This window comes from Ligilactobacillus sp. Marseille-Q7487 (genome assembly GCF_949152225.1).
GTDB lineage: Bacteria > Bacillota > Bacilli > Lactobacillales > Lactobacillaceae > Ligilactobacillus.
In genome coordinates, this window is record NZ_CASCJC010000001.1 from 547844 (window position 1) to 605514 (window position 57671).

Consider the following 57671-nt stretch of genomic DNA (forward strand, 5'->3'; position numbering starts at 1 on the left):
AAAGTCCAATTTATTTAGCACTCAACAAGCAATTAGTTGCAATATTTGAAATTAGCGATGCACTCAAAGAAGATAGTAAGCAAGCGATATTAAATCTACAAAAGTTAGGCTTAGAAGTTGTTATGTTGACAGGAGATAATCGAAAAGTCGCAGCACAAATTGCTCAACAAGTAAATATCACAGAAGTTTATAGCGAAGTAACACCTAAAAAAAAGGCGCAAATCATTCAAAAACTGCAACGAAGAGATTCTGTTTTGATGGTTGGCGATGGGATCAATGATGCTTTGGCGTTGAGTCAAGCTGACGTTGGGATTGCGATTGGTTCAGGAACTGATATTGCATTGGAATCAGCGCAAATTATCTTACAACGTAATTCATTAACTGATGTTGTAAAAGCAGTAAAATTAAGCCAAGCAACTGTCAAAAATATTAAAGAAAATCTTTTCTGGGCATTTATCTATAACTTATTAGGTATTCCGATTGCAATGGGAGGATTATATTTGTTTGGAGGTCCGTTGTTAAATCCAATGATTGGAGCAGGTGCAATGAGTTTAAGTTCACTTTGTGTGGTGCTAAATGCTTTACGATTACGTTTCAAAAAGATATAAAAAAACATTTGCTAGGCAACAGCCTAACAAATGTTTTTTTAGTATTAAAACTTAAAGTCGTAATCATCATCAGACATCGCTTCAACATTGCCTAAAAGATAACCATTTCCGACTTGTGAAAAGAAGTCATGATTAGAAGTCGAAGTTGAAATACCATTCATTACAACAGGATCGACATCATCAGCTGTATCTGGGAAAAGTGGATCTAATCCTAGATTCATCAAAGCTTTATTAGCATTATAGCGTAAAAAGACTAACACTTTTTGGCTCCAGCCGACTTGATCATATAACAGATGGGTATATTTTTCTTCGTTTTCGTATAGTTCAAACAAGAAGTCATAAACCCACATTTTGAGTTCTTCTTGTTGTTCGCTTGTCAATTCGTTAAAACCTAACTGAAATTTATAACCAATATAGGTTCCATGTACAGATTCGTCACGCAAAATTAATTTGATAATTTCGGCCACATTGGCCATTTTATTGCGTCCTAACCAATATAGTGGTGTGTAAAAACCTGAGTAAAATAAGAAAGTTTCCAAGAAAACAGAGGCAACTTTCTTTTGTAAAGCAGTCCCATTTTGATAGATATCATTGATTTTTTGTGCCTTAAATTGAAGAGTTTGCTCGTTATCTGTCCAAGCAAAAATTTCATCAATTTCTTTAGGGGTATTTAACGTTGAAAAAATCGATGAATAACTTTTAGCATGTACCGATTCCATGAATTCGATATTGTTTAAGACAGCTTCTTCTTGTTGTGTACGCACATCTTTTTTCAAAGAGCTCATACCATCTTGAGATTGAAGCGTATCAAGCAACGTCAATCCCCCAAAAACCTTAGCAATGACGTCTTTATCTGCACTGCTTAAAGTTCGCCAATCGGCTAGGTCATTTGAGAGGGGAATACGTGTATCTAACCAAAATTGTTCGGTTAATTTTTCCCAGGTAGCCTTATCAAGTTGATCTTCTAAAATATTCCAGTTGATTGCTTTATAATTTTCACTCATTACAACGTTTCCTTTCATGTTAGATACTGCAGCTTTCGCATTCATTAGCACCAACTTCACTTTGATCGTCGGTAAATGTGCGCACATAATAGATTGACTTAATGCCTTTTTGGTGGGCATAGTTACGTAGAATCGTCAAATCACGTGTAGTCATCTTGTCTGTTCGGCCATTTTTCCATTCATAAAGCCCAGCTGGAATTGTAGAACGCATAAATAAAGTCAAACTCATTCCTTGATCGATATGTTCTTGAGCTGCAGCGTAAACATCGATGACTTTACGCATATCGATGTCATAAGCACAACGGTAATAAGCTAGTGTTTCATTTGAAAGATAAGGAGCCGGATAGTAAATTTTACCGATTTTACGTTCTTGGCGTTCTTCAATCTTGTTGATGATTGGATGAAGCGAAGCAGTAGTGTCGTTGATATATGAAATCGAACCATTTGGAGCGACAGCCAGACGATTTTGATGATATAACCCGTCTTGTTTGATATCTTCTTTTAATTGTTGCCAAGCTTGTTTATCTGGGATGAAGATACCTTGGAATAATTCTTTAACCTTAGGTGAAGTTGGCACAAATTTATCAGTAAGATATTTGTCAAAGTAAGTCCCATCCGCATATTTACTCTTTTCAAAACCTACAAAAACTTGTTTGCGCTCTTTGGCAATCGTATTAGAGGCTTTTAGTGTCCAATAGTTTAATAACATGAAATAAATGCTAGTAAATTCTACGGCTTCTGGACTGTCATAATGGATTTGATTTTTGGCTAAAAAGGCATGTAATCCCATTGCACCAAGACCGATTGTATGGGCTTGCTCATTACCATGGCGAATCGAAGGAACGACATCAATTTTTGAATTGTCAGTTACAAATGTTAATGCACGTGTCATCGTTGCAACTGATTTACCGAAATCAGGTGAAGCCATTAAATTGGCAATGTTGGTTGAACCTAAGTTACAACTAATATCTGTTCCTAAGACTTCGTATTCTTGGCGATCGTTTAATAAAGAAGGGGTTTGCACCTGTAAAATCTCGGAACAAAGGTTACTCATGATGATCTTACCATCGATTGGATTAACCTTGTTGACCGTATCGATATTGATGATATAAGGATAACCGGATTCTTGTTGTAATTTAGAGATTTCTTGTTCTAATTCACGCGCGTTGATTCGTTTCTTAGGGATATCAGGGTTAGCACACATGTTATCGTATTCTTTGGTGATATCTACATAAGAGAATGGCACACCATAAACACGTTGTACACCCCAAGGATCGAAAAGATACATATCAGCATTATTTTTAGCTAATTCATAGAATTTATCTGGGACAACTAAACCCAATGATAATGTTTTAACTCGAATTTTTTCATCGGCATTTTCTTTTTTAGCAGATAAAAAGTCAATGATATCGGTGTGGAAAATATTTAAATAAACGACTCCAGCACCTTGACGTTGGCCTAACTGATTGGAATAAGAAAAACTATCTTCCAATAATTTCATGACAGGGACAACCCCAGAAGCAGCCCCTTGAATTCCTTTGATAGGGGCACCAGCACCACGTAAATTACTCAAGGAAATACCGACACCACCACCGATACGTGAAAGTTGCAAGGCTGAATTGATTCCACGGCCAATAGAATTCATATCATCGGTTAACTGTAATAAGAAGCAAGAAACTAATTCACCACGACGCTTGCGCCCAGCATTTAAAAAGCTAGGTGTAGCGGGTTGATAGCGTTGGTTGATTAATTCATCAGCTAAATCTAAAGCTAATTGCTGATTACCATCAGCAAAATATAAGGCATTAGCGATGATACGATCTTCAAAAGTTTCAAGATAAGCTTGATTATCGTTAGTCTTTAATGCATATTGAGCATAAAATTTATAGGCAGCCATGAAAGTCTTAAAAGTAAATTTAGCAGCGTAGACTTTGGCAGTTAATTCTTCAATAAAAGAAAAGTCATATTTAGCTAAAAATTCGCTTTCGAGATAATCGTTTTGAATTAAAAAATCATAGCGTTGTTTTAAAGTTGGAAATGTCATCAAATTAGGTATGACATTTTCATTTAAAAAGGCTGATAGAGCTTCTTGATCCTTGTTAAGTTGGATCTTACCGTCGAGCGGAATGTTGACTTGATTGTTGAGGTCATAATAGGTTACCTGATTAATATCAATATCTTTAAGACTCAAGTTGTGCCACCACTTTCTTTACATTTTCTACATCTGTTGAAGTACCATTAAATTCAAATGCATACAACAACGGGACTTGATACTTGTGTGCGATATTTTTTGCAGTGAAAATAAAAAGCTCGGCAAAATTACGATTGCCAGAGCCGATAACACCTTTAAAATAGTGAGAATTTGTGCGATAACTTAAAAAGTCGTCGACCGCTTCTGTGATTTCCTCATCATAAGTTGGAACAATCAAGATAAACGGTTCGCCGACTTCAATTAAAGGTGCTGCCGCATTTATTTCGTAAGTACTAGGAAAGTTTAGTTTTTTTACAAAGCGTCTAGTCTGTCCGGTGACGCTAAAATAAACAATTTTCATTGTGCAATCAACTGCTTTAATAAATCAGGACGAAAACCACTGATTAAAGCTTGTGAATCACGTTCTAAGACTGGCACACTGGCAAAGCCTTTATCTTTTAAATAATTGATATATTCTGGTGAAGTTGAAAGATTTCTTTCTTCAAAATTAATATTATGTTCAACTAAGAAACGCTTGGTCATTTTGCATTGGATACAGTTATCTTTGGTATATAATTCTAGACTCATAAGCAGTTGATTCCTCCTTTGTATTTAACGAAGATTATTATACTACACAAACAATTTTGATACAATATATTGACATTTGAAGAATTTTCATCCCAACATCTTGTATCCGTTGTAAATTGTGGCTTTAGTGAATTTTTATGGGATAAAAAGAAAAATTGCCATTTTTTTTGAGAAAAAAGATGGAGAAATTTTTTATCTAAAAGAGTAGAAAAACACGTCAAGAGAGTCGAATAAATTTAGTTGCGTTTCACTAAATTTGTCCGTATCATAGTAGTGTAACAGAAAGTGAGTTAAAAAAATATGACAAATTATTACTATACTAGAAATCCAGAGGTAAAACATAACGAAAAGACTTGGAATTTCACGTTATATGAACATAATTTTATTTTTAGTACGGATAATGGAGTCTTTTCAAAAGCAACTGTTGATTATGGTTCACGTGTATTACTAGCAGCATTGCAAGATAGTCAAATTAATGGTGATATCTTAGATGTAGGATGTGGTTATGGTCCTTTAGGATTGGCTTTGGCGTATAAGTTTAAAGATGTTCATGTTGATATGGTTGATGTTAATTTATTAGCATTGCAATTGGCTAAGAAAAATGCCATACAAAACGGTTTAAACAATGTTACTATCTTTGAATCAGATGGTTATCAAGCAGTGACTAAAAATGATTATGCTGCTATTATCACTAATCCGCCAATTCGTGCAGGTAAAGAGGTTGTGCATAATATTTTGAGTCAAGCAAAACAACATTTAGCCCCTGAAGGAACTTTGACAGTGGTAATTCAAAAAAAGCAAGGTGCACCTTCAGCTCAAAAAAAGATGTTGGAAGTTTTTGGGAATTGCGAAGTGATTGCTAAAGACAAAGGCTACTTTATTTTACAAAGTACTAAACAATTAGAGGAATAATGCAATGGAGCTAAAACAGCAAGAATATTTCATGCAAGAAGCTTTAAAAGAAGCTAAAAAGGCTTTTGATTTAGGTGAAGTTCCCATTGGATGTGTACTTGTTGTAGATGGAAAAATTATTGGTCGAGGACATAATTTACGTGAAACATCTAATGACGCAACATCTCATGCTGAGATTCAAGCAATACGTCAGGCCAATCAAGCATTGCAAAGTTGGCGCCTTAATGGCGCTAAACTGTTTGTAACACTTGAACCTTGCCCAATGTGTAGTGGAGCAATTTTGAACGCTAGAATTGCCGAGGTTTATTATGGAGCCTATGATTTAAAGGCAGGAACTGCAGGTACTTTACTTAATTTATTGGCAGATCGGCGTTTTAATCATCAATGTTTAGTAACTAAAGGTGTTTGTTACCAAGAATGTCAAGCCTTACTCCAAAATTTTTTTGGAGCAATTAGGCAAAAAAATAATGAAAAAGACTAGCAATATTTTTGATTTTAAGGTATCATAATAGATGCCGTAAGGCCTTGAGGCAATGTTGACCTTATGAAGCGTGTCAGGTCCGGAAGGAAGCAGCACTAAGTTTGGCTTAACATGTGCCTTAAGTTATGAGGAAATTGAGTCCCGGTCTTTTCGATAAGATCGGGTTTTTTTGTAGCTAATAGAAAGGAACATAAAATGAGTTATCAAGCATTATATCGTGTCTGGCGTCCGCAGTGTTTTGCTGATTTAGTGGGACAAAAGTTAGTGGCACAAACTTTAAAAAACGCAATAAGTACCCAACAGATTTCTCATGCCTATCTATTTTGCGGTCCACGAGGCACGGGAAAGACATCAGCGGCTAAGATTTTTGCTAAGGCCATCAACTGTAAGCATCAAGTTGATGGGGAGCCATGTAATCAATGTGAAATCTGCCAAGCAATTACGCAAGGTAGTCTTAATGATGTAATTGAATTTGATGCGGCGTCTAACAACGGTGTTGATGAAATTCGTGAGATTCGTGATAAAGTTAAATATGCACCTACTCAAGCGGATTACAAAGTTTACATTATAGACGAAGTTCATATGTTATCGTCAGGTGCATTTAATGCATTATTGAAAACTTTAGAAGAACCACCGGCTAACGTTGTTTTTATTTTGGCAACTACTGAACCGCATAAGGTTTTGCCAACGATTATTTCACGAACGCAACGTTTTGATTTCAAGCGAATCTTACCTCAAGATATTTTAGAGCGAATGCAATATATCTTAGAGCAAAAGCAAGTAAAATATCAATTAACTGCACTCAAGTTGATTGCTAAAGCAGCTCAAGGTGGGATGCGAGATGCTTTAAGTATCTTAGATCAAGTTATTTCTTTTGGTGAAGATGATGAAGTAACTTTTGAAAATGCCTTATTGGTAACAGGAAGTGTAACACAACAAAGCTTGCAAGAATATTTGCAACAAATTTTTGCTAATGAGACGTCAGCGGCTTTAATGACAGTTCATCAAATTTTGGAACAAGGAAAAGATCCACAAAGATTTATTGAAGAGCTTATTGAATATTGTCGTGACTTGTTGTTGTATTGTCAGGCTCCTCAAGTTGTTGAAGAAGATCAATTAGAGCTGATAAACGAAGATTTCAAGCAAATGGCACAAAATATTGCCCCAGAAATTTTTTATCGTATTATCGAGACTTTAAATACTAGTCAAGAATCTATGCGTTTTAGTGCACATGCAGCAATATATCTGGAAGTTTTAACGGTTAAATTAACTCAGGTGGCGTCTGCTACGCAAGTGATTGAGAAAAAAGAAGTAATACAAGATTTGAGTGAAGTTAATGAATTAAAACAACAAGTCGCTAAGCTCAAACAACAAGTTGCACAGTTGTTGGCGAATAATAGGCAAGCAACTCCAAGAAAATTAGCCAATGCTATAGAACTTGAACCTAAGATTGAACAAGATAAAATTGATCAAATTTTAGTGAATGCTAAACGTGACTCTTTAATCGAGTTGCAACAAAAATGGAATGATATCTTGATGCAACTACCAACACAGTTGCGGGCAAAGATTTCAGCTTCTTATCCAGTGGCGTGTGGCTTATTAGGAGCATTAATCACTATAAAAATTGATGCATTATGTCAAGCTGCACAGGAAGATTCACAATTATGTGATAAAATAAAAGAGCTATTGGGATGGCATGATGAAGTTATTTGCTTTATACCAGAAAGTCAATGGCCTAAGATTAGACAAGATTATGTTACGCGCTTTAAGGCAGGAAAGATTAGCAAACAAGTACAGCCAATCAAGCAATTAAAGCCGGTGGCTACCAAAGAAGAAGTGGTTGAACCAAAAGAGCCTAAATTAACGGCAAAGCCAGAGCCACTTGTAGATGAGGCAATTAAACTTTTTGGAGAAGAATTAATTGAAGTAACCCAAGATTAAAATATGGAAGGATGATTTATTATGATGCGTGGAATGGGAAACATGCAAGGTATGATGAAACAAATGCAAAAATTACAAAAACAAATGAAAGAAGATCAAGCTAAGCTTAATGAAACTGTTTTTACAGGCGTTTCTTCTAATGAATTAGTAAGTGTTCAATTTAATGGTGCTCATGAAATGACAGATATTACAATCAAAGAAGAAGTTATTGATCCTGACGATATTGAAATGTTACAAGACTTAGTGATTATGGCTGTCAACGATGCCATGAAGCAAATAGATGAACATACGCAAAAAACAATGGGCAAATACACCCGTGGAATTGGTTTTTAAACTTAAAGATTGGTGGGAAAAGCGATGCAATATCCAGAACCAATTGCTAAGTTAATCGATAGTTATCAAAAGCTACCAGGGATTGGTGAAAAAACAGCGGCTCGCTTAGCATTTTATACGATTGAAATGGATGAACAAGTTGTTAAAAATTTTGCTCAAGCTTTATTAGCGGTCAAGCATGATTTGTGTTATTGCCATATATGTGGCAATATTACAGAAAATGATCCATGTATTATTTGTGCTGATAAGTCGCGTAATCAAACACAAATTTTAGTAGTAGAACAACCCAAAGATGTTTTAGTGGTTGAAAAAATCAATGAATATCATGGATTATATCATGTTTTAAACGGGGTGTTGTCGCCTGTTGAAGGAAAGGGACCTGAAGATTTAAATATTACTAGTCTTTTAAAAAGACTGCAAAGTAATCCAGAAATTTCAGAAGTTATTATTGCGACTAATGCAACTCCTGAAGGTGAAGCTACAGCAATGTATCTTTCACGTTTGATTAAACCGGCTAATATTAAAGTGACACGTTTAGCTCATGGTTTAGCAATTGGAAGTGATATCGAATATGCCGACGAAATGACCTTATTTAAAGCAATTGAAGGTAGACAAGAACTTTAGGGAAGTGAGAAAGTGTTTGGGAGAAATAAGCAAAAATTGCGCTTAAAATATGATGAATTATTGCTAGAAGATATTATGCAAGCGACAGATATTTGGAATCATGCTAAACAAACGCAAGCAGCCGTATATGAACTAGATGATGAATTGTTGGCACAAACAAAATTAGCTCAAGCCAAGTATCAATTTTTGTATAAAGAGGCACGTATTCGTCGAGTTAAGGGAAAAATTCAAAAATCGGTGATTGATTATTAGGTATAACAGCGTTAAATTAAGGTGACTTGATTTGACGCTGTTTCTTACATTATTAAAAGAGATTGTTGCTAGAACATGGACAAGTTCTAGGATTGTAAAGTACAATAAGAATAATAGATTATAATAGTAATGGAGTTTTTTAAGTGAAAGGAATTTTTGTGACATTTGAGGGTCCGGATGGTTCTGGGAAAACAAGTGTGTTAAACAGCGTTGTTGAAATGTTAAATCAAACAAGTAAAAAAAATGATTACATTTTAACTAGAGAACCTGGTGGCAACCGCATCTCAGAAGATATTCGAGGAATCGTTTTAGATCCAAGAAATACTGAAATGGATGAAAAAACTGAGGCCTTGTTGTATGCGGCGGCCAGACGACAGCATTTAGTGGACACAATTTTGCCAGCATTAAATGAAGGAAAATTAGTGTTATGTGATCGTTTTGTCGACAGCTCTTTAGCATATCAAGGAGCAGGACGCCATATAGGTGTTTATCAAGTTGCTAAGATTAATGAATTTGCTACTGATGGTTTACAACCAGATTTAACATTTTACTTTGATATTGAGCCAGAGGTTGGTTTGGCACGAATTAAAAATCATCGTCAAGATGAAGTTAATCGTTTAGATCAAGAAAGTTTACAATTTTATGAAGATGTACGCGCACAGTATTTGTGTTTGGCAAGAGAAAATCCTAAACGCATTATAAAAATTGATGCAAGGAAATCATTAGCAGATGTTACTGCCCAAGTCTTAGCTCTATTAGAAAATAAATTAGCCGAATTTTTTAAGTAAATTCAAAGAAATGGGGGAAAAAAGATGAAATTAATTATTGCAATTGTTCAAGATAAAGATAGTAATCGCTTGAGTAATGTATTTATTGAAAATAATGTACCTGCTACTAAGTTATCTTCAACTGGGGGATTTCTACGTTCAGGAAACTCAACTTTTTTAATTGGGGTTGATGATCAACGCGTTGATGAGGTTTTGGAATTGATTAAAGAAACTTCTGAAACTAGAAAGCAATTTATGGCACCACCTGTTAATTTAGATTCTCCACTAGAAGCAACAAGTGCATATCCATTAGAAGTTCAAATTGGTGGTGCAACGGTATTTGTATTACCAATCGAAGCCTTTCATCATTTCTAGGTCGTGATATCATGTCAGAAACAATTATGCAATTACAGCCTAATCTGAGCCAACATTTTTTAAAGCTTGCTCAAAAAAAGCAGTTAGCACATGCGTATTTGTTAGTAGGAGACACAGGCTTAGGCAAAAAAGCCTTGGCGCGGTATAGCGCACAAACAGTTTTTTGCCTAAATCAAACGGAAGTTGGACCATGTCAAAAATGTTCGGAATGTTTACGAATTGCTCAAGGAATTCATCCAGATGTAGTAGAAGTCGATCCGCAAGCTACAAGTATTAAAGTTGAACAAATTAGACATTTAAAATCCGAATTCAGTAAAAGTGGGTTAGAAAGTGCACGTAAATTTTTTATCATTTCTGAGGCAGAAAAAATGTCAACTAGTGCAGCTAATAGCTTGTTGAAGTTTTTAGAAGAACCTAGTGGACAAGTTACAGCTTTTTTATTGACGAGTAATGCTAATTTAATTTTACCAACAATTATTTCGCGTTGTCAGTTGTTTGAATTAGAAACCCTTAGTCAAACTAAACGGAAACAACAACTATTAGCAAGAAATATTTCTGCTAAGCAAGTGGATTTATTAGTACAATTAACAACTAGCTTAACTCAAGCGCAAGTGTTGGCTGAAGATTCTGATTTTTGGGAATTGAGTGCACTTATTTTTGAATGGTATGCAAGGATTTTACAAAATGAACCTAGTAGTTTTGTAATGATTCAAACGCAAATATTACCTTTAATTGAACAAGGTGATCCCAAAAAACAACGTACATTGGCTTTGCAATTAATATTGTTGTTGGCGCGCGATAGTTTGTTGATTCATTATCAAGCACTCACACAAAATTTAGCTTTTAGTGCTAAGAGTCAAGAATTACAAACGAAAGGTGCAAATTTAACTGTTGAACAATTGACAAAAGGAATAGAATTAATCTTAGAAACAACTAAAAAAATGACATTTAATGTTTCATTTCAAGGCTTGTTAGAAGCATTAACCTTGAAATTGCTCACTTGCTATCACATAAAATAGTGATTGAAATGAAGGTGATTTTGTGAATAAACGAGAATTATATGACAGTTTTGATGATATGAAAGCCCAAACTTTGACGATTGCTGGTATGCTTGAAAATGTAAAAAGTGAAATGACACGGGTAATCGAAAAAAATGCAGAATTAGAGATTGAAAATCAGCATCTGCGTGAACGTTTGCAAGAGCTTGAATCCAAGCAAAATAAAGGCGCAAACAATGAAGGTGGCCTTTCAAAATCACGGCGAAACTTAGAAAAATTATATGATGAAGGATTTCACGTCTGCAATGTTGACAATATGTATGGTTCACGTCGAATCGATGATGAACCTTGTGTCTTTTGTCAAGATGTGATTTATGGAGAAAGACATTGACATTACAACAAGTTAGCAGTTTTAAAGAAACTAAGGTTACGGGAAGTTTATATTTGGTCCCTACCCCCATAGGAAATCTAACTGATATGACACCGCGAGCAATCGAAACTTTGCAACAAGTTGATTTGATTGCAGCTGAAGATACACGTAATACACAAAAACTCTTGAATCATTTTGAGATTAAAACGCCACAGATTAGCTTTCATGAGCACAATACGCAAGAAAGAATTGGGCAGTTAGTGACTAAGTTAAAGGCTGGTCAAAATATTGCACAAGTTAGTGATGCTGGTATGCCATCAATTAGTGATCCTGGACATGAATTGGTTAAAGCATGTATTTTAGAAGATATTGCCGTGGTGGCTTTGCCAGGGCCAAATGCAGCTTTAACAGCATTGATTGCATCAGGATTAGCACCACAGCCATTTTTATTTTACGGTTTTTTGCCACGTAAAACCAAAGATTTAAAAGAGCAATTAGAGCAGTTGCAATATCAAACGGCGACCATGATTTTTTATGAAGCTCCGCATCGTTTGAAAAAAACATTGCGTATTTTAAGTGATAGTTTAGGGGAAAACAGGCAAATTGCACTTTGTCGTGAGTTGACTAAACGTTATGAACAGTATTTACGTGGTAGCTTAAAAGAAGCGCTTGAATGGAGCGAGGATGCAGAAATTCGTGGTGAATTTGTTTTAATCGTACAAGGAAATTCACAAGGTTTCGCACAATTACAAGCTCATAAAAAGGAGTCAAGTGATTTATCGCTTAAACAACAAGTAGATGCTTTGATTCAAGCTGGGCAAAAACCTAATCAAGCAATCAAACAAGTTGCCAAGGAAAACGGTTTGAAAAAGCAAGTTGTCTATAACGAATATCATCAAATAGAAGGTGTCTAAAATGAGTGGCAAAAAGTTTAGTGAACAGCATCGTGTAGTGTATTATGAAACAAATGTGACTAAACAAATCAACATCGGTCATATGGTTGATTTATTGATTTTAACTTCAGAAAATCAAAGTGATCAATTAGGGCTAACGACCGAAGTGGTTAATAGTCATGGTTGTGGTTGGGTTATTACGCAACATTTAATAGACATTACACACTTACCGCAAAATGATGAAGTTGTGACATTGAGTACTCAAGCTCAAAGTTATAATCCGTATTTTTGTTATCGCGACTTTTGGATTCATGATCAAACAGGTCAAGAATTGGTGCATATGCATAGTGTGTTTGTTTTGATGGACTTAAAAACACGAAAGATTATTCGGATGATTCCGGAATTGATTACGCCATATGAAGCGTTAGAAAGTAAAAAAATTGAACGGTTAGCAGCCCTTCAGCCACTGACATTAGTTAATGGTCAAAAACAATATAATGTTCGTTTTATGGACATTGATAGTAATCATCATGTTAATAATGTACATTATTTTGACTGGATGTTGGATTGTTTAGACGCAGCCTTTTTATCACAGCATGAGTTAGTTAAGATGAATATTCAATATAAACAAGAAGTGCGTTATGGACAAAAGGTTACCAGTCAAGTGTATTTTAAAGATGATTTAACGACATGTCATCAAATTGTGACTGCAGATAATATCAACTGTTTAGCACAATGTGAGTGGAGGAAAAAAGATGCCTGATTTGACGATTAGTTTAGCGACTTCAACTGAGTTAGTGGACGTTTATGCTTTGTTTAAGCAAATTGTGGATGCCGAGTTTAGCTGGCAAGAGAAGGTAGCAAGCTATCCGACTTTTTTGAAAAGTGTGGCGGGTGAAGAAATTTATGTGGCTAAAGTAGCGGGAAAAGTTTGTGGCTTTTTGACTTTTTGGCGGGCCGATAACTTTGTGCATAATCTTTTTGTGGCCAAGGACTGGCGCAAATGCGGGTTAGCTACGGCCTTGCTAGCTACGGTTTTAGCGACCAGTAAGAACGCTGTGTATTTGAAATGTGTCAGCCACAACCACCAGGCTTTAGCTTTTTATCGGCAAGCCGGTTGGCGAATAGCTAAAAAATGTTTAACGGAAACGCCTCCCTATTACTTATTAGTAAAAAAACGTTGTTAGTAACGTGTGTTTTACATGCTTACTAACAACGTTTTTTATTAGGAAACTGCATCAGTGACAAAGGTTGCTAACTCTTGACCACTTAAGCCAGCACTTAGACCAACAAGAAGTTTGATTCGTGCTTTTTGTCCGTTTAAACCATGGCAAAAAGTAACGCCCATTTGGCTAAGTTGCACACCGCCACCTTGGTAATCATAGACATCTTGAGCAATACCATTAAAGCAACGTGAAACTAAAACTACTGGAATATTTAAATCAAGTAATTTTTGTAAGGCATCTAAGACACGTGGAGGTAAATTGCCGGCGCCTAAAGCTTCGATGACAACTCCTTGAGTGTTTGAATTAGCTAAATTAGCTAGTAATTCAGGATCCATACCGGCGTAGGCTTTGATTAAATAGACATGATCAACCACATGTTCAATTGGCAAAGCAGTGTGTAAAAGTAACTGTTCAAAGAAAGTGACGCCATTTTTAGAGACCAAACCGATTGGCCCAAATGTTGGAGTTCTAAAAGTTGCTACATTGGTAGTATGTGTTTTGGTGACATAGCGTGCTGTATGGACTTCATCGTTCATTACAACTAAGACGCCTTTACCAGCAGCTTGTTTACTTGCTGCAGTTTGAATTGCACACCGAAAATTATGCAAGCCATCTGAGCCAATTTCATTAGCTGAACGCATTGCACCGGTTAAAACAATCGGAAATGTAGTAGGAATAGTCAAATCTAAAAAATAAGCTGTTTCTTCTAAAGTATCGGTTCCATGAGTGATGACTACACCATCGATACCTTCATCAATCGCCAACATGATACGTTTTTGAAGTTGAAGCATTTGTTGTGGCTCCATATGCGGTGAGGGAAGATTAAAAATATTTTCAGTAATTAGCTTTAAATCGGTGGTAAAAGGATTGACGAATTGATTTAATGGATTTTCGCTACCAGGAGCGACAGCACCGTGTTCATCTTCTGACATTGCAATAGTACCACCGGTGTGTAAGATAAGAATTTTTTTCATTTGTAGGCTCCTTTAGCTAAATTTCAAAAATGATTCATTCAAAATTATACGCATTTTTACAAAGAAAGTATACTGTTATAGCGATTTTTAAAAAGATTTTTGCAAGTTAAGCAGAGTGTGATAAGATATGATGTGATAAATAACATAAAGATGAAAGATAGGGGTTTATATGAAAACACTTGCGATAGATACATCCAATCAAGCACTAAGCGTAGCGGTGTTAGATGATGAAAATTTATTGGCACAAACAACTTTAACGGTTGGCAAAAATCATAGTGTAACATTAATGCCAACAATCCAAATGTTAATGGAACAAAGTAAATTAAAACCTGCGCAACTTGATAGAATCGTAGTCGCTAAAGGTCCTGGATCTTATACGGGCTTACGGATTGGTGTTACGGCAGCCAAGACACTAGCTTTTGCGTTGGACAAACAATTAGTCGGTGTTTCGAGCTTAGAATTATTAGCGGCTAATTTTGATGCTAACAGTGCGCAAGAAAGATTACTGGTGCCCTTATTTGATGCTAGAAGAGAAAATGTTTTTGCCGGTGTGTATCAATATCAAGATGGACATCTGGAAGTAAAAATGACTGATCGTCATGTGTCATTAGCAGCTTTATGTCAAGAAGTTAAGGACAAAAATCCTTGTTTTATTGGACAAGATGTCTTGAATTTACAAGAACAAATTACAGCGCTATGTGCGGGAGGCAAGATTAGTTTTGCAAATGGGTGGTTTAATTATCCTCAAGCCTATGTTTTAGGTAGACTTGGACAACAAAAACAACCAGTTGATATTCAGACCTTTGTTCCAAGCTATTTACGCTTGACACAAGCAGAAGTTCAATGGTTAGAAAAAAATCCTGATAAAGGAATCGTAGATAATGGAACATATGTTGAAAAAATTTAAGGAAAGCTTAGAAAAAATTTTGGTTGATCAACCAGAAGCAAAGAAAATCGAGTTTACGAATCATGAAATACAAGTTTCAGGGCAAACTTATTTTTTGTGTAAGGCTTTGATACCTTCGATTCCTGAAATCTTAGCGGTAGAACGTGCGGTTTATGAAGGACAAATGCCTTGGGATTATGATGCTTTTTCAAAAGAAATTGCGGATGATTTTAAATCATTATACTTAATTGTTAGAGATCAAGATCAAATGATTGCTTTTGTAGGGTGTAATTTAAGATATGCGCCTAAAGAAGCACACGTAACTAATATTGCTGTTTTACCGGCTTATCAAGAGCATGGAATAGGTAAAGCATTGTTACAAACGTTATTTGCTGCAGCCAAGAAATATGATTGCAATCAAATCAGCTTAGAGGTTCGCCAAAGTAATGTTAAAGCGCAACATTTGTATGAACAACTTGGATTTAAATGTGTAGCAAGTAAATTAAATTATTATGCAGATAATGAAACAGCCTTGCAATATATTCGAGATTTTCAAGATATCAAAGTTAAAAAGGAATGGATATAATGTGTGAAAAAAAGAAAAATTTAATTTTAGCTTTTGAATCAAGCTGCGATGAAACAAGTGTTGCGATAATTGAAGATGGACATAAAATTTTAGCTAATGTCACGGCAACTCAAATTAATAGTCATCGCCGTTTTGGTGGTGTTGTTCCGGAAGTAGCAAGTCGACATCACATCGAACAAATTACCGATTGTATCGCAACTGCTTTGGCACAAGCAGATGTAACTTATGAACAATTAGATGCTGTGGCAGTAACATATGGTCCTGGCTTAGTTGGTTCGCTATTAGTAGGCTTAACGGCAGCTAAGGCGGTGGCTTTTGCTTATGATTTACCGTTGATTCCTGTTAATCATATGGCTGGTCATATTTATGCAACACGTTTTGTGAGTGAAATTAAGTTTCCAGCATTAGCGTTGCTTGTTTCTGGTGGGCACACTGAGTTAGTTTATTTGCCTGCTCCAAATGAATTTAAGATTATTGGTGAAACTAGAGATGATGCAGCAGGTGAAGCATATGATAAGGTCGGTCGGGTGATGGGCTTAGCCTACCCAGCTGGAAAAGAAATTGATCAGTTAGCCAAACAAGGTCAAGATACCTTTAATTTTCCACGAGCTATGGAAAAAGAAGATAACTATGATTTTAGCTTCAGCGGTCTAAAGAGTGCCTTTATTAATACGTTGCATCATGCTAATCAAATTGGTGAAGAACTTTCAAAGGTCGATTTAGCAGCAAGTTTTCAACAAAGTGTAATTGATGTGTTAACACTAAAGACAATCAAAGCATTAAACAATTTTGAGTGTCAACAATTGATTTTAGCTGGTGGTGTGGCGGCCAATTCTGGTTTACGAGCACGAATTGAAGAAGAGCTAAAAGCTTTTCCAACGGTAGAATTAATCAAAGCACCACTCAAATTGTGTGGTGATAACGCAGCAATGATAGGTGCAGCAGGCTATGTGGCTTATCAAGCCGGCGAAGTTGGAGATTTGAGCTTGAATGCTAATCCAAGTTTAGAATTTGATTGGATTGACTAAAAAAATCGTGAAATAACGTTTGTACGTTGTTTCACGATTTTTGGTTTATTGATTTAAAAATTCTTCTAAAGCAAGCAAATGCTCTTCCCATGTATTCTCTACTTGACTAAGTTGATCATTTGTTTTAGTCAATTCGGTTTGCAGTGTTGTTAGCTTAGGAACATCGTTAAAAAGCAAAGGATCAGCCATTTGTTCTTCGATTTTTTGTTTTTTAGCTTCAAGTTGTTCGACTTGTTTTTCTAATTCGGCTACTAAACGTTCTAATTTACGCTGTTGTTTTTGTTTTTCTTTACTTTGTTGATAATCTTTTTTTGCCTGTGAAACCAATGATTGTTCGGCAAGTGGTGCATTTTGCATTAACTTTTGTTCTTTTAATAACTCTTGTTCTGCTTTTTTAGCAATGTAGTAATCATAATCACCTAAATAAAGTGTTGAACCAGTTGGTTGAATCTCAAGGATTGAAGTTGCAATTTTATTGATAAAATAACGGTCATGGGAAACAAATAAAATGGTTCCTGGATATTCGAGTAAAGCAAGTTCTAAAACTTCTTTGCTATCGATATCTAAATGGTTTGTCGGTTCATCTAATAATAAAAAGTTATCGTGTTGCATAGCAAGCTTAGTTAATAATAGACGTGCTTTTTCCCCACCAGATAAGCTGTGAACTATTTTTTTAACATCATCGCCACTAAATAAAAAGCTACCTAAAAGCGAGCGAATATCTTTTTCGGGAGTTGTCGGATGCTCATCCCAGATTTCATTTAAAACTGTTTTTTGGAGATGAAGATTTTTTTGTTCTTGGTCATAATAACCAATTTGGACATTTGTTCCAATAAAAGCTTCACCTTTGATAAACGGAATTTGGCCTAGAATACTTTTTAAAAGTGTTGATTTGCCAACCCCATTTGGCCCAACAATTGCCATGACATTTTGTTTACGCAAATCAAGATTGATAGGAGCTGCTAAAATTTTGTCATCATAACCAATTGCCCCATCTGTGACTTGTAAAACAACATCACCGCTAGTTTTGTTGGGAACAAAACTAAAATGAGGACCTTTTTGCTCACCCTCAGGTCGCTCCAAACGCTCCATTTTTTCGAGTTGTTTACGGCGACTTTGTGCACGTTTAGTAGTTGAGGCACGTACAATATTACGATTAACAAAATCCTCAAGCTTGTTGATTTGGACTTGTTGTTTTTCATAATTTTTCCATTGTTGTTTGAGACGTGCAGCTTTTTCATCAATATAATAAGAGTAGTTGCCCTTATAGTAATGGCAAGTTTGTTGACTCAATTCATAAACTTCGTTGACAACTTTATCTAAAAAGTAACGGTCATGAGAAACAATTAATAAAGCACCTTGATAACTTTGAAGATAATTTTCAAGCCAAGTTAAAGTTTCAATATCAAGATGGTTAGTTGGTTCGTCTAAGATTAATAAATCACGTTTTTCTAAAAGTAACTTTGCTAAAGCTAAACGTGTTTTTTGCCCTCCGGATAGAGAAGATATTGAGCGTTGATAATCTGTTTCATAGAAGTGAAAACCGTGTAAGACTGAGCGGATTTCATTTTCATAACCATAACCATTTTGTTCTTTAAAATCATGTTGTAATTGATCATAACGTGTTAAAAGTTGTTGATATTTGGTTGAATGATGGTCAATATCTTGGGCCATTTGTTGTTCGAGTAGGTGCATTTGCTCTTCAATTTTTTTAAGATGTGCAAAGACACTCAACATTTCTTCAAAAATTGTTTTATTTGAGGTTAACTCACTATTTTGGGCAAGATAGCCAATTGTTAAATCTTTGCGTTGACTAATTTTACCTGCATCGGGTTTGGTTTGTCCAATGAGCATTTTGATGAGCGTTGATTTGCCAGCTCCATTGCGCCCAACTAAAGCAATTTTTGAATTATCTTGAATATCTAAATTAACATTTTTAAATAAAATCTCTGCACCAAAATGTCGTGCAACTTGTTGGACTTGCAATAAAATCATGTAAATCACCTTTTCTATTTAATTTAGCCATGAATAAGTGTACCATTAGAAATTACACTTGCGCTAATGTGATACAGCAATATCTCTTAAATTTGCATGGTCGCGCTTTTTTAGATATTCTTTTGTAATTATAGATTAATTATATCATGACGGGCGTCAAGATAGTTTTTACTCTATCTTTTTTATTATACTGAAAATAATGAAAAAAAGTAGACTTGTATTTTTGATGAAAAATGTTATTGTTTTAGAGCTTAGATTAAATTGACATAGTAATAAGTTTTCGCTGATATATGCTACATCATACTTAAATATCCAATTGTAAAATGATAAAGCGTGTTAAGTAATTGAGTTTATTGTTTGTACTAAATAAAGCTAGTAGCGTAACTGATAAATTTTTGTAAATATAAAAAGTTTTTTGTATTTTTTCTTGATTAAAAAAGCGCGAAATTTTTTCTGAAAGTTTGTGAAATAGTTACATAACGTTTTTAAAAAAAGGGATAAGACGGCATTTTTTTTGTGCAGAATAGTTCAAATTTAAATACGCGTATGTTAAAATTGATGTATATAGTTTTAATAGGAAAGGAGTCTAGGTTTGAATGGTAGCAGCTACAATTCCACAAGCAACCGCAAAAAGACTACCAATTTATTATCGTTATTTAAATATTTTGGCTGATTCTGGTAAAAAGCGTGTTTCTTCAACGGAATTAGCAGAAGCAGTTAAGGTTGATTCTGCCACTATCAGACGAGACTTTTCATATTTTGGAGCATTAGGGAAACGTGGTTATGGTTATGACGTTGAAAGTTTACTAGAATTTTTCAAGAAAACTTTGAATCAAGATAAGCTAACTAATGTAGCCTTAATTGGTGTCGGTAATTTGGGACATGCGTTGTTAAACTTTAACTTCCATAAAAGCAATAATGTGCGTATTAGTGCGGCCTTTGATATTAATGAAGAAATCACTGGTACAATTCAAAGTGGTGTTCCAATTTATCCAATGTCTGATATGAAAGAACAATTAACTGTACAACAAATTGAAGTTGTAATCTTAACCGTTCCTTCATCGGTTGCGCAAAAGGTAACTGATGAGTTAACCGAAGTGGGGGTTAAAGGTATTTTAAACTTTACCCCGTTACGTATCACTGTGCCTGAGACAGTTCGGGTGCAAAATGTTGATTTAACTAATGAATTACAAACATTAGTTTACTTCTTGGATCATTTTGGACCAGGTAAATAAAAAATTCCCAAGTTTTCATGCTTGGGAATTTTTTTATTGAAAATTAAGCCACAAGACGATAGCGTTCATGATTAGATGTGCTAAAATCGGCGCTAAAATAGTATGACTATAGCGATAACAAAGTGCCAAAAGCATTCCAATCAACCAATAGGTTAGATAATGCCCATCACCATGAGCGACACTAAATAACATGCTTGAAGCGACTAAACATAGCCCAATATTAAAGTAATCACTTAGGTTACCATATAAAACTTTACGAAAGATTAATTCTTCGCAAATTGGAGCACAAATAACGATGACGATTAAATAATAAGGATATTTTTGTGTAATAGCTATCAAAAGATTGGTATTTTGTGAAAAGGCAGGTTGATGCAAAAAAATATTTTCAAAGTAAAGTCCAAATGTCTGGACGATAAAAAGTCCAATGCTTGTGCCTAAAATTAATAAGCTTAATCTTAGTTTATTAATTTTAACACCTTGCTCAATCTTGTTAGAAGCTTGATAGTGATGGTTTAAGCTTAGTAAGACTATGATCAAGCAAAGATTTAAAATAGTTAATATTGGATATAAGAAATCATTATTGGCAATAAATTGTCCACATAAAAGTTCTAACAGATTAAAGCCTAAATAAGTTGTCAGTAAAGCTAAAATATTTTTTTGCAGTGTCATCTTTAATCCTCCTAAAAAACTGTTTGTATTATAGCATTCTTTAGTAAAAGATTAAAGAAAGACTACAATTAGCAGATTATTTTTCAGATGAAAAAGCTTGATTTAACAGGCTTTATCGCTAAAAATTAGCACTCGACGCTTGAGAGTGATAAAAAAAGCTTGCATTTTTGGATGAAAGTGATTATAGTAGTAATTGTAAGTTGTTAGCACTCTAGTTAAGCAAGTGCTAAAAAAGATGGAGGGATCTACAGTGCTTAAACCATTAGGAGATAGAATTATTTTAGAAGTTCAAAAAGAAGAAGAACAAACAGTTGGTGGAATTGTTTTGGCAAGTAATGCTAAAGAAAAACCACAAACTGGTAAAGTTGTTGCTGTGGGTGCGGGTCGTGTCTTAGAAAATGGTCAAAAAGTTACACCAGCTGTGACAGTCGGCGACGTTGTTTTCTTTGACAAATTTGCAGGGACAGAAGTTAAATATGAAGATCAAAAATATTTAGTCGTACGTGAAGGCGACATCATTGCAATTGTCGACTAAGATAATTAGATTTTAGATAAGGTGGAAAATAAAATGGCAAAAGAAATTAAATTTTCAGAAGATGCACGTTCAAAAATGTTAGCCGGTGTAGATAAATTAGCAAACACCGTTAAATCAACAATTGGTCCTAAAGGTCGTAACGTTGTTTTAGAACAATCTTTTGGTTCTCCAACAATTACAAACGATGGGGTTACAATTGCTAAGGCCATCGAATTAGAAGATCATTTTGAAAACATGGGTGCAAAGCTTGTGGCAGAAGTTGCTTCTAAGACAAATGATATTGCTGGTGATGGTACCACAACAGCTACTGTTTTAACTCAAGCAATTGTTAATGAAGGTATGAAAAATGTGACGGCTGGTGCAAACCCAGTTGGAATCAGAATCGGGATTGAAAAAGCTACCGCAGCAGCTGTTGATGCTTTGCATGCAATGTCTCATTCCGTAGAATCTAAGAGTGATATTGCACAAATCGCCGCAATTTCTTCTGCTAGTGAAGAAACAGGGGCTTTGATTGCTGATGCGATGGAACGTGTTGGTAACGATGGTGTGATTACAATTGAAGAATCTAAAGGAATTGATACTTCTTTAGATGTTGTTGAAGGGATGCAATTTGACCGTGGTTATCTTTCACAATACATGGTAACTGACGAAGATAAGATGGAAGCCGAATTAGAAAATCCATACATCTTGTTGACAGACAAGAAGATTTCTAACATTCAAGAAGTTTTACCATTATTACAAAGCATCGTACAACAAGGTCGTCCATTATTGATCATTGCCGATGATGTTGATGGCGAAGCCTTACCAACCTTAGTGTTAAACAAGATTCGTGGGACATTTAACGTGGTTGCTGTGAAGGCACCTGGTTTTGGTGATCGTCGTAAAGAAATGTTACAAGATATTGCGATCTTAACTGGTGCAACGGTAATTACGGATGATTTAGGTTTACAATTAAAAGACACAACGATTGAACAATTAGGTTCCGCTGGTAAAGTGACTGTAACTAAAGAAAATACGACAATCGTCGAAGGTGCGGGTATTAAAGAACAAATCGGCGAACGTGTAGCGCAAATTAAAAAACAAATTGAAGATACAACTTCTGATTTCGATCGTGAAAAATTACAAGAACGTTTGGCTAAATTAGCCGGCGGGGTAGCGGTTATTAAAGTTGGGGCTGCTACTGAAACAGAATTAAAAGAACGTAAATACCGCATTGAAGATGCTTTGAACGCAACACGTGCTGCGGTTGAAGAAGGTTTTGTGCCAGGTGGTGGTACTGCCTTAGTAAATGTTATTGATAGTGTTGCAGCTTTACAGGAAAGTGGCGATGTGCAAACTGGGATTAACATTGTTAAACGTGCTTTAGAAGAACCAGTTCGTCAAATTGCTATCAATGCTGGTAAAGAAGGTTCTGTAATCGTTGAAAAACTTAAGGAACAAAACCCAGGTGTTGGTTACAACGCAGCAACCGACGAATGGGTAGACATGATTGCATGCGGAATTGTTGATCCTACTAAGGTAACACGTTCTGCTTTACAAAACGCCGCTTCTGTTTCTGCTTTATTATTAACAACCGAAGCAGTTGTAGCCGATAAGCCAGAACCAAAACAAGAAATGCCAATGCCAAATCCTGGAATGGGCATGATGTAAGCTAATTAGTTTTTCAATTAGTATTATTGATTTATAAAACAAGCTAATAGATGGATGTTTCTTTGAATTGACAAAGGAGCATCTATTTTTTTATTAGTAAAAAGCTTTGTTTAAAGAAATAAAGATTAACACATATTTAAATTTTGAAGTATAGGCGAGTTTTTATGGAAAATTTATAACAAAATTGTCCAAATATGGTAAGATAATAATGATACCATAGTGAAGGTTACAGGCCTTTTAGCAAACGCGTTTTGCTAATAAAAGAAAGAGGACAATTTATGTATACAGTTATTGCGTCACTTTTTGTGACTACAATACTTGCGGTTATCTTGGTACCTTTTGTAAGAAAGTTAGCATTTAAGGTGAATGCTGTTGATAACCCAAATGCACGTAGAATAAATAAAACTCCCATGCCAACTATGGGAGGCTTAGCAATTTTTATCGCTTTTAATGTTGTTAATTTTACTTTACTAAAAAATCAATTTCCAATAGGACAGTTAGGTGCGCTTTTCATTGCAGAATGTATTATTTTAGCCACAGGCATCTTAGATGATATTTATGAATTAAAACCTTGGCAAAAGGTAGTAGGAATTACCTTAGCTGCTTTAATCGTGTATTTTGCCGCTAGTGTTCGTATGACAACCTTAACTTTACCGTTTTTTGGTGTTGTTTATCTAGGGTGGTTAAGTTTACCATTGACGATTATTTGGATTTTAGCAATTACTAATGCGATTAATTTGATTGATGGATTAGATGGATTAGCGACAGGTGTTGCTATTATTGCCTTGACGACAAGTGCATTGACTGGATTTTTCTTTTTAAACGTAACAAATACATTTGTTTCGATTATGATGTTTAATTTGGTCGCTGCATTGGTTGGATTTTTACCTTATAATTTCAATCCAGCTAGTATTTATTTAGGCGATACCGGGGCTTTATTTATCGGCTTTATGATTTCGGTGTTTTCGCTATATGGACTAAAAAATGCAACGTTTATTACGATTATTATTCCCGTTGTAATCTTGGGGGTACCAATAACGGATACTTTATATGCGATTTTACGGCGTCTGTTAAACAAACAACCAATTTCTCAACCAGATAAACATCATTTACATCATCGCTTGTTGCAAATGGGGCTATCACATCGGCAAACAGTATTAGTGATTTATGGAATTGCCTTGATTTTTTCATTTATTGCGTTACTTTACCCACTATCTAGCTTTTGGGGATCTGTTTTATTGACGATTGCGACCTTGTTTGGACTAGAAATTTTTGTTGAAGTAATCGGCCTAGTCGGCAAAGATCGGCGGCCTTTATTAAATTTGATTAGACGTTTGACTGTCGGATCTTTGAGTGATGAATATAAAAATAAAAGACATAAAGACTGAGTATTGATATGCACCCTCTTTGCTGGATATCCAGTAAAGAGGGTGCATGTTATATTCAGCCTTTTTTATACAAAAAAGCCCTGTAAGATAGGGCTAAATTAAAGTTTGACTTCAATTTCATGAAATTTTTCTTTTCCAATGGTGATATCGATTTGAGCATTGAAAAGTTCGGTGATTTGAGCACAAAATGTTTCAATTTCATCGTTATCAAGCGCAAAACAAACTGTTACATTTTCGGTATAAATAGTGTCAGTAATAGGAATTTGTTTGTTTTCTAAGAAGTTTTGCAGTTTACCAAGATTAGGATAGTTTAGGCTTAAATTTAACTCGCGTTGCAAGACTTTTTTGACAATTCCCGTGTGTCTAATTGCCTCTGAAGCTGCCTTACTGTAGGCACGAATCAAACCACCAGTTCCTAGTTTGATACCACCAAAATAACGGGTTACAACAACTGTTGTATCATGAAGTTGCATCTTTTCTAAAACATCTAAAATAGGGACGCCAGCTGTACCAGAAGGTTCGCCATTATCACTTTGACGTTTAATTTGATTGTTTGGTCCAATCACATATGCAAAACAATTGTGTGTGGCTTGGCGGTGAAGGGTTTTGATTTTTTCAATGAATGTTTCAGCTTCTTCTTTAGTTGTAGTGCGCGCAACATTACAAATAAACTGCGATTTTTTAATGACAATTTCATGTGTTCCTGTATCTTTAATTGTTAAATATAGATCAGACATTTTGTTTTTCCTTTCTTTAGTTTCATGATAAATTCTACCATAAATTGAAAAAAGATGTGCTTTTTTACGTATTTAAAGTAGGAGGTAGATAGCATGGAACTTTCTGAATTATATGGACGGCGCATTCCAGCAAGCCAAGTTCCTAAAGAATTGTTGGTTAATCAACAGATACGAAAATATCCCATGATTAAAGTAGAGAAAAAAACGATTCGCTGTTTACGTTGTGGTCAAGTAACGCCTAAGCAAGTAGCTTATTTGCCTGATAATCAGTATTATTGTCCAAGTTGTATTTTATTAGATCGCATGAGTACACTTGATTATTTAGTCGGTGTAGATGAACCTAACGCTTTTGTTAAGGAAAACTCAGAAGTGTTAACTTGGCAAGGTAAGTTATCCAAGTATCAACAACAATGTTCAAATGAACTTAAAAAATACGTTACTAGTGGTCATAAACATTTACTTTGGGCAGTTACTGGTGCAGGAAAAACCGAGATGTTGTTTGAATTGCTAGCACAAAATTTGCAAGAACAAAAAAGAATATGTCTAGCTTCACCTAGAGTTGATGTATGTAACGAACTTTATCCCAGATTACAACAAGCTTTTGGAAGGACAGACATTCAGTTATTACATGGTTCAGCTAATCAAAGCTATCGCTACACCCAATTAGTTATTTCTACGACGCATCAGCTTTTACGTTTTTATCATGCCTTTGATCTTTTAATCATTGATGAGGTTGATGCATTTCCTTTCGTGCATAATCGACAATTAGAATATGCAACCAAGCAAGCATTAAAAGTAGATGGAGCCTTGCTATATTTAACAGCTACACCAGATAAAGATTTACAAGCTAAAATCAAGCGTCATGAGTTTAGCGTTAGTTATTTACCGATGCGTTTTCATACGCATCCATTACCGCAAGCCAAAGTATTATTGCGCCCTAATTGGCAAGAAAAGTTACAAGGTAAGCATAAATTAGCACATTTAGATAAAATTTTAGCCAACTGGATTAAACGCCAAGAACCATTTTTGCTTTTTGTGCCACGCATTTCTTTACTACAACCTGTATTTGAAGCAATGCAAAATTTATTTCCAACACTAAAGGGGCAAACGGTCTATGCTAATGATGAACAACGAATTGAAAAAGTCCTGGCGATGCGGCAAGGTGAGTTTCAATATTTGGTTACAACTACAATTTTAGAGCGTGGGGTAACTTTTGCACGCTTAAATATTTTAATTTTGGGAGCTGATGATGAAGTCTTTAGTCTATCTGCTTTGGTTCAAATTGCTGGACGGGCAGGGCGAAGTTTACAACGACCTAAAGGTGATGTGTATTTTGTTTGTCACGAATATACTAAAACTATTAAAGGAGCAATTAAGCAAATTAAGTACTTAAATCAAAAAGCACAAAGGATGTTGCATGATGGCTAATTGTTTATTATGTGGGCGCTATTTGACTGATAAGTTTAGTTTTGGATGGTTATTTTCATGGCAAAAAATTATGACAACTTATGTTTGTCCGCGATGTTTGGCGCAATTTGAATCGTTACAAATAACGAGTTGTTGTCCAGGCTGTGGTCGTAAGCAGGAAACAAATGATTTATGTAAGGATTGTCAGCGTTGGCAAAAAATGGGGCTCGAACTCTTGAACAATAAAGCTTTGTATGTATACAACCAAAATATGATGAAAGATTATATTGAACGCTATAAATTTATGGGAGATTATCGTTGGCGCTTAGTTTTTCAAGAGCAATTTAGTCGTTTTGTTTTACAAAATTATTCCAAAGATTATATATATTGTCCAATACCAGTTGATAAACAAACCTATCAAACGAGGGGATTTAATCAGGTTATAGGACTATGTAAAGGTTTTAAGTTGACAGAATTAGTAGCATTTAAAGAGATAAAAGAGCGCAAGAAACAATCACATAAAACAAGGAAGCAACGAATGCTGACTGAACAACCTTTTATTTATATAGGACCAATTGATTTAAAGCAGCAAAATGTTGTTTTACTAGATGATATTTACACTACTGGACGGACGTTATATCATGCAGCAAATCTGTTAAGACAACATAATGCAGGCATGATTAAATCAATTACTTTAGCACGTTAAAAAAAATTGTAAACGCTTCACAAGGTTAGGATAAAACTTTTTTGTTGATTTTTAATACGTTATTTTTTGTAAAACAACCTTTTATGCGTTTTTTAGTATATAAAATAAATAAAAAAACACGTTTTAATATATCGAAAAAATTGTCGAAATTAGGTGGAAATATTTGTTAATTTAATCGTTTTCTATTATAATAGAAGTATAGAAAAGGTATTAAAAAATACCAAACTATATAAGTGTAGTTGCGACTGTATTTAGTCGTGAAAGGAGAGGTTTACCATGTTAAAAATAAATGTTCGTGGTGAAAATATCGAAGTTACTGGCGCAATCAGAGAATATGTTGAAAAGAAGCTTTATAAGCTTGAAAAATATTTTACTGATACATCCAGTTCAACGGCTCATGTAAACTTAAAGGTTTACACGGATAAAAATGCCAAGGTGGAGGTGACAATTCCGTTGCCATATCTGGTATTGCGAGCAGAAGAAACCTCGCCTGATATGTATGCAAGCATCGATTTAGTGACCGATAAATTGGAACGTCAAATTAGAAAGCATAAAACTAAATTGAACCGTAAATCTCGTGAAAAAGGTTATAAATCATTTGATTTTGTAGCTGAAGAGATTGCTCCTGTTGAAGAGAAAAAAGACGATAAAATTGAAATTGTTAGAACTAAGAGTGTCGCTTTAAAACCAATGGATAGTGAAGAAGCTGTCTTACAAATGGAAATGTTGGGACATAATTTCTTTATTTATGAAGATGCTGAAACTCAAGGGATTAACATTGTTTATCGTCGTCGTGATGGACGCTATGGTTTGATTGAAGCAAGCGATGAAGATTAAGAAATGATTAATAAAAATGCTCGGACAAAATGTTCGAGCATTTTTATTCTAAAAAAAATACTAATTTTTGATATAAACGTAATAGTGTTAATATGCTATGGTAATATAGTGGTTAGAAAAAAAGAAAACTTATTATAGATAGTTTTAATTCTTAATAAATAATGATAAAATGTAGTTTGGTATACTAGAATTAGTAATTATTTAAAGTTTAATTTTTGTGATAGCATAGAAAGGAATTATGACATGGCGAATGTCTTAAAAAAATGGGTTGAAAGTGATAAGCGCGAACTCAACCGTTTAGGAAAAATCGCAGATAAGGTTGAAGCGTATGCAAGTACGATGGAGTCCTTATCTGATGAAGAATTACAAGCAAAAACTCCAGAATTAAAGCAACGTTATCAAGATGGCGCAACCTTAGATGATATTTTACCTGAAGCCTTTGCAGTAGCGCGTGAAGCTGCGCGTCGTGTTTTAGGTTTGTATCCATATCGTGTACAAATCATTGGGGGAATCATCTTACATGAAGGTAATATTCCTGAAATGAAGACTGGTGAAGGTAAAACTTTGACAGCAACGATGCCAGTTTATTTAAATGCTCTTGCAGGTGAAGGTGTTCATGTTGTTACGGTTAATGAATATTTGGCAGACCGTGATGCAACAGAGATGGGTGAATTGTATAATTGGTTAGGTCTGAGTGTAGGTTTAAACATTGCAAGTAAGAGCCCTGAAGAAAAACGTGAAGCGTATGCAGCCGATATTACTTATTCGACTAACAGTGAGCTAGGTTTTGATTATTTACGCGATAACATGGTTGTCTACAAAGAAGACATGGTGCAACGTCCATTGAATTTTGTGATTGTCGATGAAGTTGACTCTATTTTAATTGATGAAGCTAGAACTCCATTGATTATTTCAGGCCAAGCGACTGGAACGACAACACTTTATATTCGTACAGACCGTTTTGCCAAGACATTAACAAACGAAGCTGACTATAAGATTGATTTAGAATCTAAAACTGTTTCTTTAACTGAAGAAGGTATTCAAAAAGCAGAACAATACTTTGGATTAGAAAATCTCTATGATCCAGATAACACTGCATTAAATCATCATTTAGATAATGCATTACGTGCTAATTACATTATGATTCGTGATAAAGACTATGTTGTTCAAGAAGGCGAAGTTTTAATCGTTGATCAATTTACTGGTCGTATCATGGATGGACGTCGTTATTCTGATGGTTTGCACCAAGCAATCGAAGCTAAAGAACGTGTTGATATCGAAGAAGAAACGAAGACAATGGCTAACATCACTTATCAAAACTTTTTTAGAATGTATAAAAAGCTAGCAGGAATGACCGGTACTGCTAAGACCGAACAAGAAGAATTCCGTGAAATTTACAACATGGATGTTATTAGCGTGCCAACTAATAGACCTGTAATTCGTGATGACCGTCCAGATTTACTTTATCCAACATTGAAGAGTAAGTTTATGGCAGTAGTTGAAGATATCAAGACACGTCATCAAGCTGGTCAACCAATCTTGGTAGGTACTGTAGCTGTTGAAACGTCTGAATTGTTATCTCACTTACTTGATCAAGCAGGTATTGCACATGCTGTATTGAATGCTAAAAATCATGCACGTGAAGCAGAAATTATTATGAATGCTGGTCAACGTGGTGCAGTTACGATTGCAACTAACATGGCTGGTCGTGGTACTGATATTAAATTAGGACCTGGTGTTAAAGAACTAGGTGGTTTAGCAGTTATTGGGACTGAACGTCATGAATCACGTCGTATTGATAATCAGTTACGTGGACGTTCAGGACGTCAAGGTGATCCTGGTGTAACACAATTTTATCTTTCATTGGAAGATGATTTGATGTTGCGTTTTGGTTCTGAAAGAATCAAGATGTTTTTAGAAAAGATGAAAGTTGCAGATGAAGATGCGGTTATTCAATCTAAGATGATTTCACGTCAAGTTGAATCTGCACAAAAACGTGTGGAAGGTAATAACTATGATACACGTAAGCAAGTTTTACAATACGATGATGTTATGCGTGCTCAACGTGAAGTTATCTACAAGCAACGTCAACAAGTTATTTTAGAAGAAAATTCCTTAAAAGATGTTATCATGTCTATGATTAAGCGTACGGTAGAACATACCGTGCAAATGCATACACAAGGCGATAAGAGTGCATGGGATTTAAATGGAATCTTAGATTTTGCAATTGCTGTTATGGTTAATGAAGATAGTATTACTATCGGTGATTTAACAGGTAAGAGCCAACAAGAATTAATCGATTACTTGATGCAACGAGCAGAAAGCAACTATGCAATGAAGACAAAACAACTTTATGATGCTAGTCAAATGTTAGAATTTGAAAAAGTTGTTATTTTACGTGTTGTTGACTCTCGTTGGACAGATCATATCGATGAGATGGATCAATTACGTCAATCGATTGGTTTGCGTGGTTATGGGCAATTAAATCCATTGGTTGAATATCAATCTGATGGTTATCAAATGTTTGAACAAATGATTGGTGATATTGAATATGACGTTTCACGTTTATTCTTGAAAGCTGAAATTCGTCAAAACATTAAACGTTAATAAGTCTGAAAATGGACTAGGGCCCAAAGCTTTGGTCCGTTTTTATTAAAGGAGATAGTTTATCATGGAATACAGTGATTACAAACGCGAAATTACACAGATGAATGATAAAATTTCAGACTTTAGGGGGTCTCTTTGACTTAGAAGGTCTGGAAGCTAATATTGCAGAAAACGAACAAAAAATGGCTGAACCTGATTTTTGGAATGATCAACAAGCTGCACAAAAATTAATTAATGAAAATAATGAATTAAAAAATAAATATGAAAACTTTCACCAATTAAGTGAAGGGGTTGAAGAGCTAGAAATTTTGTTAGAAATGGCCCAAGAAGACTCAAATATTATGGAAGAATTAGCTCAACAATATGATTTGTTATCCCAAAAGTTACAGGCTTATCAGATGAGTCTTTTATTTAATGAAAAGTATGATAAGGATAATGCTATTGTAGAAATTCATCCTGGTGCTGGTGGAACCGAGTCACAAGATTGGGGTTCGATGCTTTTACGCATGTATCAACGTTGGGCTGAACAACATGGATTCAAAGTGGATGTTTTGGATTATCAAGTAGGTGATGAAGCGGGAATTAAAAGTGTGACCTTAATGATTGAAGGCCTAAATGCTTATGGTTATTTGCGCAGTGAACGTGGAGTACATCGACTAGTGCGGATTTCACCGTTTGATTCAGCAGGAAGACGGCATACTTCATTTGCTTCAGTCAATGTAATGCCAGAACTTGATGATGATGTTGAAATTGAATTAAGACCAGAAGATATTAAGATGGAGGTTTTCCGTGCGAGTGGTGCTGGAGGACAGCATATTAACAAAACTTCATCTGCGGTAAGATTGATTCACATTCCAACAGGAATAGTTGTTTCTAGTCAAGCACAACGTTCGCAATTTCAAAATAGAGCAACAGCTGAAAGTATGTTACGTTCTAAGTTATATCAAATTGAAATGGAAGAGCAAGAAAAGAAACGTGCTGCAATTCAAGGTGAACAACTTGATATTGGTTGGGGCTCACAAATTCGTTCGTATGTTTTCCATCCATATTCGATGGTTAAAGATCATCGTACTAATTTTGAAACAGGAAATGTTCAAGCAGTTATGGATGGCGATTTAGATGGTTTTATTAATGCTTATTTGCAATGGAAGTTACAAAAACAAAATCCACAATAAAGCGACTGCAACAAAAGCCACTGAAATGAAACGATTTTGTAAAGTTAGTGCAATCTTAATAGTTGGAATAATTGCTATAATTAACATTGTCGATAAAGTTAGTATTAAACTTTGGAAAGGAAAAGCCATATTGTAAGATGATATGGCGTGGCATAAATCGTGATTGAATATAAAAATGTTTATAAAACATATCCTAATAACGTATCAGCAATTAATGGATTATCAGTCAAAATTAACCAGGGTGATTTTGTTTATGTTGTTGGACCAAGTGGAGCAGGAAAATCAACTTTTATTAAGATGATGTATCGCGAAGAAAAACCTACTTCTGGTCATATTCAAGTTAATGCATATTGTTTGGAAAGTATTAAAAATTATGAAATTCCACACTTCAGAAGAGAACTTGGAATTGTTTTTCAAGACTTTAAGTTGCTTCCACGCTTGACGGTTTTTGAAAACGTAGCTTATGCACTTGAAGTTATCGAAAAATCTCCTGATGAGATTCAAAAACGTGTAGTCCATGTATTGGAATTAGTTGGACTAGACAAAAAACAAAATAGCTTTCCTAATGAGCTTTCAGGTGGTGAACAACAACGTGTTGCAATTGCACGTGCAATTGCAAATCGTCCGGGGATTTTAATTGCCGATGAACCAACCGGAAATCTTGATCCTGAAAATGCTGAGATTATCATGGATATTTTAGAAAAAATCAATAAACAAGGAACGACTATTGTTATGGCGACGCATAATAGCCATATTGTTAACGAGTACCGTCATAGAGTTTTAGAAATTTCTGGTGGTAAAATCGTTCGTGATCAAGAAGGAGGTTTGTATGAAGATGAAGAAACAAACAATTAAACGCCACTTGATCGAAAGTTTAAAGAGTTTAAAGCGTAATACAAGGATGTCAATAGCCGCTATTGGTGCGGTAACCGTGACGTTGTTGTTAGTTGGTGTATTGTTGTCGATTATCTTTAACGTCAATAAAGTTGCAAATGATATTCAAAATGATGTCCAGGTTCGAGTAGTTATCGATCGTGGAACAAATAAAGAACAACAAGCGGTATTGAAAAAGAAATTAGCCAAAATTGATGGTGTAGAAGATATCAAATTTTCTAGTCGTAAGCAAGAATTAGAAAATGTTGTTGGAACTTATGGAAAAGAATTTAATCTCTTTAAGGGAGACGACAATCCACTTTATGATGTGTTTGTCGTTCAAGCAAGTTCTCCTGAGATGACATTAAAAGTTGCTAAGCAGGCTAAGAAACTCCGCAATGTTTATGATACTAAATATGGCGGAGCATCTGCTAAGAAGCTCTTTAAAGTTGTTGCCAACATTCAACGTTGGGGGATTTTGATTAGTTTATTACTTTTATTTGTAGCTGTCTTTTTAATTTCTAATACAATTCGGATTGCGATTTTTTCACGTAAAGATGAAATTCAAATTATGCGACTCGTAGGTGCTACAAATAGCTTTATTCGTTGGCCTTTTATTCTTGAAGGGGCTTGGACTGGTTTGTTAGGTGCAATTTTACCCATAATCGTTGTTGACGTGGGGTATATTTGGGCTTATGGGATTCTTTCAGATTCTTTGCGAGGCACAAGTTATCATTTAATTGCACCACATGTTTTCTTGTTTGAAATCGATTTGTTAATGGCATTGATTGGTTTGATAATCGGGGCATTAGGAGCAGGAATTTCGATGCGACGCTTCTTGAAACTATAAAATAGTAAATAAAAAGGCTCTTGTTAGCGATATTTAATCGTTGATAAGAACCTTTTTTTATTTAATATAAGTTTAATTTATAGACGCAAAATGAATTTAAATATTCCAAGCAAGTTAATATCAAAAATGGCAAAAGTTAGTTACAATTAGATAACGAAAAAAATTTAAGGACTGTTATTAAAAATGGACAAATATTTTTATTTTGAGTTAATTGTAATTAGCTTGATTTTTATTTTATATTTTGGCGGACATAAGTATCGCTTTATGAAGCTAGGTTTGATGTTAGTGATGCTTATTACTACAGGAATTTACTTGATTTGGAGAACGTTTTATACGTTACCAACGTCAAGTATAGCAAGTTTAATTGTAGGGATATTGTTATTAGCAGCTGAATGGTTAGGATTTGCAAATTCGGCAGTATTTTATTTTTTATTTTCTAAAGATTTTAAACGTCCGCTAAAAACAGTTGATGATTTATCTGAATTACCAAGTATTGATGTTTATATTGCAACTTATAATGAAAGTATTGATATTTTGAAACGTACGCTTGTAGCAGCAACACTATAGGATTATCCGGATAAAAGTAAGGTTAATGTTTATGTTTGTGATGATGGAAGTCGCTTAAGTGTTAAAAAAATATGTGCAGAATATGGAGCGACACATATCACACGCAAAACTCATGAACATGCTAAAGCAGGAAATTTAAATAATGCATTGAGTATTACAGATGGTGAGTTGATCTTGATTTTAGATGCGGATATGATTCCAAGACAAGATATGCTCATGCGTATGGTTGGTTATTTTAGTAATCCTAAACTAGCCTTTATTCAAGCACCACAAACCTTTTATAATGAGGATCCTTATCAATTTAACTTATTTGCTGCTGAAGAATTAGGTTCTGATCAAGATTTTTTCATGCGCGATATTCAGCAACATAAAGATTATTTTAATGCCGTTATGTTTATTGGCTCAAATGCTTTATTTAGACGTAAAGCGTTAGAGGATATTGGTGGTTTTAGTGTTGGTGTAATTACCGAAGATATGGCTACAGGTATGTTATTGCACAGTAGAGGTTGGCATGCTTATGCACTTTCAGAAAATTTAGCAAGCGGATTGCAACCAGAAAGTTTTGCAGACATGGTAAGTCAACGTGATCGCTGGGGACGTGGCAATATTCAGGTTTTGCGTAAATGGAATCCCTTAAAAATCAAAGGACTAAGTTTAATTCAGCGTATTTTTTATATAGATGGTATCTTATATTGGTTTTATGGCTTAAAAAAATTAATTTTTATATTGGCTCCTGTTTGTTATTTATGCTTTGGTGTTTTGTGTATGAATGTTGAATTTACTACTTTAGTATGGTTTTGGGGTCCAACTTTTATTGCGTCACATCTTTCTTTTGATTTGATTGCTAAAGGTAAGCAGTCATTATTTGTGAGCAATTTATATGAAACATCGCTTTCTGTTCATATGTCAAAGGCAATTTTAGCCGAAGTATTTTTTAAAAAGCATGATAAGTTTGTGGTTACTAACAAAGGGATAAATACCAAACACTGGTACTATAACTGGCGTTTAGCTTGGCCGTTATTTATAATATGGATATTGTCATTATATGGAATAATAAAAGCTATTTTGATTTTGTTAGGTTTACCTTCGAGTATTGAGGAAAATAGTATCTATCTTAATATTTTTTGGGCAATCTATAATTTATTTAGTATTACATTGGCTTTGTTTATGTGTATGGAACGTCCACGTTACCGTAAAGCTGAAAGATTTGTAGTCCAAAAAAAAGCTAAGGTTCAACTTGATAATCAACAACTAATTGAAGCTTTTGTTGTTGATTTAAGTGAATACGGCGCACATATAAAATTAATAAATTATAGTACTAAGCAGCAAAAATTAAGTGGATGGCTATTAATAGATGATCAAAAAATTGCTTTTGAAACACAAAGAATAACAATTACTGAACAACAAAAAGATGTCTATATAGGTTGTAAATTTACTACTGTAACTAAGCAACAATATAGTTATTTGATTACACAGACCTATGCACAAAAATCAACTCAAATTGTTCAACCGATTAAAAAAAATCGGATGTTTAGAGTACTTTTTTCTTGGATTATTAAACATAAAAAGTTGAGAAGTGTGAAATAAGGTGGCAAAATGCGAAAGAAAATCTTAGTAAGATTGACACTTATTATGGGACTTTTGATAATTTGCTTACAAGTATTTTTTAGTACTTATTTACGCAATACGGAGTTTCATGCAGAAATTAAAAATCTAGAAGTGACAGTTAAGCAGTCAATTCAAAATTATCAGATGCTTGAAAAATATCAAAAACAAGCACGCAATTTATTTGCAAAAGATTATTTTAAACGGGTACAGATAGCCCAAATAATTACAAATGAAAAGAATTTAGCCCAATTAAATACCAATCAATGGCAAGAAACTTTAAATTTTTTAGGAATACAGATAATTAATATCTTAAATGAGCATGCAGTTGTTGTACAAAGTAGTCAACCGCAAAATATTGGGTTGAAATTGTTACAAATAGGTGAACTTAGGCAATTAATGAATAATGCAGCTAAAAAATATATACTAGATTTGAATGGTAAAGATCCTGTAACGAAACAAAAGACTATTTATTTAGTGTGCAAATTGAGTGCTACAACTAGCATGCAGCTGCAAATCCCTTATAGTGAATGGCAAAGCTATCAACGTCAAGCAACTTTAAAACAGTTGACCAAAGCAATTCCCACACAGGCTAGCCGTACATTGTTTGTGTTAAATGAAAACAATAAGCTGTTAGCACTTTCTTGGAATAATACACAAAAAGTAAATATTGACAATCGATTAAAACAGGTCAAAAAGGCAACCAAAAATCCGATTATTGTTGAATTTAATCAAAAAAAGGTGTTGATGGTAGCAAAAAAATATGCCGATAAGTATTTTGTATATACATCACAGCTAAATAAAATCGAGCAAAAAATCTTGGGACAATTAGGCAATGTCATTTTTTTCATGCTAATTTTGTTATTGGTTGCATTATTAGTGGTTTACTTTATGATGGATCGGTTGGTTTTAAAAGATATTGAATCTTTAAATTTCTTGACGAAACGTTTTTGTCAAGGTTACAACGTGAAATTTTCTAACTATCATACACCTGAATTAAATGGCCTGGCTCAAAATTTGAGCAAGTTAATTAATGTAATTGGAACTAAAAATGAACATTTATCTAGTGTAGTTTCGCTTTTAGGTGATAACTTTGGTGCGTATGAGTATTATCGCGAACTTAATCAACTATATTATTCTAAAAATTTACCTAACTTGCTAGGTATAAGCGAAGAAGAATGTGTTGTGAAACTTAAAGAACAATTGAAAAAAGAGGGACAACGCTTAAATGAATTACCAGATGAAAATGCAAAAATCGAAAATAGCAGCATTTTTAAAACTGTTGATGGTAAAACTTTGTTAGGACATCATACTTATTCAAAACAGATATCGTATACTTTTTTTGAAGATGTTACTGAAGAGCAAAATATTAAAGAAAATTTAAAAGCAACCTTACAAAAGGCACAAAATGAAAATTATTTGGATTCGTTGACTAAATTATATAACCGTAAGATGCTAATCAAAAAGCTTACTAATATTATTAAACAAAAAGATCCTCAAGGAATTATCTTATTTATGGATATGGACAATTTCAAGGAAATTAATGACCAATTTGGACACTTACAAGGCGACATTTTACTAAAAGAATTTGCCGATATTTTGCGTGCTCAATTTGGGAATGATGCCGTTAAGGTCAGATTAGGTGGCGATGAATTCGTGGTTGTTTTGACGCATGCCATCGAAAAACAACTATTAGAAAAGAAATTGACTAATTTTTTAAAGGTTGTCAATGAAAAATTATTTGCAAAATATCATAATGTTAATTTAACAGTTAGTATTGGAGCAGCTTATATCATACCTCAATTCGATGATATAGATAGTTTATACCAAAAAGCCGATGAGGCAATGTATTATGCTAAAAAGCATGGTAAAAATAATTTTTATATAATCTAGTTTTAAAGGGATTGAGAAAAAGGTACCAGTCTGGACATAAGAATAGCTGATTGAATTTCTAAAAATGAAATTTGATCAGCCATTTTTCTATTATGTCTATTTTTGGTTCGTTTTTTTAGGGATTTTATCCCTCTTTTTTGGAATAAATGCCATAATTTTGATATGTTAATCGCCAGAAGTAGTAATCCTAATTCATTTCGAACTGCTTTTTCACCTCTAACGCGTACTCGGCGCACGCCAAAATTATCCTTCATATCTCCGAAAATTGTTTCAACATCTGTTCATCTTCTTGGTAGATAGTTGAACCTTTTTCGCTAGAAAGGTTTTCTTTAGCTTTATGTTTTAAATATTCCCAGTTTAAGTTTATTGATTTAGTCCGTTGTTGGCCTTTTTAAGTTTTCGTTAATTGTTCTAATTTCTTTGTTGCTTGAAATTTATTAGCTACGTAGACTTTAAAATCTCGTTTAACCCCATATTTATCCACACGAGAACTATATCTTTGAAACTTAAATACGACTCCATCAGGGTCTGTATAATAATCATCTTTATCGTGATATGTCCAATTGTTAATATTTTGTGGATCTCTTTGGTATTTACGACTTTGTTCTTTTTGATACGTTCCGTAAGGAATCAATGGAATCTTTTCAAACTTGTCAATAACTGCTTGATAATTAATTTCACTGCCATAGCCTGCATCCGCAACAATGTATTTAAATAAATTCAAATTAGAAAAAGACTTCAAAAAAGGTACCAACGTCCGTGTATCCGTTGGATTAGGGAAGATATCATAGTGTAAAACAAAACGACCGCTGGTCGCAATTTGTAAATTATAAGCAGGTTTTAATTGACTATTTTGTATGTGGTCTTCTTTTAAGCGCATAAAAGTAGCGTCAGTATCTGTTTTCGAGAAACTATTGCGATTTTTGAAAATTTCTCTATCACGTTCATACTTCACTTTTCTAGGAAGAAAATCTTCTTTCAATTTACGTTTGATACTCTTTAATTTACGACGAACACGTTTGTTTTTTGAACCCCCTTTTATAATCTTAGGTTCGGCTTCAATTTCTTTTTCCAACTCAACTAGTTTAATATCAGTTTCTTTGATAAGTTCTTTTATTGCATCACTAGAACCTAACATATCCTTTGAAATAGCGATATCAACTTGATGTTGAATTAATTGATCATAAGTATTAGCGACTTTTTCATCGAGTGATTTTTCAAATTTAGTTACGGCGTTTTTCTAAGTGAAACTGTAACGATTAGCGTCAGCTTCTAATTTAGTACCATCAATAAATAAAGCATCATCGCTATCTAACATATCATTTTGAGATAAAAGTAGGGGAAATAAGACAAAAGCATTTTGAATAATCTTTTTAGCGTGATCACTAGAACGAAAATTATTAATAGTTTTATAGCTAACAGGAGTATTACCACTTAACCACATCATAGGAAGGTAATACTGATTTAATTTAGCAATCTTTCTGCCAGAAAAACAGCTTCATGGTAAGTAAAAAGTGTCATTTTTAGTAGCATAGCCGGATGAAAAGCAGGCCGACCGGTATGTGAAGTCTCTTCTGAAAGAATATTAAATAAAATTGAGTCCACGAAGTGGCTGATTAAAACCGCAATATGGTCAGATGGTAATTTTAATGAATAAGTAGTAATATCTAATTCTAGTTCAGATGTGTTATAATTTTTGTACATGGTTAACCTCTCCTTTATTGGTTTTAGGGAACTTAATATTAACAGGAGATTAGCCATAAGAAAAGGCCTACGCCAAATTTTTTGACGTGAGCCTTTTTTCTATTGAAACTGAGTTTTTTCCCAGCTCCTTTCTCTTTTTTAGAACTGTAACATATTATTTTTATTACAGATTTTGTGAAAATTTTAAATGCTAAGCAAAGCAAGTGTGGCTAAAAGATTAATCAATAGATGAATCGTCCAATTAACGGTTAAGTTATTATGTCTACGATAACTGTAAGCCAATAACCAACCTATACCCATGTAGAGTAAAAAGCCGATTACAGAATTGTTAAGATGGACTAAACCAAAAAGAAAGCCACTAAAAAACAATGCCCAACCGTAGTTTTTGGGAGAAAATGAATTAATTAAAATTCCCCGAAATAGTAATTCTTCACACAATGGTGCAAACAAAACAGTCATACATGCCATCATCGCTTTGAGTGCAGGACTATAAGAAAAAAGTTGGCTAATTACTTGATTGTTTTGGGTTTCTGTATTATTTGAAAGCAAAGAGTATATGATATTTAAACCATAAATAGCGACAAAAACTAATAAAACGGTTTTAATTTGACCTTTAGTTAAGGGTTTAAAGATTTTTTTAGTTAATGGTTTTAATGTCTTGATTAAAAAAAAGATTGCTACAAGATACAAAAATATAAACAACAACCAAGCTGCCCAGATAGGAGCTTTATTTTTGATTACAAAAACGATGGCTAGTTGCGGTGTAGAGATTAGAGTCAATAGTAAAACGAAACGTAAAATATACCAAAATTTTATCATTATACGTGAGCGAGACATGAAGTACCATCCTTAAAAATATTGATTAAAATGTTGTAGATTCATTATAACATTTAATCAGATAAGCGTCATCGCAAAAAAAAGAAGCTCTCGTTAATGAAAGCTTCTTTTCATAAATATTATAAACCAAAGATTGCCTTGTAAAGTAAAGCAGCAGAAATACCTGCGCAAATTGGGGCTAAAACAGGCACCCAAGCATAATCCCATTGAGAAAAACCTTTGTGTTTTAAAGGTAAGATAGCGTGTAATAAACGTGGACCAAAGTCACGTGCTGGATTTAAAGCAGGACCTGTTGGACCACCAAAAGAAGTTACCAACACCATTACAAGCAAACCAATACCGATGAAACCAGCGCCTTGGTTACCATGATCAAAAATTGGTGAATGTGTGATTGCTAAAGCGCCAAAAATTAACACAAAAGTACCGAAGTATTCGTTGATGAAAGCATATAAGTGGCTCTTTGTAGCACAGATAGTTGAGAATGTACCTAAGATACTTTCAGGATCTTCTGTTAAATCGTAATGTGGTTTAAAGCAAGCAACAATAACAGCTTGACCAACGATAGCACCGAGTAATTGCATTGAGATATAAGGTAAAACTTGTGACCAAGGGAAATCTCCAGCAAAAGCCAAACCTAGGGTCATAGCAGGGTTGATTTGACAACCAGATACACTACCAAACATCAAAGCCGGTACCATAACAGCAAAACCGTATCCAACAGCAATGATAATCCAACCGTTGCGATATCCCTTTGTCCCTTTTAATTCAACGTTGGCAACAGAACCGTTACCTAAAATAACCATAATAGCCGTACCGAAAAATTCGGCAGCAAGTTTCGTCATGAATGGAAAGTCCATGATGTCCTCCTAAAAATAAATGATTTAATGAAATTCTGAACAAGTGCTTACACACTTACTTCAACACTTTTCCTATAATACATTTTTGCATGGAAACAGTCAATAATAACTGAAAATAAAACGTGAAAAAAACACGAAATATGAAAAGAAGTAGGATTTTTTTAGAAGAAAGGATTAAATTAAATTTTTATTATTGTAATTTTATAATGCTCCACGCTACAATATAGGTATAGTAATTTGATTACTGTACCTAAAAGATTGCGTGAGTTACAACGTTGTTTTTTGGCAAATAGTTGATAAGGAGGCAGTTTGTTGTTTTAAAAGGTAACATTTACTTGATTAGAGTAAATTTTAGCAACAAACTAGTGTAGATGATATCAAAAGTAGCTGAGGAAATGATTGGTGAGCGTCAAGAAAAGTTTTTAATCCCAGCAGAGATTGTCGCCAATGTACAAGAATCCAATCGTTTAGATCATGCCTTTTTAGTTTTAACCAAGGCACGCTATGCTAAAATTCCAGTATTAGATAGTGAACAAAAGTTTAAAGGATTATTATCATTAGCAATGATTACTGACACGATGCTTGGTTTAAATGGAATTGATCCAAGCAATTTACATCAATTGACAGTAGCTGATGTGATGCAAACAGACGTGCCAAAAATTCAATTACCATATGATATTGAAGATATCTTACATCTATCTGTTAATAATCCTTTTTTGGTAGTAACGACGCAAGAAGGAGTTTTTACAGGCATCGTAACGCGCCGTGAAATTTTAAAAGGAGTTAATCATATGGTTCATGAACTCGATAAGCGTTACGAGATAACCTTAAAAAATTAGGAGGATATAAAATGGCAAAATTAGATGCACATGAAATTATTAAAACAATTGCACAGGCAAAGAAAACTACCCCAGTTAAGGTTTATGTTAAAGGTGATTTAAGCCAAGTAGTTGCACCAGATATAATTGAAAGTTATCTTGAAAATAAGACGGGTGTTTTATTTGGAGACTGGCAAGAGGTCGAAGCTTTTATAAAGGCTACACCACAAATTACGCACTATCATGTAGAAAATGACGGGCGCAACACAGGCGTTCCAATGATTGATAAAAAGAAATTTAATGCACGTATCGAGCCAGGAGCAATCATTCGTGACCAAGTTGAAATCGGTGATAATGCTGTGATTATGATGGGAGCAGTTATCAATATTGGAGCTGAAATTGGCTCTGGTACAATGATAGATATGGGAGCAATTTTAGGCGGTCGAGCTTTAGTGGGCAAAAACTGCCACATTGGAGCTGGTACAGTGTTAGCGGGGGTGGTTGAACCACCATCAGCTCAACCTGTTATTATTGAAGATGATGTGTTGATTGGAGCAAATGCCGTAGTTTTAGAAGGTGTAAGAGTCGGCAAAGGGGCTGTAGTTGGCGCAGGTTCAATCGTAACCAAAGATGTTGAACCATATACAGTGGTTGCAGGAAATCCAGCACGCAAGATTAAAGATGCTAATCAAGTCGATGATCAAAAAAAAGAAATTGTCGAAGATTTGCGTAAACTCTAATAAGTAGTGAAATTCCGTTTAACCTTGAGTTAGGCGGAATTTTTGGTACGATAAACGAAAATGCAGTGTAGGGGGCTTTATGATGTTTAGTGAAGAACAATTAATTGAGATTAGACGAAGTTTACATCAAATTCCAGAAATCGGTATGGAAGAGTTTGAAACCTCAAAAAAATTAAAAGAAATTATTGCGCAACTACCACAGAAATATTTAGAAATAAAGACATGGCAAACAGCTATTATGGTAAAGGTTACGGGGAAAGATACGACTAAAACGTTGGGATATCGGACTGATATTGACGGTTTGCCAGTTAGTGAAGCTACTAATTTACCTTATGCTTCAAAACATTTAGGTAAGATGCATGCATGTGGCCATGATTTGCACATGACAATTGCTTTAGGAATATTGAGTTATTTTGCAAATCATCAACCGCAATACAATTTAATTTTCATTTTTCAACCTGCAGAAGAAAATGAAAGTGGCGGTAAACAAATGTATGAAAACAATGCTTTAGGTGATTGGAAAATAGATGAAATTTATGCACTTCATGATAATCCACAACTTCCTGTTGGTACAATTGGATGTTGTCAAGGAACGCTTTTTGCAGGAACCTGTGAGATACACATACGGTTTATTGGAAAGAGTGGGCATGCTGCTTATCCACATTTGGCAAACGACATGGTGGTTTGTGGTGCGCAATTTGTTACTCAGACTCAAACAGTTGTCAGTCGCAATATCGATCCTATCCAAGCAGGGGTGATAACTTTGGGACATTTTAATGCTGGAACAACAGGAAATGTAATTGCAGGAGAATGTCGTATCGATGGGACGATTAGAGCTTTAACACAAGAAAATAATTTATTGTTGCAAAAACGGGTGCGTGAGATTGCACAAGGGATAGCCCAAAGTTTTGCATGTGAAGTTAAAATTGATTTACATCAAGGTGGATATTTACCAGTTGAAAATAATCCGCAAACAACAGCATGTTTTATTGAGTACATGCAACAAAATCCAGATGTTAATTTTGTTCAAACATCACCTGCAATGACGGGAGAAGATTTTGGTTTTTGGCTATCTAAGATTCCAGGAACAATGTTTTGGTTAGGTGTTGATTGTCCGTATGCATTACATTCTGAACATTTTAATCCCAATGAAGCAGCTATTATGCAAGGTGTTACAAGTATTATTGGTTATTTCAAACACAGACAACAGCTTTTGAAGGCTTAATAAAAAGGCACTTACAGATTTAAATAAATTTGTGAGTGCCTTTTAGTTTATTATTTTGCAGTTAAATTGAGTGCTGGATTAGGAATATCAAAACCGGCATTGGTTAATTCTTGTAGGTAAGCAGCTAAAAAAGCGGCTTGAATTTTGACTTGTGCTCCATTTTTAGTATAAATAACAACCCGCATCGCCAAAGCGCCATTTCCTGTATCAACTGTACCGATAATAACTGGTTCTTTAGTGATATTATCGCGATATTTAGGGACAAGTTTTTCATTTACAGCAGCCATAATGTCTTTCATAGCAGTTAAATCCTTATTAGGATCAATTCTGACATCAATTAAAGCACGCATGTCGTTACGAGAAAGGTTGCTAACGATGGTGATATTTCGATTAGGAATGAAATGAAGTGTTCCATCGTAACCCAAAACTTGTGTAGTCCGTAATCCAACGGCGTGTACTGTCCCCTCAATCATACCGATTTTAACAGAGTCACCAACAGAAAATTGTTGCTCTAATAAGATAAAAAAGCCAGTTACCATGTCTGTTACAAAGCCTTGAGCCCCTAGACCTAACGCAACACTCATGATTCCTGCACCAGCTAAAAGTGTTCCAACAGGAACGCCCAAGATTGAAAGGATAGCATAAAAATAAAAGAATAAAACGGTGTAATGAAAAATGTTTTGTGACAAAGTATAGACAGTATCGATTCGGCCTTGGCTCCAATGTTTAGTTAATTTTCCTTTTTTGACAGCATTTTTAATCAATTTCTTACCCAGTGAATGAATTATAAAAAATAAAAATGAAACAACAATAAGTGAAATAACAGTAGCGATTACTTTGCTAAGGGCTGCATCCCAGTCAATATTGGCAATATAATTTTTAAAAATGTTAGAATCCTTAGTGATTTGTGGTGCAAGAATAGGTGTTTTAGTAGTTAATAAGATTGATGCAAACATGTGTGACTCCTTAAGATTTTTGACTAATAATTTACTTTAATTATATAGAAAGGTGAATGTTTTAGGCAAGTAACTAGCAAGATGACTGAATAAAAAATATTTTTTGTGAACGGAAACAAGGTGTGCTTACTTGCAGTTTTTCATTATGAATGATATGCTTTAAGCAGACAGTATTTACAAATAGGAGGCACATTTGAATGGAAATAACTTTTACCATGGGACAAGTTGCAGGCTTAATTGCGGCACTTGCATTTGTTGTGCTTGTCATTTTTGCAGTGCGTGTTTTGCTTAAATTAGCTCGAACATTTGGACAAATTAATGAATCAATTGAAATATTAACTAAAGATGCAGATGCACTTTCAAATGAAGTTGAACAACTTTTAAGCAAAACTAATACATTAATGGATGATGTTAATCAAAAGTCTAAGAAGGTTGATCCTTTGTTTGAAACTGTTGCACAGCTTAGTGAAAGTGTGTCTGATTTAAATCAAGCTAGTCGACAAATGGCGGGGAAACTTTCTGATTCTGCACAAGCAATGGGAAATGTCACCAAAGTTTCGACTGGATTAGCATTAGCTAAGGGAATTTGGAAATTTTATTCACGTAACAAAGAAAAATAATGGGTAAATAAATCGAGGAGGAAAAAAGATGAAAAAAACGTTTCTATTAGGCTTAGGTGCAGCTAGCGCCGTTGCGTTTATTGCTTCGATGAAATTGACAGAAGAACAAAAAGATAAGATTGCGATGAAAGTTGATGAAATGTTACTTGATGGTCGAGATACAATCTTAAAATATGACCGTTATGCGCGTAACTTCTTTAACGAAATGACTGCTGGCGTAGATGTTGAAGAAGAAATGGGAAATTTAAAAACTAAATTAAGTGATAAAGCAGATGAATTAAGAGAAGGACAAGTTGTTAGTGAAGCTTTAACATCTTTAAAAAAGGCAACTGCTGACTTAAAAGATTACATCACTCAAACTAAAGAAGATATCGATGCAGTCAAAGATAGTGCTGAAATAGCACAAATGCAAGATGATATCGTTATCGATGGTCGTTCAGCTTTTGGTGAAGCTAAAGCGACAGCTGAGTTTGAAAGTGATCATCCAACTGAAACATTTTATCCTAAAAATTAATTGATAATAGGGGCTGGGAAAAAAGCACCAGTCTGAACATAAAAATAGCTGATTGAATTTCTAAAAATGAAATTTGATCAGCTATTTTTCTATTATGTCTATTTTTGGTTCGTTTTTTTAGGGATTTTATCCCTCTTTTTTGGAATGAATGCCATAATTTTGATATATTAATCGCCAGAAGCAATAATCTTAGTTCATTTCGAACTGCTTTTTCACCTCTAACATGAACTCGGCGCACGCCAAAATTGCCTTTCATATCTCCGAAAATTGTTTCAACATCTGTTCGTCTTCTTGGGTAGATAGTTGAACCTTTTTCGCTAGAAAGGTTTTCTTTAGCTTTATGTTTTAAATATTCCCAGTTTAAGTTTATTGATTTGGTCCGTTGTTGGCTCTTTTGAGTTTTCGCTAATTGTTCTAATTTCTTTGTCGCTTGAAATTTATCAGCTACGTAGACTTTAAAATCTCGTTTAACCCCATATTATCCACACGAGAACTATATCTTTGGAACTTAAATACGACTCCATCAGGGTCTGTATAATAATCATCTTTATCGTAATATGTCCAATTGTTAATATTTTGTGGATCTCTTTGGTATTTACGATTCTGTTCTTTTTGATACGTTCCGTAAGGAATCAATGGAATCTTTTCAAACTTGTCAATAACTGCTTGATAATTGGTTTCACTGCCATAGCCTGTATCCGCAACAATGTATTTAAATAAATCCAAATTAGAAAAAAACTTCAAAAAAGGTACTAACGTTCGTGTATCCGTTGGATTAGGGAAGATATCATAGTGCAAAACAAAGCGACCACTGGTCGCAATTTGTAAATTATAAGCAGGTTTTAATTGACCATTTTGCATGTGGTCTTCTTTTAATCGCATAAAAGTAGCGACAGTATCTGTTTTCGAGAAACTATTGCGATCTTTGAAAATTTCTCTATCACGTTCATACTTCACTTTTCTAGGAAGAAAATCTTCTTTCAATTTACGTTTGATACTCTTTAATTTACGACGAACACGTTTGCTTTTTGAATCGCCTTTTTAACCTTAGGTTTGGCTTCAATTTCTTTTTCCAACTCAACTAGTTTAATATCAGTTTTTTTGATAAGTTCTTTTATTGCATCACTAGAACCTAACATATCATTTTGAGATAAAAGTAGGGTAAATAGAACAAAAGCTTTTTGAATAATCTTTTTAGCATGATCACTAGAACGAAAATTATTGATAGTTTTATAGCTAATGAGAGTATTACCACTTAACCACATCATAGGAAGGTAATACTGATTTAATTTAGCAATCTTTCTGTCAGAAAAAACAGCTTCATGGTAAGCAAAAAGCATCATTTTTAGTAGCATAGCCGGATGAAAAGCAGGCCGACCGGTATGTGAAGTTTCTTCTAAAAGAATATTAAGTGAAATTGAGTCCACGAAGTGGCTGATTAAAACTGCAATATGGTCAGATGGTAATTTTAATGAATAAGTAGTAATATCTAATTCTAGTTCAGATGTGTTATAATTCTTGTACATGGTTAACCTCTCCTTTATTGGTTTTGTTCAACTTAATATTAGCAAGAGATTAGCCATAAGAAAAGGCCCACGCCAAATTTTTTGACGTGAGCCTTTTTTCTATTGAAGCTGAGTTTTTTCCCAGCCCCAAATACTACTTAACGGGTAAGATTTGTAATTCTTTAGGGGTATGCGTGAATGGTTGGGCACCATCCTTAGTGACATAAACACAATCTTCAATGCGCACCCCTGCAACACCTGGGATGTAAATTCCTGGTTCAATTGAAAAGCACATACCTGGTTCAAGCATCATATCATTGCCCTCCATAATTGAAGGAAACTCGTGTTCACTTTGCCCCATACCATGGCCTAGACGATGAATGAAGTACTCACCATAACCAGCTTTGGTAATGATATCACGTGCAATCTTATCTAATTGAGCAGCTGTCATACCAGGTTTTACACTTGCTTGAGCGGTTAATTGGGCTTCTAGACAAACGTCATAGATTTCTTTAGTTTTAGCATCAATTTCACCAAAAGCAACTGTTCTAGAAGCATCAGAGATATAGCCATTATAAACAACACCTAAATCAAAAAGGCAAAGTTTATTTGGCGCGATTAGATCTTTTTTGGGAGCACCATGTGGATCTGCAGCATTTGCACCACTTTGAATAATGGTATCAAAGCTCATATGCATGATTCCTTGTTTTTTTAATTCATATTCGATTTCAGCTACAACATCTTGTTCGGTTCTATTTTTAGCTAAGGCTTGAAAACCAATTTCAAAGGCAACATCGGCCCATTTACCGGCAGTCTTTAAAATTTCGATTTCTTCAGGTGTTTTGTAAAGTTTTTCGTGTTCGATAAAAGGTGTTAGATCGCCAATAAATTCTGCTTTAGGATAGACTGATTTAATAGCTTCATAGCGACTAACTGTCAAATTACCTTTTTCAATTGCCCATTTATGCGGATTATGAATTCTTTTTTCAATATGTCCCTTGATAAGTTCAAAAGGATTTTCATGATCTAAATAACCGTAAACTGGATATTTCCAGCCGCTTTCCTTGACAGCTTCCACCTCTAAAGCAGGTGCGAAAATAAAAGGATCTTGATCTTTAAAAATAAATAAAGCTAAGACGCGTTCGATTGGATCACTTCCAAATCCAGTAAAGTATTGAATATTTTTGAAATCACTGACATATGCTAAATCATAATCATTAGTGTTTAGCCAGTTTTGAACGGCAGTAATGTGTGACATAAAATCACTCCTTAAATAACAGTTTGAAACAAGCTAATTATACCACTTTAAAAATGAAAATAAATAAGATAAGCTAAATTGAAAGTGTTATGAAAATAAAAACTAAAAAAAGCTTTGAAACGCTTGCAATTTTTGGAAAAGTCTGCTAAATTAATATCGTTATGTAAAAAAGAAATGAAAATACCAAAAAATGAAAGGAAGATTTTTTCATGGAAAAACAAACAATTACAATCTATGATGTTGCTAGAGAAGCGGCTGTATCGATGGCAACAGTTTCACGAGTTGTTAATGGTAATCCTAACGTTAAACCAGCAACGCGTAAAAAAGTTTTAGAAGTTATTGAAAAATTAGATTATCGCCCAAATGCTGTGGCACGTGGCTTGGCAAGTAAGAAAACAACAACGGTTGGGGTAATTATTCCAGATGTAACTAACTTTTATTTTTCTTCTTTAGCTCGTGGTATCGATGATGTGGCAACAATGTACAAATATAACATCATCTTAGCTAATTCAGACGGCAATAGCCAAAAAGAAATTCAAGTTCTTAATACTTTGTTAGCAAAGCAAGTTGATGGAATTATCTTTATGGGAAATAATTTGACAGATGAATTGCGAGCTCAGTTTAATCGTGCTAAGACACCGATTGTTTTAGCTGGTTCTGTTGATCAAAAAAATGAAGTTGAAAGTGTGCATATCGATTATGTCGCAGCGGTTGAAGAAGCTATTACTGATTTAATCAATCATGGAAATCAACGAATTGCGTTTATTTCAGGTCCAATGACTGATCCAATTAACAGTGAATATCGTTTACAAGGCTATAAGAATGTCTTGGCAAAACATGGGATTGAATATGATCCAGAATTAGTTTTTGAAACAGACTACAGTTATCGTGCAGGTGAAGTGTTATGGCCAGCATTGGCTTCCGCTAAGGCAACTGCTGCATTTGTGGGTGATGATGAATTAGCTGCAGGCGTGTTAAATGGAGCTCAAGATGCCGGTGTGAAAGTTCCAGAAGAATTTGAAGTTGTGACAAGTAATAACTCTAAGTTAACAGAAATTGTTCGCCCACAATTGTCTTCTATTACCCAACCTTTATATGATATTGGTGCGGTTGCAATGCGTTTCTTGACCAAGATGATGAACAAAGAAGAATTGACTGAAAAGACAATTCAATTACCTTACGGCTACATTAAACGTTCTTCTACTAAATAAAGAATTAAAGGCAAGATGCTAAAAGGTATCTTGCCTTTTTGAAAACTTTTGAAATAGGATTAGATTTTATGAAAAAATGTCATTTACGCCAAGTACTTTTTTTAAGTTTAGCATTTTTGATCATGCTTATTTTATTTATTAGTTCTTCGATGACCTATGAACAACAGACATCAGTTCCTTTTTTAGAAAAATATTTAGCCAACCAACCTTTTAAAGAAACCTTGAGTTGGATCCATTTTAAATATGCGACAGGTGAAGTAAGTATTTCTAGTTTAGGATACTATAAGTTTGTTGAATTTTTTATTCGTAAAGGAGCACATTTTGGAACATATTTTTTAATGGGATTATTTTTGTATTTAGGCTTACCTTATAAGCTTAAATGGCGTGTTATTTTGGTAGTTTTGGGGGCATTTTTTTATGCTAGCTTTGACGAATTTCATCAAATGCTAACTGGTGGACGGACTCCTTTATTTCAAGATGTCATGTTAGATACATTTGGTGCTATTGTTGGTATTTTAATAGCATTACTTTGTCGATATATTTTTTGTTCAAAAAAAGTTGCTAAAAAGCAAAGCATTTGATAGTATTTATAGTGGCTAACCGCCAAAATTTCAATTACATTCGGAAAGAGGTATTAGAAATGTCAGGACATTCAAAATGGCATAACATCCAAGGCCGCAAAAACGCCCAAGATGCAAAACGTGGAAAGATTTTCCAAAAAATATCACGAGAAATCTATATGGCTGCAAAGAGTGGTGGTCCTGACCCAAACTCTAATCCACAATTACGTTTGGTGATGGATAAAGCTCGTGCAGCAAACATGCCTAAAGATAATATTAAGCGTGCTTTAGACAAAGCAACGGGTGCTGGCGGTGCAGATTACGAAGAAATTACGTATGAAGGTTATGGACCAGCAGGTGTCGCAATTTTAGTGCATGCTTTAACAGATAACCGCAATAGAACAGCATCTGCAGTTCGTACAGACTTTAACCGTAATGGTGGTAACTTAGGTGAAACCGGATCAGTAAGTTTCATGTTTGATCGCAAAGGTTATATTGCTATTGCACGTGAAGACTTAGAAGTTGATGAAGATACAATGTTTGAAGATGTAATCAACGCTGGTGGTGAAGATTTACAAAGTGATGAAGAAGTTTTTGAAATTTATACCGATCCAAAAGCTTTTGAAGAAGTCCGCGATGAATTACAAAAGAAATATGAATTAGCAACAGCTGAAATTACAATGGTGCCACAAAACACTGTACCGGTTCCAGCTGACAAAGTAGAACAATTGCAACGTTTAATCGATCGTCTAGAAGACGAAGATGATGTGGCTGAAGTCTTTACATCTGCTGAATTTCCAGATGAAGAATAAGAAAGCTAAACACCAAGCAGCTAGTGCTTGGTGTTTATTTGTTATTGGGTGTAGCTTTGAAACCAAAGATATTATAAAATAAAAAAGATAGCATTGAAGAATTAGGAGGAAAATATCCACTATGACAAATAAAGTAACAGTTTTGGGTAGCTTGAATGTAGATACTATTTTACAAATTACGCGGTTGCCAAAGCCAGGTGAAACGATGCAGATGCATAATAAACAAAATGCCGGTGGTGGTAAAGGAGCAAACCAAGCAATTTCTGCGGCTAGATCAGGAGCACAGACTTCTTTTGTGGGAAAAATTGGTGCTGATGAAAATGGCCAAATGATGAAAAGACTTTTAGCCGAATCAATGGTGGATATTAGTCAGGTTACTATTTCTGAAAAGGATACAGGGCAAGCCTTCATATTATTACAAGATAGCGGAGAAAACAGTATTTTAGTTTATGGTGGTGCTAACCATACTATTACAGATGATGATGTTTATCAAGCAAAAGAACAAATTCAAGCAGCTGATTTTTTGATTGCCCAATTTGAAACACCAATTGAACAAACAATTACAGCATTTAATTTAGCAAAACAAGCTCAAGTAACGACTATTTTGAATCCAGCTCCTGCTAAAGAAGCATCAGCACAACTCTTTAGTTTAGTTGATTTGATTACACCAAATGAAACAGAAGCTGAGTTGTTGACAGGAATTCATGTAACTGATGAAGAAAGTCAGCATCAAGCGGCATGTAAACTACAAGAGATGGGTGTTAAAAATGTTATTATCACTTTAGGAAGTAAAGGAGCCTTTTATCGCTGTGGACAAACAGAAGGCTTTGTTAAAGCATTTAAAGTTGATGCAGTTGATACTACTGCGGCCGGGGATACATTTTTAGGTGCACTAGCTTCTCAATTACAACCAGACTTTAGCAATATTAAAGAAGCAATTCTTTATGCTAATAAGGCTTCATCATTAGCGGTTCAAAAGTTAGGTGCGATTCCTTCGATTCCAACATATCAACAAGTTAAAGATCAACTCTAAAGAAACTCACCAAATTTTTTGTGAGGTTTAAAGATTAGTATATAGCTAATTTTTAAACGTTCATGGAAAATTTGGTGATTTTTTTATATAGAAAAAAATATAATTTCTTCTTTTCGTATTTAATAGTTGAAAGGAGATGAGTAGATGAACGATAAAGTGCAAGATATTTTTGAACAAGCCCTGACTAAACAGGCAAGTGATATTTATTTTTTACCTCAAAAAGACAACTATTTAGTTAAGTTGAGTTTAGCTAATGGTTATGAAGTTTTACAAAACTTATCATTGGCACAAGCAAGTCAAGTGATTAACTATTTGAAGTATCAAGCTAATATGAGTTTGAGTGAAAAAAGGCGTCCACAATTAGGTGCTTGGATTTATCAAACAAAACAAACAGCCATTTTTTGTCGTTTATCTAGTGTAGGTGATTTTTGGAATCGCGAATCTTTAGTGGTGCGTTTGATTTATTCTCGCAAACATAAAAAAGCAACTTATTTTTTTCAAAATCAACTAATTCAACTACTAAATGCATGTCAAAAGCGAGGTTTGATAATTTTTTCTGGTCCAGTAGGTTCTGGGAAAACAACAGCAATGTACCAATGTGCAGCCTCTCAAGAACAAAAACAAGTTTTGTGTATTGAAGATCCTATTGAAATTTATGAACCTAAATTTTTACAGTTACAAGTCAATGATAAAGCACAAATGACCTATCAAGAATTATTGAAAGTATCGTTGCGCCATCACCCAGATATTTTTATCATTGGTGAAATTCGAGATGCACAAACTGCAAGAGCAGCAGTCGATGCAGCTTTAAGTGGTCACTTGGTTTTAACAACCTTACATGCTCAAGGTGTATATGGAATTTGGCAAAGATTACAAAGTTTAGGGATTGAACAAGGTGAGTTTTTACAAACGATTCGTTTATTAGTTTATCAACGACTGATACCAACAATTTCAGGAGAATTGAAAGTATTATTTGATATTTTAGACGCGCAAGACTTTTTTGCGAATGATTTTTTTAGTGTTAGGCAATCACAAATGAGTTTAAAATGGGAGGAAAATCTTGCAAAGTGTCAAAAAAAGGGATGGATTTCCCAAGAAACCTATCAGCTCTATGAAAAGGGCTAAAAAATTAAGTCTAAGGCAACAAGCTGATTTTTTTAGTTTATTGGCAGATTTATTAGCTGCAGGTTTTTCTTTGAAACAAAGTCTAGCTAATGTTGCAACCTTAAATCAAAGTAAACAATTTATGATTGAACAGGTATTAGTTCAACTTAATAAAGGTCAGGCATTTAGTCAAGCTATTCAAACTTGGGTTAGTCAGTCGACTTTTTTTCAATTACAGCTTTCAGAAAAAAATGGCAGCTTAGAGCAAAGCCTAAAACATTTAGGTGATTTACAAAAACGTTGGGTAGAGCAAAGAGAAAAAATTGCAAGTTTATTATTTTATCCAATTATGTTGCTTTTATTATTAGCATTTTTAGGAGTAGCTATCAAATTATGGTTAAGTCCTTCTTTACAAACATTTGCTGAATTTGGACAGGCAAATCAAAGTATAGTTTTTGACAAGCGTCAGTTAATTTATTATTTATGGTTATTTTTAGCACTATGTTTATTAGTGAGTGTTTTACGTTTTTGCTGGTGGTGGAAAAAGCAAGGGGTTTTAAGTCGACATAATTTCTATGCAAAGTTACCAATTATTGGCAAAATCTATCGACAGTATAGTTACTATAATTTGATGTTTAACCTAGGTATGCTTTTAAAAAGTGGTTTAGAATTTAATGAAATTTGCAATTTTTTAGTGCAATTTCCAGAAAAGACATTATTTTATCAATTTGGCAAACAACTTCAACGTAGATTACAAACTGGTGAAAGTTGGCAAAAAATTACTGATAGTTATGCTTTTATTCCTAAAGAATTAGCTTTGTATCTTAACAAAGGTTTAACAAAAGAAGAGCTAAGTGCAGAAATTTTGTTTTTTGCTGAATTATCATATAAGAGATTATTACGCCAAGTCGATAAGGCTATTTCTTGGTTACAGCCACTATTATTTTTAATTATCGCAGGTATCATTATTGGTATGTATTTATCTATTTTATTACCTATGTACACGGAAATTGGAGGAATGTATCGATGAAAAAAATTAAAAAAGCTTTTACTTTAGTAGAAACAGCTGTTGTTTTGTTTATTATTAGTTTGTTGCTGTTGATTATTATTCCTAATGTTAGTACACAACAAAAAAATGCGGTGGCAATCAATAAAGATGCATTACAAACTGAATTAAATACACAAGCACAAATGTATATGAATGAAAAAGGAATCACTGATATTACAGAAGTAACAGTTAACGATTTAAAAACAAGTGGTTATTTGACGGCTAAACAAATAGCTGCTATCGAAAAATATAATTTAACAATAACAACAGGAGATAGTGGAAGTGATTAAAAAAAGAGGCTTTACTTTGCTTGAAACAAGTGTTGTTTTGGGATTAATGACTATAATATTAGTTATAGGATGGGATGTGAATTTAGGGTTTAGTCAAAAATATCAAGAGGATCAATTTTGGCAAGCATTTAGGCAAAATTGGAGTTATATGATTTTGAAAGGAAGACAAGAACATGAACGTTCACGGGCATGTTTTTTTCCGAAATATGTTTTGTTTAAAATTAATATGACTGAACAAATAATTCGTTTAGAATATCCTAAAACAATGAAGTTAGTTGGTGGTCAATGTGATGAAACTGTATCATCTAGCGGTGTGGCTCAAGCGCAAACAGTAAGAATAAGTTCGACATTACCAGTAAAATATTATGATGTTAAGTTTCAGGTAGGTTATGGAGGACAATATGATTTACAAAAGGGTGAATAAAGGTTTTGTGCTGGCTGATAGCATCATTGGTTTAATTATAGTTTCATTGGGTATAGGAACTTTTGCCATGTTACAAGAGCAATTTAATTTTCAAGAAAATAAGGCTCGTCAAGAGATAGAATTGAACCGACAAGCTTTAAATGAAAGTTATCAGGTGTTGACGAATGCGCAAAAAACGACAAATTATAAATTTGAAAAAATTACTGTCAAACAGGGAAAACAAAAACTTGAAATCTATGTATTGCCACAATAAAGCAGCATTTACCTTAGTTGAGGTAGTGATTTCTTTAGGTGTTTGTTCTTTGGCAATTTTGTTGATTAGCGGTTTATTATTATTAATGCAAAAACAAACAATTCAAACAACTTTAGATGATCAGATTCAATGGCAACAGATGATTGAACTTTTTCATGGTGCAGATCTAGAATTGATGTATCAAGAAAAAATAACAGGAGGAAATTTAAAGTTTTATAGTCCTAAACAAGATAGAACATATATCTTCGTTTATCGAAGTAAGAAGATTTATATGGAAGATAGTCGAAGTGGCGGATACATGCCAGTACTATATGATGTTAGTGCATGGAACATGAGTTATCAAGAACCATATTTGAAAATAACAGCAACAATGCACGATAAAGAATATCAAGAAACACTTTATTTACAGCGAAAAGAGGTGGAGACGTGAGTTTTAAACCTCAAGAAGCAATGATATTACAAACAGCAGGGATTTTATTGATTATCATGTTTGGATTATTAGCAACACAGTGCTTGTATTTTCGAAGTACTATTTATGCTTATACAAATACAGCTCAATATAATTTAGCACATACATTAAAAAATCTAGCAGAAGCACAAAAAATTAAAGATGGACAAACAATTAAATTTAATCAAGGTCAAGTGTCTCTACAAGCTGATGAATATGAAGTTAAATTGACTAATAATCGAATTTATCATTTTGAGTAAGTAAACTTGAAATTCCTCTTAAATCCGTCTACACTAAGTTAGGATGTAAAACAATGGAGGAAAACAGCTTTATGGAATTTGCTAATATCGAAGAAAAAAATACTCTTTTAAAAGAAGCTTGTGAGTATTTGCAAGAAAAAACAGATTGTAACTATTATGAAGCCTTAATTGAGACTTTTAGTAATATCTTAGAGCCAGATGAACTTGCTAATAATGAACTTTATGATACTCAAGTCAAACAAAATTTAATTCAATATTATCAAAAAATTGATTTAACAAGTATTCCTAAGCAACAACAAGTACTTTTGTTTGAATATATGATTTTAGCAGGATATCGTACTCAAGTTATACATGTTAATCAACAAATGACACCAGATGCTATTTGTTTATTAGTCTGCTATATATTAGAAAAGATATTTGCCAAACAAAAACAAATAACGTTAACAGATATTACTGTTGGAACAGGAAATCTATTATTTAAAATTTGTGAACGATTTAAGACATATAATAAAGATTTAATTTTAAGTGGTATTGATAATGATGATACGCAATTGACACTTGCTAGCTTAGGGATGCAACTTCATGATTTAAATATTAATTTATATCATCAAGATGCAGTTGATACTTTAAAGCTTACCTTACAAGATGCGATTGTTGGAGATTTGCCTGTGGGCTATTATCCGCTTGATCAACGTACTAAAGATTTTAAAACCAAGGCAACAAGTGGACACTCTTATACACATCATCTTTTAATCGAGCAGAGTTTACGATATTTAAAGCCTAATGGAATAGCACTTTTTGTTGTTCCAAATGATTTGTTTACAAAAAATGAAGGTAAACAACTTTTGCATTTTATTAATGAAAATGCATATTTACAGGCATGTTTACAATTGCCAGACGATATGTTTAGTAATGCAAAATCACAAAAATCTTTACTCTTGTTACAAAAACCAGGTCAACTTGCTAGTCAAGCCCAACAAGTATTACTAGCTAAGTTTCCACAATTAAAAGCGCAAGATGATTTTGGAGCATTTGTGGCTCAAATTGAATCGTGGATAACACAAAATATTTTTGTTTAAAATTAGTCGTCCGTCTCTATGATGGACGCTTTTTAATTTATTTCAGATGAATTCTTATCATTTAAACTTGAATAAGTTGAGTTTTACTTCATGTTAGAAATAAGGTAGACTAATAACTATAATTTGTTAGACCAATTTAGGGCTTAGCGAGGAGAAAGAAAATGGAAAAAAATAAAAACGAATATGCTCGCAATTTAAAGGGACGCCATATCCAATTGATTGCTTTAGGTGGAACAATTGGCACGGGATTGTTTCTAGGCTCGGGCCAATCGATTCATTTAGCAGGTCCATCGATTATTTTAGCGTATCTATTAACTGGTGCGGTATGTTTCTTGTTGATGCGGGCTTT

General features: G+C 34.2%; 64 protein-coding genes, 1 other RNA gene and 2 pseudogenes (2 of these 67 running past the window's edge). 51 read left to right on the forward strand and 16 right to left on the reverse strand.

Annotated features, from left to right (window positions below; all coding sequences use genetic code 11):
* A protein-coding gene (locus QM017_RS02655) for a heavy metal translocating P-type ATPase (RefSeq protein ID WP_282708782.1) crosses the window boundary here: on the forward strand, positions 1–608 show its final stretch. Its footprint begins 1618 nt before the window's first position; 608 of the gene's 2226 nt are visible here — the last part of the coding sequence; its start codon lies off the left edge, out of view; its stop codon occupies positions 606–608.
* A 44-nt stretch (positions 609–652) separates the two neighbouring features.
* Here QM017_RS02655 and nrdF read toward each other — a convergent pair whose 3' ends face one another.
* From nrdF to nrdH, 4 genes are read right to left on the reverse strand one after another with little or no spacing between them, the layout of a single operon-like run.
* Complete coding sequence (gene nrdF / locus QM017_RS02660; RefSeq protein ID WP_178195831.1) at positions 653–1612, reverse strand: class 1b ribonucleoside-diphosphate reductase subunit beta; 960 nt, start codon at positions 1610–1612, stop codon at positions 653–655.
* A gap of 19 nt (positions 1613–1631) precedes the next feature.
* A complete protein-coding gene (nrdE, locus tag QM017_RS02665; RefSeq protein WP_178195829.1) occupies positions 1632–3803 on the reverse strand; it encodes a class 1b ribonucleoside-diphosphate reductase subunit alpha in 2172 nt (723 codons plus the stop codon).
* Positions 3793–4164, reverse strand: a complete 372-nt coding sequence (gene nrdI / locus QM017_RS02670) for a class Ib ribonucleoside-diphosphate reductase assembly flavoprotein NrdI (RefSeq protein ID WP_178195827.1) — start codon at positions 4162–4164, stop codon at positions 3793–3795. Before nrdI ends, nrdE begins: the two co-directional genes overlap by 11 nt.
* A complete protein-coding gene (nrdH, locus tag QM017_RS02675) occupies positions 4161–4391 on the reverse strand; it encodes a glutaredoxin-like protein NrdH (RefSeq protein ID WP_178195825.1) in 231 nt (76 codons plus the stop codon). The genes nrdI and nrdH overlap by 4 nt, the downstream gene beginning before the upstream one ends.
* Positions 4392–4691: 300 nt before the next feature.
* Between nrdH and QM017_RS02680 the strand changes: the two genes are divergently transcribed.
* From QM017_RS02680 to QM017_RS02745, 14 genes are all read left to right on the forward strand, one after another.
* On the forward strand, positions 4692–5303 hold the full coding sequence (locus tag QM017_RS02680; RefSeq protein WP_282708784.1) for a class I SAM-dependent methyltransferase: 612 nt from the start codon (positions 4692–4694) through the stop codon (positions 5301–5303).
* 4 nt (positions 5304–5307) lie between these two features.
* Complete coding sequence (tadA, locus tag QM017_RS02685) at positions 5308–5784, forward strand: tRNA adenosine(34) deaminase TadA (protein WP_178195821.1); 477 nt, start codon at positions 5308–5310, stop codon at positions 5782–5784.
* A gap of 41 nt (positions 5785–5825) precedes the next feature.
* Positions 5826–5912: signal recognition particle sRNA small type (gene ffs / locus QM017_RS02690), an RNA gene on the forward strand.
* Positions 5913–5979: 67 nt separating this feature from the next.
* Positions 5980–7725, forward strand: a complete 1746-nt coding sequence (gene dnaX, locus QM017_RS02695) for a DNA polymerase III subunit gamma/tau (RefSeq protein WP_282708785.1) — start codon at positions 5980–5982, stop codon at positions 7723–7725.
* A 21-nt stretch (positions 7726–7746) separates the two neighbouring features.
* On the forward strand, positions 7747–8058 hold the full coding sequence (locus QM017_RS02700; RefSeq protein WP_178195817.1) for a YbaB/EbfC family nucleoid-associated protein: 312 nt from the start codon (positions 7747–7749) through the stop codon (positions 8056–8058).
* 24 nt (positions 8059–8082) lie between these two features.
* The gene (gene recR, locus QM017_RS02705) at positions 8083–8682 is read left to right on the forward strand and encodes a recombination mediator RecR (protein WP_178195816.1); all 600 of its coding nucleotides are present in this window, start codon (positions 8083–8085) and stop codon (positions 8680–8682) included.
* A 12-nt stretch (positions 8683–8694) separates the two neighbouring features.
* Complete coding sequence (locus QM017_RS02710; RefSeq protein ID WP_178195814.1) at positions 8695–8934, forward strand: YaaL family protein; 240 nt, start codon at positions 8695–8697, stop codon at positions 8932–8934.
* Between the two features lie 143 nt (positions 8935–9077).
* Complete coding sequence (gene tmk / locus QM017_RS02715; RefSeq protein WP_178195811.1) at positions 9078–9722, forward strand: dTMP kinase; 645 nt, start codon at positions 9078–9080, stop codon at positions 9720–9722.
* 24 nt (positions 9723–9746) lie between these two features.
* A complete protein-coding gene (locus QM017_RS02720; RefSeq protein ID WP_178195809.1) occupies positions 9747–10076 on the forward strand; it encodes a cyclic-di-AMP receptor in 330 nt (109 codons plus the stop codon).
* Positions 10077–10087: 11 nt separating this feature from the next.
* Entirely contained in the window at positions 10088–11095 is a 1008-nt protein-coding gene (gene holB, locus QM017_RS02725; protein ID WP_178195807.1) for a DNA polymerase III subunit delta', read from the forward strand.
* A 22-nt stretch (positions 11096–11117) separates the two neighbouring features.
* Positions 11118–11465 (forward strand): DNA replication initiation control protein YabA, encoded by a 348-nt coding sequence (locus tag QM017_RS02730; RefSeq protein ID WP_178195805.1) that lies wholly within the window; start codon positions 11118–11120, stop codon positions 11463–11465.
* Positions 11462–12358: a 16S rRNA (cytidine(1402)-2'-O)-methyltransferase gene (rsmI, locus tag QM017_RS02735; protein WP_282708786.1), complete on the forward strand. Its 897-nt coding sequence runs from the start codon at positions 11462–11464 to the stop codon at positions 12356–12358. The genes QM017_RS02730 and rsmI overlap by 4 nt, the downstream gene beginning before the upstream one ends.
* 1 nt (position 12359) lies before the next feature.
* Positions 12360–13100, forward strand: coding sequence for an acyl-ACP thioesterase domain-containing protein (locus QM017_RS02740; RefSeq protein WP_282708787.1), 741 nt, complete (start codon positions 12360–12362; stop codon positions 13098–13100).
* Positions 13093–13524, forward strand: a complete 432-nt coding sequence (locus QM017_RS02745) for a GNAT family N-acetyltransferase (protein WP_282708788.1) — start codon at positions 13093–13095, stop codon at positions 13522–13524. The genes QM017_RS02740 and QM017_RS02745 overlap by 8 nt, the downstream gene beginning before the upstream one ends.
* A gap of 38 nt (positions 13525–13562) precedes the next feature.
* Here the strand turns inward: QM017_RS02745 and QM017_RS02750 are convergent, their stop codons facing one another.
* Positions 13563–14537, reverse strand: a complete 975-nt coding sequence (locus QM017_RS02750; protein ID WP_282708789.1) for an asparaginase — start codon at positions 14535–14537, stop codon at positions 13563–13565.
* 169 nt (positions 14538–14706) lie between these two features.
* Between QM017_RS02750 and tsaB the strand changes: the two genes are divergently transcribed.
* From tsaB to tsaD, 3 genes are read left to right on the forward strand one after another with little or no spacing between them, the layout of a single operon-like run.
* Positions 14707–15444 (forward strand): tRNA (adenosine(37)-N6)-threonylcarbamoyltransferase complex dimerization subunit type 1 TsaB, encoded by a 738-nt coding sequence (gene tsaB, locus QM017_RS02755; RefSeq protein ID WP_282708790.1) that lies wholly within the window; start codon positions 14707–14709, stop codon positions 15442–15444.
* Positions 15419–16009: a ribosomal protein S18-alanine N-acetyltransferase gene (gene rimI / locus QM017_RS02760; protein WP_282708792.1), complete on the forward strand. Its 591-nt coding sequence runs from the start codon at positions 15419–15421 to the stop codon at positions 16007–16009. Before tsaB ends, rimI begins: the two co-directional genes overlap by 26 nt.
* Complete coding sequence (gene tsaD / locus QM017_RS02765; RefSeq protein WP_282708793.1) at positions 16009–17037, forward strand: tRNA (adenosine(37)-N6)-threonylcarbamoyltransferase complex transferase subunit TsaD; 1029 nt, start codon at positions 16009–16011, stop codon at positions 17035–17037. The genes rimI and tsaD overlap by 1 nt, the downstream gene beginning before the upstream one ends.
* A gap of 45 nt (positions 17038–17082) precedes the next feature.
* Here the strand turns inward: tsaD and QM017_RS02770 are convergent, their stop codons facing one another.
* Complete coding sequence (locus tag QM017_RS02770) at positions 17083–19032, reverse strand: ABC-F family ATP-binding cassette domain-containing protein (RefSeq protein ID WP_282708795.1); 1950 nt, start codon at positions 19030–19032, stop codon at positions 17083–17085.
* 596 nt (positions 19033–19628) lie between these two features.
* Here QM017_RS02770 and QM017_RS02775 point away from each other — a divergent pair.
* On the forward strand, positions 19629–20267 hold the full coding sequence (locus QM017_RS02775) for a redox-sensing transcriptional repressor Rex (RefSeq protein ID WP_178195785.1): 639 nt from the start codon (positions 19629–19631) through the stop codon (positions 20265–20267).
* Positions 20268–20300: 33 nt separating this feature from the next.
* Here QM017_RS02775 and QM017_RS02780 read toward each other — a convergent pair whose 3' ends face one another.
* The gene (locus QM017_RS02780) at positions 20301–20936 is read right to left on the reverse strand and encodes a type II CAAX endopeptidase family protein (RefSeq protein ID WP_282708796.1); all 636 of its coding nucleotides are present in this window, start codon (positions 20934–20936) and stop codon (positions 20301–20303) included.
* A 250-nt stretch (positions 20937–21186) separates the two neighbouring features.
* On the opposite strand from QM017_RS02780, the gene groES reads away from it, so the two are divergent.
* From groES to QM017_RS02795, 3 genes are all read left to right on the forward strand, one after another.
* Positions 21187–21471, forward strand: a complete 285-nt coding sequence (groES, locus tag QM017_RS02785; protein ID WP_178195781.1) for a co-chaperone GroES — start codon at positions 21187–21189, stop codon at positions 21469–21471.
* Between the two features lie 33 nt (positions 21472–21504).
* On the forward strand, positions 21505–23121 hold the full coding sequence (groL, locus tag QM017_RS02790) for a chaperonin GroEL (protein ID WP_178195779.1): 1617 nt from the start codon (positions 21505–21507) through the stop codon (positions 23119–23121).
* A 278-nt stretch (positions 23122–23399) separates the two neighbouring features.
* Positions 23400–24509, forward strand: a complete 1110-nt coding sequence (locus tag QM017_RS02795) for an MraY family glycosyltransferase (protein WP_178195777.1) — start codon at positions 23400–23402, stop codon at positions 24507–24509.
* Positions 24510–24607: 98 nt separating this feature from the next.
* Here QM017_RS02795 and QM017_RS02800 read toward each other — a convergent pair whose 3' ends face one another.
* A complete protein-coding gene (locus QM017_RS02800) occupies positions 24608–25246 on the reverse strand; it encodes a YigZ family protein (protein ID WP_282708797.1) in 639 nt (212 codons plus the stop codon).
* A 93-nt stretch (positions 25247–25339) separates the two neighbouring features.
* Between QM017_RS02800 and QM017_RS02805 the strand changes: the two genes are divergently transcribed.
* The 11 genes and pseudogenes from QM017_RS02805 to QM017_RS02855 all read left to right on the forward strand — a co-directional run bounded on the left by QM017_RS02805 (position 25340) and on the right by QM017_RS02855 (position 37766).
* On the forward strand, positions 25340–26674 hold the full coding sequence (locus tag QM017_RS02805; RefSeq protein WP_282708799.1) for a DEAD/DEAH box helicase family protein: 1335 nt from the start codon (positions 25340–25342) through the stop codon (positions 26672–26674).
* Positions 26667–27359, forward strand: a complete 693-nt coding sequence (locus QM017_RS02810; protein ID WP_282708800.1) for a phosphoribosyltransferase family protein — start codon at positions 26667–26669, stop codon at positions 27357–27359. Before QM017_RS02805 ends, QM017_RS02810 begins: the two co-directional genes overlap by 8 nt.
* 276 nt (positions 27360–27635) lie before the next feature.
* Positions 27636–28196, forward strand: a complete 561-nt coding sequence (gene raiA, locus QM017_RS02815; RefSeq protein ID WP_178195769.1) for a ribosome-associated translation inhibitor RaiA — start codon at positions 27636–27638, stop codon at positions 28194–28196.
* Between the two features lie 243 nt (positions 28197–28439).
* Positions 28440–30803, forward strand: coding sequence for a preprotein translocase subunit SecA (gene secA, locus QM017_RS02820; RefSeq protein WP_178195767.1), 2364 nt, complete (start codon positions 28440–28442; stop codon positions 30801–30803).
* A gap of 64 nt (positions 30804–30867) precedes the next feature.
* Positions 30868–31978, forward strand: a protein-coding gene (gene prfB, locus QM017_RS02825) for a peptide chain release factor 2 (RefSeq protein WP_178195765.1) whose coding sequence is annotated in 2 segments (ribosomal slippage) — positions 30868–30939 and positions 30941–31978 — 1110 coding nt in all. Because the reading frame shifts where the segments join, the coding sequence is not laid out codon by codon here.
* Between the two features lie 159 nt (positions 31979–32137).
* Positions 32138–32833 carry a cell division ATP-binding protein FtsE gene (gene ftsE, locus QM017_RS02830; protein WP_178195763.1) on the forward strand — a complete coding sequence of 232 codons (696 nt, stop codon included), beginning with the start codon at positions 32138–32140 and terminating at the stop codon, positions 32831–32833.
* Positions 32814–33701, forward strand: coding sequence for a permease-like cell division protein FtsX (gene ftsX, locus QM017_RS02835; RefSeq protein ID WP_178195871.1), 888 nt, complete (start codon positions 32814–32816; stop codon positions 33699–33701). The genes ftsE and ftsX overlap by 20 nt, the downstream gene beginning before the upstream one ends.
* Positions 33702–33884: 183 nt before the next feature.
* On the forward strand, positions 33885–34268 hold the full coding sequence (locus QM017_RS02840) for a hypothetical protein (RefSeq protein ID WP_282708802.1): 384 nt from the start codon (positions 33885–33887) through the stop codon (positions 34266–34268).
* A 27-nt stretch (positions 34269–34295) separates the two neighbouring features.
* A pseudogene (locus tag QM017_RS02845) lies at positions 34296–35057 on the forward strand (cellulose synthase catalytic subunit); the annotation flags it as partial.
* Between the two features lie 384 nt (positions 35058–35441).
* A complete protein-coding gene (locus QM017_RS02850) occupies positions 35442–35855 on the forward strand; it encodes a PilZ domain-containing protein (protein WP_282709548.1) in 414 nt (137 codons plus the stop codon).
* Between the two features lie 9 nt (positions 35856–35864).
* Positions 35865–37766 carry a GGDEF domain-containing protein gene (locus QM017_RS02855; RefSeq protein ID WP_282708803.1) on the forward strand — a complete coding sequence of 634 codons (1902 nt, stop codon included), beginning with the start codon at positions 35865–35867 and terminating at the stop codon, positions 37764–37766.
* A gap of 391 nt (positions 37767–38157) precedes the next feature.
* On the opposite strand, the gene QM017_RS02860 is transcribed toward QM017_RS02855, so the two are convergent.
* The 5 genes from QM017_RS02860 to QM017_RS02880 form a co-directional block, all read right to left on the reverse strand.
* The gene (locus QM017_RS02860) at positions 38158–38904 is read right to left on the reverse strand and encodes a transposase (protein WP_282708804.1); all 747 of its coding nucleotides are present in this window, start codon (positions 38902–38904) and stop codon (positions 38158–38160) included.
* Between the two features lie 102 nt (positions 38905–39006).
* On the reverse strand, positions 39007–39213 hold the full coding sequence (locus QM017_RS02865; protein ID WP_282708805.1) for a hypothetical protein: 207 nt from the start codon (positions 39211–39213) through the stop codon (positions 39007–39009).
* 17 nt (positions 39214–39230) lie between these two features.
* A complete protein-coding gene (locus QM017_RS02870; RefSeq protein WP_282708806.1) occupies positions 39231–39470 on the reverse strand; it encodes a hypothetical protein in 240 nt (79 codons plus the stop codon).
* Between the two features lie 183 nt (positions 39471–39653).
* Complete coding sequence (locus QM017_RS02875; protein WP_282708807.1) at positions 39654–40307, reverse strand: type II CAAX endopeptidase family protein; 654 nt, start codon at positions 40305–40307, stop codon at positions 39654–39656.
* Positions 40308–40426: 119 nt separating this feature from the next.
* Entirely contained in the window at positions 40427–41164 is a 738-nt protein-coding gene (locus QM017_RS02880; protein ID WP_282708809.1) for an MIP/aquaporin family protein, read from the reverse strand.
* 371 nt (positions 41165–41535) lie between these two features.
* On the opposite strand from QM017_RS02880, the gene cbpB reads away from it, so the two are divergent.
* The 3 genes from cbpB (at position 41536) to QM017_RS02895 (ending at position 43947) form a co-directional block, all read left to right on the forward strand.
* The gene (cbpB, locus tag QM017_RS02885; RefSeq protein ID WP_178198325.1) at positions 41536–42003 is read left to right on the forward strand and encodes a cyclic-di-AMP-binding protein CbpB; all 468 of its coding nucleotides are present in this window, start codon (positions 41536–41538) and stop codon (positions 42001–42003) included.
* An 11-nt stretch (positions 42004–42014) separates the two neighbouring features.
* Positions 42015–42722: a 2,3,4,5-tetrahydropyridine-2,6-dicarboxylate N-acetyltransferase gene (dapD, locus tag QM017_RS02890; RefSeq protein WP_178198324.1), complete on the forward strand. Its 708-nt coding sequence runs from the start codon at positions 42015–42017 to the stop codon at positions 42720–42722.
* A gap of 79 nt (positions 42723–42801) precedes the next feature.
* Positions 42802–43947, forward strand: a complete 1146-nt coding sequence (locus tag QM017_RS02895) for an N-acetyldiaminopimelate deacetylase (RefSeq protein ID WP_178198323.1) — start codon at positions 42802–42804, stop codon at positions 43945–43947.
* A gap of 50 nt (positions 43948–43997) precedes the next feature.
* Here the strand turns inward: QM017_RS02895 and QM017_RS02900 are convergent, their stop codons facing one another.
* Positions 43998–44903 (reverse strand): mechanosensitive ion channel family protein, encoded by a 906-nt coding sequence (locus QM017_RS02900; RefSeq protein ID WP_178198322.1) that lies wholly within the window; start codon positions 44901–44903, stop codon positions 43998–44000.
* A gap of 197 nt (positions 44904–45100) precedes the next feature.
* Between QM017_RS02900 and QM017_RS02905 the strand changes: the two genes are divergently transcribed.
* Both QM017_RS02905 and QM017_RS02910 read left to right on the forward strand, forming a co-directional pair.
* Positions 45101–45523, forward strand: coding sequence for a DUF948 domain-containing protein (locus tag QM017_RS02905; RefSeq protein ID WP_282708810.1), 423 nt, complete (start codon positions 45101–45103; stop codon positions 45521–45523).
* A 28-nt stretch (positions 45524–45551) separates the two neighbouring features.
* Positions 45552–46037, forward strand: a complete 486-nt coding sequence (locus QM017_RS02910) for a hypothetical protein (protein WP_178198321.1) — start codon at positions 45552–45554, stop codon at positions 46035–46037.
* A 208-nt stretch (positions 46038–46245) separates the two neighbouring features.
* Here QM017_RS02910 and QM017_RS02915 read toward each other — a convergent pair.
* Together QM017_RS02915 and QM017_RS02920 are read right to left on the reverse strand one after the other, a co-directional pair.
* Positions 46246–47563, reverse strand: a pseudogene (locus QM017_RS02915) (transposase); the annotation flags it as partial.
* A 133-nt stretch (positions 47564–47696) separates the two neighbouring features.
* Complete coding sequence (locus QM017_RS02920) at positions 47697–48800, reverse strand: Xaa-Pro peptidase family protein (RefSeq protein ID WP_178198349.1); 1104 nt, start codon at positions 48798–48800, stop codon at positions 47697–47699.
* Between the two features lie 209 nt (positions 48801–49009).
* On the opposite strand from QM017_RS02920, the gene ccpA reads away from it, so the two are divergent.
* The 13 genes from ccpA to QM017_RS02985 form a co-directional block, all read left to right on the forward strand.
* Positions 49010–50011 (forward strand): catabolite control protein A, encoded by a 1002-nt coding sequence (gene ccpA, locus QM017_RS02925; protein WP_282708811.1) that lies wholly within the window; start codon positions 49010–49012, stop codon positions 50009–50011.
* Positions 50012–50079: 68 nt separating this feature from the next.
* Positions 50080–50592, forward strand: a complete 513-nt coding sequence (locus QM017_RS02930) for a VanZ family protein (RefSeq protein ID WP_178198347.1) — start codon at positions 50080–50082, stop codon at positions 50590–50592.
* Positions 50593–50651: 59 nt separating this feature from the next.
* Entirely contained in the window at positions 50652–51383 is a 732-nt protein-coding gene (locus tag QM017_RS02935; RefSeq protein WP_178198346.1) for a YebC/PmpR family DNA-binding transcriptional regulator, read from the forward strand.
* 121 nt (positions 51384–51504) lie between these two features.
* Entirely contained in the window at positions 51505–52416 is a 912-nt protein-coding gene (rbsK, locus tag QM017_RS02940) for a ribokinase (protein ID WP_178198345.1), read from the forward strand.
* Between the two features lie 144 nt (positions 52417–52560).
* Positions 52561–53541 carry a competence type IV pilus ATPase ComGA gene (gene comGA / locus QM017_RS02945; protein ID WP_178198344.1) on the forward strand — a complete coding sequence of 327 codons (981 nt, stop codon included), beginning with the start codon at positions 52561–52563 and terminating at the stop codon, positions 53539–53541.
* Complete coding sequence (locus tag QM017_RS02950; RefSeq protein WP_178198343.1) at positions 53528–54550, forward strand: type II secretion system F family protein; 1023 nt, start codon at positions 53528–53530, stop codon at positions 54548–54550. Before comGA ends, QM017_RS02950 begins: the two co-directional genes overlap by 14 nt.
* On the forward strand, positions 54547–54858 hold the full coding sequence (locus QM017_RS02955; RefSeq protein WP_178198342.1) for a prepilin-type N-terminal cleavage/methylation domain-containing protein: 312 nt from the start codon (positions 54547–54549) through the stop codon (positions 54856–54858). The genes QM017_RS02950 and QM017_RS02955 overlap by 4 nt, the downstream gene beginning before the upstream one ends.
* The gene (locus tag QM017_RS02960) at positions 54851–55282 is read left to right on the forward strand and encodes a prepilin-type N-terminal cleavage/methylation domain-containing protein (protein WP_178198341.1); all 432 of its coding nucleotides are present in this window, start codon (positions 54851–54853) and stop codon (positions 55280–55282) included. The genes QM017_RS02955 and QM017_RS02960 overlap by 8 nt, the downstream gene beginning before the upstream one ends.
* Positions 55260–55535: a hypothetical protein gene (locus tag QM017_RS02965; RefSeq protein WP_178198340.1), complete on the forward strand. Its 276-nt coding sequence runs from the start codon at positions 55260–55262 to the stop codon at positions 55533–55535. Before QM017_RS02960 ends, QM017_RS02965 begins: the two co-directional genes overlap by 23 nt.
* Entirely contained in the window at positions 55519–55965 is a 447-nt protein-coding gene (locus QM017_RS02970; protein WP_282709549.1) for a ComGF family competence protein, read from the forward strand. Before QM017_RS02965 ends, QM017_RS02970 begins: the two co-directional genes overlap by 17 nt.
* Positions 55962–56243 carry a hypothetical protein gene (locus QM017_RS02975; protein WP_178198338.1) on the forward strand — a complete coding sequence of 94 codons (282 nt, stop codon included), beginning with the start codon at positions 55962–55964 and terminating at the stop codon, positions 56241–56243. Before QM017_RS02970 ends, QM017_RS02975 begins: the two co-directional genes overlap by 4 nt.
* 71 nt (positions 56244–56314) lie before the next feature.
* Positions 56315–57322 carry a class I SAM-dependent methyltransferase gene (locus tag QM017_RS02980; protein WP_282708813.1) on the forward strand — a complete coding sequence of 336 codons (1008 nt, stop codon included), beginning with the start codon at positions 56315–56317 and terminating at the stop codon, positions 57320–57322.
* Between the two features lie 161 nt (positions 57323–57483).
* Positions 57484–57671, forward strand: partial view of an amino acid permease gene (locus QM017_RS02985; RefSeq protein WP_282708814.1) — the 5' portion only. It continues 1171 nt past the right edge of the window; only the first 188 of its 1359 coding nucleotides appear in the window; its start codon is at positions 57484–57486; the stop codon falls past the right edge of the window.

Excerpts from the sequence above, each read along its gene's own strand:
- QM017_RS02680 (WP_282708784.1), top strand. The coding sequence starts at position 4,692 with ATGACAAATTATTACTATACTAGAAATCCAGAGGTAAAACATAACGAA.
- QM017_RS02720 (WP_178195809.1), top strand. The coding sequence starts at position 9,747 with ATGAAATTAATTATTGCAATTGTTCAAGATAAAGATAGTAATCGCTTG.
- QM017_RS02795 (WP_178195777.1), top strand. The coding sequence starts at position 23,400 with ATGTATACAGTTATTGCGTCACTTTTTGTGACTACAATACTTGCGGTT.
- QM017_RS02800 (WP_282708797.1), bottom strand. The coding sequence starts at position 25,246 with ATGTCTGATCTATATTTAACAATTAAAGATACAGGAACACATGAAATT.
- comGA (WP_178198344.1), top strand. The coding sequence starts at position 52,561 with ATGAACGATAAAGTGCAAGATATTTTTGAACAAGCCCTGACTAAACAG.
- QM017_RS02965 (WP_178198340.1), top strand. The coding sequence starts at position 55,260 with ATGATTTACAAAAGGGTGAATAAAGGTTTTGTGCTGGCTGATAGCATC.
- QM017_RS02935 (WP_178198346.1), top strand. The coding sequence starts at position 50,652 with ATGTCAGGACATTCAAAATGGCATAACATCCAAGGCCGCAAAAACGCC.
- raiA (WP_178195769.1), top strand. The coding sequence starts at position 27,636 with ATGTTAAAAATAAATGTTCGTGGTGAAAATATCGAAGTTACTGGCGCA.
- QM017_RS02810 (WP_282708800.1), top strand. The coding sequence starts at position 26,667 with ATGGCTAATTGTTTATTATGTGGGCGCTATTTGACTGATAAGTTTAGT.
- rimI (WP_282708792.1), top strand. The coding sequence starts at position 15,419 with ATGGAACATATGTTGAAAAAATTTAAGGAAAGCTTAGAAAAAATTTTG.
- QM017_RS02880 (WP_282708809.1), bottom strand. The coding sequence starts at position 41,164 with ATGGACTTTCCATTCATGACGAAACTTGCTGCCGAATTTTTCGGTACG.
- nrdI (WP_178195827.1), bottom strand. The coding sequence starts at position 4,164 with ATGAAAATTGTTTATTTTAGCGTCACCGGACAGACTAGACGCTTTGTA.
- QM017_RS02860 (WP_282708804.1), bottom strand. The coding sequence starts at position 38,904 with ATGTTAGGTTCTAGTGATGCAATAAAAGAACTTATCAAAGAAACTGAT.
- QM017_RS02850 (WP_282709548.1), top strand. The coding sequence starts at position 35,442 with ATGGAACGTCCACGTTACCGTAAAGCTGAAAGATTTGTAGTCCAAAAA.
- QM017_RS02700 (WP_178195817.1), top strand. The coding sequence starts at position 7,747 with ATGATGCGTGGAATGGGAAACATGCAAGGTATGATGAAACAAATGCAA.
- nrdF (WP_178195831.1), bottom strand. The coding sequence starts at position 1,612 with ATGAGTGAAAATTATAAAGCAATCAACTGGAATATTTTAGAAGATCAA.
- QM017_RS02905 (WP_282708810.1), top strand. The coding sequence starts at position 45,101 with ATGGAAATAACTTTTACCATGGGACAAGTTGCAGGCTTAATTGCGGCA.
- QM017_RS02855 (WP_282708803.1), top strand. The coding sequence starts at position 35,865 with ATGCGAAAGAAAATCTTAGTAAGATTGACACTTATTATGGGACTTTTG.
- QM017_RS02920 (WP_178198349.1), bottom strand. The coding sequence starts at position 48,800 with ATGTCACACATTACTGCCGTTCAAAACTGGCTAAACACTAATGATTAT.
- ccpA (WP_282708811.1), top strand. The coding sequence starts at position 49,010 with ATGGAAAAACAAACAATTACAATCTATGATGTTGCTAGAGAAGCGGCT.
- QM017_RS02930 (WP_178198347.1), top strand. The coding sequence starts at position 50,080 with ATGAAAAAATGTCATTTACGCCAAGTACTTTTTTTAAGTTTAGCATTT.
- QM017_RS02750 (WP_282708789.1), bottom strand. The coding sequence starts at position 14,537 with ATGAAAAAAATTCTTATCTTACACACCGGTGGTACTATTGCAATGTCA.
- QM017_RS02875 (WP_282708807.1), bottom strand. The coding sequence starts at position 40,307 with ATGTCTCGCTCACGTATAATGATAAAATTTTGGTATATTTTACGTTTC.
- dnaX (WP_282708785.1), top strand. The coding sequence starts at position 5,980 with ATGAGTTATCAAGCATTATATCGTGTCTGGCGTCCGCAGTGTTTTGCT.
- QM017_RS02895 (WP_178198323.1), top strand. The coding sequence starts at position 42,802 with ATGATGTTTAGTGAAGAACAATTAATTGAGATTAGACGAAGTTTACAT.
- dapD (WP_178198324.1), top strand. The coding sequence starts at position 42,015 with ATGGCAAAATTAGATGCACATGAAATTATTAAAACAATTGCACAGGCA.
- QM017_RS02955 (WP_178198342.1), top strand. The coding sequence starts at position 54,547 with ATGAAAAAAATTAAAAAAGCTTTTACTTTAGTAGAAACAGCTGTTGTT.
- QM017_RS02840 (WP_282708802.1), top strand. The coding sequence starts at position 33,885 with ATGGACAAATATTTTTATTTTGAGTTAATTGTAATTAGCTTGATTTTT.
- cbpB (WP_178198325.1), top strand. The coding sequence starts at position 41,536 with ATGATATCAAAAGTAGCTGAGGAAATGATTGGTGAGCGTCAAGAAAAG.
- QM017_RS02910 (WP_178198321.1), top strand. The coding sequence starts at position 45,552 with ATGAAAAAAACGTTTCTATTAGGCTTAGGTGCAGCTAGCGCCGTTGCG.
- QM017_RS02870 (WP_282708806.1), bottom strand. The coding sequence starts at position 39,470 with ATGTACAAAAATTATAACACATCTGAACTAGAATTAGATATTACTACT.
- tadA (WP_178195821.1), top strand. The coding sequence starts at position 5,308 with ATGGAGCTAAAACAGCAAGAATATTTCATGCAAGAAGCTTTAAAAGAA.
- QM017_RS02740 (WP_282708787.1), top strand. The coding sequence starts at position 12,360 with ATGAGTGGCAAAAAGTTTAGTGAACAGCATCGTGTAGTGTATTATGAA.
- rbsK (WP_178198345.1), top strand. The coding sequence starts at position 51,505 with ATGACAAATAAAGTAACAGTTTTGGGTAGCTTGAATGTAGATACTATT.
- ftsX (WP_178195871.1), top strand. The coding sequence starts at position 32,814 with ATGAAGAAACAAACAATTAAACGCCACTTGATCGAAAGTTTAAAGAGT.
- holB (WP_178195807.1), top strand. The coding sequence starts at position 10,088 with ATGTCAGAAACAATTATGCAATTACAGCCTAATCTGAGCCAACATTTT.
- QM017_RS02900 (WP_178198322.1), bottom strand. The coding sequence starts at position 44,903 with ATGTTTGCATCAATCTTATTAACTACTAAAACACCTATTCTTGCACCA.
- QM017_RS02775 (WP_178195785.1), top strand. The coding sequence starts at position 19,629 with ATGGTAGCAGCTACAATTCCACAAGCAACCGCAAAAAGACTACCAATT.
- QM017_RS02865 (WP_282708805.1), bottom strand. The coding sequence starts at position 39,213 with ATGATGTGGTTAAGTGGTAATACTCCTGTTAGCTATAAAACTATTAAT.
- QM017_RS02980 (WP_282708813.1), top strand. The coding sequence starts at position 56,315 with ATGGAATTTGCTAATATCGAAGAAAAAAATACTCTTTTAAAAGAAGCT.
- tsaB (WP_282708790.1), top strand. The coding sequence starts at position 14,707 with ATGAAAACACTTGCGATAGATACATCCAATCAAGCACTAAGCGTAGCG.
- QM017_RS02780 (WP_282708796.1), bottom strand. The coding sequence starts at position 20,936 with ATGACACTGCAAAAAAATATTTTAGCTTTACTGACAACTTATTTAGGC.
- groL (WP_178195779.1), top strand. The coding sequence starts at position 21,505 with ATGGCAAAAGAAATTAAATTTTCAGAAGATGCACGTTCAAAAATGTTA.
- tsaD (WP_282708793.1), top strand. The coding sequence starts at position 16,009 with ATGTGTGAAAAAAAGAAAAATTTAATTTTAGCTTTTGAATCAAGCTGC.
- QM017_RS02805 (WP_282708799.1), top strand. The coding sequence starts at position 25,340 with ATGGAACTTTCTGAATTATATGGACGGCGCATTCCAGCAAGCCAAGTT.
- QM017_RS02950 (WP_178198343.1), top strand. The coding sequence starts at position 53,528 with ATGAAAAGGGCTAAAAAATTAAGTCTAAGGCAACAAGCTGATTTTTTT.
- nrdH (WP_178195825.1), bottom strand. The coding sequence starts at position 4,391 with ATGAGTCTAGAATTATATACCAAAGATAACTGTATCCAATGCAAAATG.
- QM017_RS02970 (WP_282709549.1), top strand. The coding sequence starts at position 55,519 with ATGTATTGCCACAATAAAGCAGCATTTACCTTAGTTGAGGTAGTGATT.
- QM017_RS02770 (WP_282708795.1), bottom strand. The coding sequence starts at position 19,032 with ATGATTTTATTGCAAGTCCAACAAGTTGCACGACATTTTGGTGCAGAG.
- recR (WP_178195816.1), top strand. The coding sequence starts at position 8,083 with ATGCAATATCCAGAACCAATTGCTAAGTTAATCGATAGTTATCAAAAG.
- secA (WP_178195767.1), top strand. The coding sequence starts at position 28,440 with ATGGCGAATGTCTTAAAAAAATGGGTTGAAAGTGATAAGCGCGAACTC.
- QM017_RS02745 (WP_282708788.1), top strand. The coding sequence starts at position 13,093 with ATGCCTGATTTGACGATTAGTTTAGCGACTTCAACTGAGTTAGTGGAC.